Annotated in this window: 48 protein-coding genes (2 of these 48 running past the window's edge); 24 read left to right on the forward strand and 24 right to left on the reverse strand. The window is 71.1% G+C overall.

What is annotated here, in order from left to right:
- On the reverse strand, positions 1–852 hold the 5' portion of the coding sequence (locus ACFY3C_RS16700) for a Bro-N domain-containing protein (RefSeq protein ID WP_390771212.1). The gene continues 114 nt to the left of window position 1, outside the view; 852 of the gene's 966 nt are visible here — the first part of the coding sequence; its start codon is at positions 850–852; its stop codon lies off the left edge, out of view.
- 151 nt (positions 853–1,003) lie between these two features.
- Here ACFY3C_RS16700 and murJ point away from each other — a divergent pair, with 151 nt between their 5' ends.
- The 3 genes from murJ (at position 1,004) to ACFY3C_RS16715 (ending at position 4,582) form a co-directional block, all read left to right on the forward strand.
- The gene (gene murJ / locus ACFY3C_RS16705; RefSeq protein WP_390771213.1) at positions 1,004–2,662 is read left to right on the forward strand and encodes a murein biosynthesis integral membrane protein MurJ; all 1,659 of its coding nucleotides are present in this window, start codon (positions 1,004–1,006) and stop codon (positions 2,660–2,662) included.
- Between the two features lie 143 nt (positions 2,663–2,805).
- Positions 2,806–3,555, forward strand: coding sequence for a hypothetical protein (locus ACFY3C_RS16710; protein WP_390771214.1), 750 nt, complete (start codon positions 2,806–2,808; stop codon positions 3,553–3,555).
- Positions 3,556–3,682: 127 nt separating this feature from the next.
- Positions 3,683–4,582 (forward strand): alpha/beta fold hydrolase, encoded by a 900-nt coding sequence (locus ACFY3C_RS16715; RefSeq protein WP_390771215.1) that lies wholly within the window; start codon positions 3,683–3,685, stop codon positions 4,580–4,582.
- Here the strand turns inward: ACFY3C_RS16715 and ACFY3C_RS16720 are convergent.
- From ACFY3C_RS16720 to ACFY3C_RS16730, 3 genes are all read right to left on the reverse strand, one after another.
- A complete protein-coding gene (locus ACFY3C_RS16720) occupies positions 4,579–5,031 on the reverse strand; it encodes a hypothetical protein (protein ID WP_390771216.1) in 453 nt (150 codons plus the stop codon). The two genes, ACFY3C_RS16715 and ACFY3C_RS16720, sit on opposite strands and share 4 nt — an antisense overlap.
- Positions 5,028–5,570 (reverse strand): RNA polymerase sigma factor, encoded by a 543-nt coding sequence (locus tag ACFY3C_RS16725; RefSeq protein ID WP_390771217.1) that lies wholly within the window; start codon positions 5,568–5,570, stop codon positions 5,028–5,030. The genes ACFY3C_RS16720 and ACFY3C_RS16725 overlap by 4 nt, the downstream gene beginning before the upstream one ends.
- A gap of 85 nt (positions 5,571–5,655) precedes the next feature.
- Positions 5,656–6,558 (reverse strand): D-alanyl-D-alanine carboxypeptidase family protein, encoded by a 903-nt coding sequence (locus tag ACFY3C_RS16730; protein ID WP_386572772.1) that lies wholly within the window; start codon positions 6,556–6,558, stop codon positions 5,656–5,658.
- A 188-nt stretch (positions 6,559–6,746) separates the two neighbouring features.
- Between ACFY3C_RS16730 and ACFY3C_RS16735 the strand changes: the two genes are divergently transcribed.
- Both ACFY3C_RS16735 and ACFY3C_RS16740 read left to right on the forward strand, forming a co-directional pair.
- Positions 6,747–7,397 carry a GntR family transcriptional regulator gene (locus tag ACFY3C_RS16735; RefSeq protein WP_390771218.1) on the forward strand — a complete coding sequence of 217 codons (651 nt, stop codon included), beginning with the start codon at positions 6,747–6,749 and terminating at the stop codon, positions 7,395–7,397.
- A complete protein-coding gene (locus tag ACFY3C_RS16740) occupies positions 7,394–8,689 on the forward strand; it encodes a nitrate/nitrite transporter (RefSeq protein ID WP_390771219.1) in 1,296 nt (431 codons plus the stop codon). The genes ACFY3C_RS16735 and ACFY3C_RS16740 overlap by 4 nt, the downstream gene beginning before the upstream one ends.
- Positions 8,690–9,122: 433 nt before the next feature.
- Here ACFY3C_RS16740 and ACFY3C_RS16745 read toward each other — a convergent pair whose 3' ends face one another.
- Positions 9,123–9,947, reverse strand: coding sequence for a maleylpyruvate isomerase family mycothiol-dependent enzyme (locus ACFY3C_RS16745; RefSeq protein WP_390771220.1), 825 nt, complete (start codon positions 9,945–9,947; stop codon positions 9,123–9,125).
- A gap of 181 nt (positions 9,948–10,128) precedes the next feature.
- Here ACFY3C_RS16745 and ACFY3C_RS16750 point away from each other — a divergent pair, with 181 nt between their 5' ends.
- Positions 10,129–10,923, forward strand: a complete 795-nt coding sequence (locus ACFY3C_RS16750) for a carbon-nitrogen family hydrolase (protein ID WP_390771221.1) — start codon at positions 10,129–10,131, stop codon at positions 10,921–10,923.
- A gap of 19 nt (positions 10,924–10,942) precedes the next feature.
- On the opposite strand, the gene ACFY3C_RS16755 is transcribed toward ACFY3C_RS16750, so the two are convergent.
- Together ACFY3C_RS16755 and ACFY3C_RS16760 are read right to left on the reverse strand one after the other, a co-directional pair.
- A complete protein-coding gene (locus tag ACFY3C_RS16755) occupies positions 10,943–11,437 on the reverse strand; it encodes an LURP-one-related/scramblase family protein (protein ID WP_390771222.1) in 495 nt (164 codons plus the stop codon).
- Positions 11,434–12,474: a GlxA family transcriptional regulator gene (locus ACFY3C_RS16760; RefSeq protein ID WP_390771223.1), complete on the reverse strand. Its 1,041-nt coding sequence runs from the start codon at positions 12,472–12,474 to the stop codon at positions 11,434–11,436. The genes ACFY3C_RS16755 and ACFY3C_RS16760 overlap by 4 nt, the downstream gene beginning before the upstream one ends.
- A gap of 51 nt (positions 12,475–12,525) precedes the next feature.
- Here ACFY3C_RS16760 and ACFY3C_RS16765 point away from each other — a divergent pair, with 51 nt between their 5' ends.
- The 3 genes from ACFY3C_RS16765 to ACFY3C_RS16775 all read left to right on the forward strand — a co-directional run bounded on the left by ACFY3C_RS16765 (position 12,526) and on the right by ACFY3C_RS16775 (position 15,804).
- Positions 12,526–12,912, forward strand: coding sequence for a cupin domain-containing protein (locus tag ACFY3C_RS16765; RefSeq protein ID WP_386572779.1), 387 nt, complete (start codon positions 12,526–12,528; stop codon positions 12,910–12,912).
- A gap of 148 nt (positions 12,913–13,060) precedes the next feature.
- Complete coding sequence (locus tag ACFY3C_RS16770) at positions 13,061–13,912, forward strand: calcium-binding protein (protein ID WP_390771224.1); 852 nt, start codon at positions 13,061–13,063, stop codon at positions 13,910–13,912.
- A gap of 65 nt (positions 13,913–13,977) precedes the next feature.
- On the forward strand, positions 13,978–15,804 hold the full coding sequence (locus ACFY3C_RS16775; protein WP_390771225.1) for an NHL domain-containing thioredoxin family protein: 1,827 nt from the start codon (positions 13,978–13,980) through the stop codon (positions 15,802–15,804).
- 59 nt (positions 15,805–15,863) lie between these two features.
- On the opposite strand, the gene ACFY3C_RS16780 is transcribed toward ACFY3C_RS16775, so the two are convergent.
- Both ACFY3C_RS16780 and ACFY3C_RS16785 read right to left on the reverse strand, forming a co-directional pair.
- Positions 15,864–17,162 carry a M18 family aminopeptidase gene (locus ACFY3C_RS16780; protein WP_390771226.1) on the reverse strand — a complete coding sequence of 433 codons (1,299 nt, stop codon included), beginning with the start codon at positions 17,160–17,162 and terminating at the stop codon, positions 15,864–15,866.
- A 93-nt stretch (positions 17,163–17,255) separates the two neighbouring features.
- Entirely contained in the window at positions 17,256–19,082 is a 1,827-nt protein-coding gene (locus tag ACFY3C_RS16785; protein ID WP_390771227.1) for an acyl-CoA dehydrogenase, read from the reverse strand.
- A 141-nt stretch (positions 19,083–19,223) separates the two neighbouring features.
- On the opposite strand from ACFY3C_RS16785, the gene ACFY3C_RS16790 reads away from it, so the two are divergent.
- The 4 genes from ACFY3C_RS16790 to ACFY3C_RS16805 all read left to right on the forward strand — a co-directional run bounded on the left by ACFY3C_RS16790 (position 19,224) and on the right by ACFY3C_RS16805 (position 24,141).
- Complete coding sequence (locus ACFY3C_RS16790; RefSeq protein ID WP_386572788.1) at positions 19,224–19,697, forward strand: SseB family protein; 474 nt, start codon at positions 19,224–19,226, stop codon at positions 19,695–19,697.
- 204 nt (positions 19,698–19,901) lie between these two features.
- Positions 19,902–21,842: an Ig-like domain repeat protein gene (locus ACFY3C_RS16795; RefSeq protein WP_390771228.1), complete on the forward strand. Its 1,941-nt coding sequence runs from the start codon at positions 19,902–19,904 to the stop codon at positions 21,840–21,842.
- 132 nt (positions 21,843–21,974) lie between these two features.
- Positions 21,975–22,952 carry a pirin family protein gene (locus ACFY3C_RS16800; protein ID WP_386572790.1) on the forward strand — a complete coding sequence of 326 codons (978 nt, stop codon included), beginning with the start codon at positions 21,975–21,977 and terminating at the stop codon, positions 22,950–22,952.
- Between the two features lie 142 nt (positions 22,953–23,094).
- Positions 23,095–24,141 (forward strand): AI-2E family transporter, encoded by a 1,047-nt coding sequence (locus tag ACFY3C_RS16805; protein WP_390771229.1) that lies wholly within the window; start codon positions 23,095–23,097, stop codon positions 24,139–24,141.
- On the opposite strand, the gene ACFY3C_RS16810 is transcribed toward ACFY3C_RS16805, so the two are convergent.
- Positions 24,111–26,216, reverse strand: a complete 2,106-nt coding sequence (locus ACFY3C_RS16810; RefSeq protein ID WP_390771230.1) for a SpoIIE family protein phosphatase — start codon at positions 26,214–26,216, stop codon at positions 24,111–24,113. The genes ACFY3C_RS16805 and ACFY3C_RS16810 overlap by 31 nt on opposite strands.
- 261 nt (positions 26,217–26,477) lie before the next feature.
- On the opposite strand from ACFY3C_RS16810, the gene aspS reads away from it, so the two are divergent.
- Complete coding sequence (gene aspS, locus ACFY3C_RS16815; RefSeq protein WP_390771231.1) at positions 26,478–28,241, forward strand: aspartate--tRNA ligase; 1,764 nt, start codon at positions 26,478–26,480, stop codon at positions 28,239–28,241.
- A 122-nt stretch (positions 28,242–28,363) separates the two neighbouring features.
- Positions 28,364–29,263, forward strand: coding sequence for an intradiol ring-cleavage dioxygenase (locus tag ACFY3C_RS16820; protein WP_390771232.1), 900 nt, complete (start codon positions 28,364–28,366; stop codon positions 29,261–29,263).
- A gap of 8 nt (positions 29,264–29,271) precedes the next feature.
- Here the strand turns inward: ACFY3C_RS16820 and ACFY3C_RS16825 are convergent, their stop codons facing one another.
- Entirely contained in the window at positions 29,272–29,979 is a 708-nt protein-coding gene (locus ACFY3C_RS16825) for a nucleotidyl transferase AbiEii/AbiGii toxin family protein (protein WP_390771233.1), read from the reverse strand.
- A gap of 92 nt (positions 29,980–30,071) precedes the next feature.
- Between ACFY3C_RS16825 and ACFY3C_RS16830 the strand changes: the two genes are divergently transcribed.
- Together ACFY3C_RS16830 and ACFY3C_RS16835 are read left to right on the forward strand one after the other, a co-directional pair.
- Positions 30,072–30,419: a DoxX family protein gene (locus tag ACFY3C_RS16830; protein WP_386572796.1), complete on the forward strand. Its 348-nt coding sequence runs from the start codon at positions 30,072–30,074 to the stop codon at positions 30,417–30,419.
- Positions 30,420–30,513: 94 nt separating this feature from the next.
- Positions 30,514–31,863, forward strand: coding sequence for a polysaccharide lyase family 1 protein (locus tag ACFY3C_RS16835; protein WP_390771234.1), 1,350 nt, complete (start codon positions 30,514–30,516; stop codon positions 31,861–31,863).
- A 101-nt stretch (positions 31,864–31,964) separates the two neighbouring features.
- Here the strand turns inward: ACFY3C_RS16835 and ACFY3C_RS16840 are convergent, their stop codons facing one another.
- The 6 genes from ACFY3C_RS16840 to ACFY3C_RS16865 form a co-directional block, all read right to left on the reverse strand.
- On the reverse strand, positions 31,965–32,729 hold the full coding sequence (locus ACFY3C_RS16840; RefSeq protein ID WP_390771235.1) for a hypothetical protein: 765 nt from the start codon (positions 32,727–32,729) through the stop codon (positions 31,965–31,967).
- Between the two features lie 111 nt (positions 32,730–32,840).
- Positions 32,841–34,556, reverse strand: a complete 1,716-nt coding sequence (gene metG, locus ACFY3C_RS16845) for a methionine--tRNA ligase (RefSeq protein ID WP_390771236.1) — start codon at positions 34,554–34,556, stop codon at positions 32,841–32,843.
- A gap of 160 nt (positions 34,557–34,716) precedes the next feature.
- Positions 34,717–36,474, reverse strand: a complete 1,758-nt coding sequence (locus tag ACFY3C_RS16850; protein WP_390771237.1) for a VWA domain-containing protein — start codon at positions 36,472–36,474, stop codon at positions 34,717–34,719.
- Positions 36,475–36,596: 122 nt separating this feature from the next.
- Positions 36,597–38,543: an FUSC family protein gene (locus tag ACFY3C_RS16855; RefSeq protein WP_390771238.1), complete on the reverse strand. Its 1,947-nt coding sequence runs from the start codon at positions 38,541–38,543 to the stop codon at positions 36,597–36,599.
- 38 nt (positions 38,544–38,581) lie between these two features.
- The gene (locus tag ACFY3C_RS16860) at positions 38,582–39,541 is read right to left on the reverse strand and encodes an endonuclease/exonuclease/phosphatase family protein (RefSeq protein WP_386572805.1); all 960 of its coding nucleotides are present in this window, start codon (positions 39,539–39,541) and stop codon (positions 38,582–38,584) included.
- A 9-nt stretch (positions 39,542–39,550) separates the two neighbouring features.
- Positions 39,551–40,339: an alpha/beta fold hydrolase gene (locus tag ACFY3C_RS16865; RefSeq protein ID WP_390771239.1), complete on the reverse strand. Its 789-nt coding sequence runs from the start codon at positions 40,337–40,339 to the stop codon at positions 39,551–39,553.
- Between the two features lie 143 nt (positions 40,340–40,482).
- On the opposite strand from ACFY3C_RS16865, the gene ACFY3C_RS16870 reads away from it, so the two are divergent.
- Positions 40,483–41,808: a PLP-dependent aminotransferase family protein gene (locus ACFY3C_RS16870; RefSeq protein WP_386572807.1), complete on the forward strand. Its 1,326-nt coding sequence runs from the start codon at positions 40,483–40,485 to the stop codon at positions 41,806–41,808.
- A 156-nt stretch (positions 41,809–41,964) separates the two neighbouring features.
- Here the strand turns inward: ACFY3C_RS16870 and ACFY3C_RS16875 are convergent, their stop codons facing one another.
- A complete protein-coding gene (locus tag ACFY3C_RS16875; protein ID WP_390771240.1) occupies positions 41,965–42,909 on the reverse strand; it encodes a hypothetical protein in 945 nt (314 codons plus the stop codon).
- A gap of 241 nt (positions 42,910–43,150) precedes the next feature.
- Positions 43,151–43,597: a hypothetical protein gene (locus ACFY3C_RS16880; RefSeq protein WP_390771241.1), complete on the reverse strand. Its 447-nt coding sequence runs from the start codon at positions 43,595–43,597 to the stop codon at positions 43,151–43,153.
- Between the two features lie 164 nt (positions 43,598–43,761).
- Between ACFY3C_RS16880 and ACFY3C_RS16885 the strand changes: the two genes are divergently transcribed.
- Positions 43,762–44,904 (forward strand): PP2C family protein-serine/threonine phosphatase, encoded by a 1,143-nt coding sequence (locus ACFY3C_RS16885; RefSeq protein ID WP_390771456.1) that lies wholly within the window; start codon positions 43,762–43,764, stop codon positions 44,902–44,904.
- Between the two features lie 64 nt (positions 44,905–44,968).
- Positions 44,969–46,027 carry a hypothetical protein gene (locus ACFY3C_RS16890; RefSeq protein ID WP_390771242.1) on the forward strand — a complete coding sequence of 353 codons (1,059 nt, stop codon included), beginning with the start codon at positions 44,969–44,971 and terminating at the stop codon, positions 46,025–46,027.
- Positions 46,028–46,032: 5 nt separating this feature from the next.
- Here the strand turns inward: ACFY3C_RS16890 and ACFY3C_RS16895 are convergent, their stop codons facing one another.
- The 3 genes from ACFY3C_RS16895 to ACFY3C_RS16905 form a co-directional block, all read right to left on the reverse strand.
- The gene (locus tag ACFY3C_RS16895; RefSeq protein WP_390771243.1) at positions 46,033–48,006 is read right to left on the reverse strand and encodes a YncE family protein; all 1,974 of its coding nucleotides are present in this window, start codon (positions 48,004–48,006) and stop codon (positions 46,033–46,035) included.
- Between the two features lie 117 nt (positions 48,007–48,123).
- Positions 48,124–49,365 (reverse strand): amidohydrolase, encoded by a 1,242-nt coding sequence (locus ACFY3C_RS16900; protein ID WP_390771244.1) that lies wholly within the window; start codon positions 49,363–49,365, stop codon positions 48,124–48,126.
- Between the two features lie 46 nt (positions 49,366–49,411).
- A complete protein-coding gene (locus ACFY3C_RS16905; RefSeq protein ID WP_390771245.1) occupies positions 49,412–50,977 on the reverse strand; it encodes an LCP family protein in 1,566 nt (521 codons plus the stop codon).
- A 206-nt stretch (positions 50,978–51,183) separates the two neighbouring features.
- On the opposite strand from ACFY3C_RS16905, the gene ACFY3C_RS16910 reads away from it, so the two are divergent.
- From ACFY3C_RS16910 to ACFY3C_RS16925, 4 genes are all read left to right on the forward strand, one after another.
- Entirely contained in the window at positions 51,184–52,032 is an 849-nt protein-coding gene (locus ACFY3C_RS16910; RefSeq protein WP_390771246.1) for a Scr1 family TA system antitoxin-like transcriptional regulator, read from the forward strand.
- Entirely contained in the window at positions 51,992–52,252 is a 261-nt protein-coding gene (locus ACFY3C_RS16915) for a DUF397 domain-containing protein (RefSeq protein ID WP_390771247.1), read from the forward strand. The genes ACFY3C_RS16910 and ACFY3C_RS16915 overlap by 41 nt, the downstream gene beginning before the upstream one ends.
- A gap of 363 nt (positions 52,253–52,615) precedes the next feature.
- Positions 52,616–53,959, forward strand: a complete 1,344-nt coding sequence (locus tag ACFY3C_RS16920; RefSeq protein WP_390771248.1) for a tetratricopeptide repeat protein — start codon at positions 52,616–52,618, stop codon at positions 53,957–53,959.
- 168 nt (positions 53,960–54,127) lie between these two features.
- Positions 54,128–54,637: a hypothetical protein gene (locus tag ACFY3C_RS16925; RefSeq protein WP_390771249.1), complete on the forward strand. Its 510-nt coding sequence runs from the start codon at positions 54,128–54,130 to the stop codon at positions 54,635–54,637.
- Here the strand turns inward: ACFY3C_RS16925 and ACFY3C_RS16930 are convergent.
- Positions 54,615–56,225 carry a transglycosylase domain-containing protein gene (locus ACFY3C_RS16930; protein WP_390771250.1) on the reverse strand — a complete coding sequence of 537 codons (1,611 nt, stop codon included), beginning with the start codon at positions 56,223–56,225 and terminating at the stop codon, positions 54,615–54,617. The two genes, ACFY3C_RS16925 and ACFY3C_RS16930, sit on opposite strands and share 23 nt — an antisense overlap.
- Positions 56,222–56,579, reverse strand: partial view of a hypothetical protein gene (locus tag ACFY3C_RS16935; protein WP_390771251.1) — the 3' portion only. 314 nt of this gene lie beyond the right edge of the window; only the last 358 of its 672 coding nucleotides appear in the window; its start codon lies off the right edge, out of view — the gene reads right to left on this strand; it ends in the stop codon at positions 56,222–56,224. Before ACFY3C_RS16935 ends, ACFY3C_RS16930 begins: the two co-directional genes overlap by 4 nt.

Here is a 56,579-nt window from a genome sequence, read left to right on the forward strand (position 1 = left end):
GCCCGTACGGGCCGCGATCGATTCGAGCGGCTCGCGCAGCTCACCGTTCTCGACGAGAACGGGGGCGATCACCACAGCAACCGTCCACACGTCCTCCGTCACGGACAGCCGTTGCCGCCAGTTGGCCAGCACGGTCTCCGTGGTGGGGTGACCGGTGGGGGCGGCGCGGGGGAGGGTCAGGGCGTCGAACCGGTCCGCGATGCGCTCCATTGCCCGGACCATGGCCTGTTGTACGGCGAGTGTGGCCTTCTGCGTAGCCAGCGTCTCCCTCTGGATGGCCAGCATCTCCTTCTGCAGCTCGATCGATTCGCGCTGCCCGTTCGCAAGGTCCTCGTCCAGCTGAAGGTTGTGCGCCTCAAGCCGGACGATGGCCTCCGCGACCTGTTCCGGCATGGCGTACGCGATGGGCGCGCCCGGTTCGGCGGGCTGCACCTCGGCCTCTTCGAGAGTGTAAGAACCCTCTCGCTGCACGGTCTCGATGACCTCGGCGACCCACTGCTTGAAAGGGGCGCAGGCGGCCTTCGTACAGGCCTGGACGAGGAGGATCAGGCCCTGGAGATTGATGAGATTCATGTCTCGACGCCACTCCCGACCTGCGGGAATGGTGAGACCGTAACCTCCAGTTACGGTCTCGAGAATCTCTCGGTGCTCATCCGGGACATGGTCGGCGAGAGCCTTCCTCGAGTTGGTGTGTCCGAGTTCCTTACAGACATCCACCGCCGGAAACCAGTGCGTCCCGTCCGGCATGGTCAGCCGTCGTACCCGGGCTCCGGTGGCCGCGTACACGAAGTCGCTGATGTCGATCGCTTCGTGCCGGCCGGCGGGCTTCGCTTGCTTGCTGGGTTCGGTCATGTGAACCACCTCCGCTGCGGAAGGTAGGGCGGAGGAATTCGAATATGCCAACTGCAACCTGGATGTTCACCATTGAGAGCGAAGATCGCCGATTCTGCTGGCGCAGACCGCTGTTGAGCGGGAGTGATCCCAACTGCCGTAAATTGACCGCATGGTAACGGGGGCGGAGAGTAAAGCACGGCATGCGAAGAGGCGGACTGCCGGGGAGACGGGTGGGCTCGCGCGGTCCTCGGTGATGATGGCCGGGGCCACCGTCGTGTCGCGGGCGACCGGGCTGATCCGGCAGGTGCTGCAGGGCGCGGCGCTCGGCAACGGTCTGCTGGCGAGCACGTACAACACGGCGAACACCCTGCCGACCAGCCTGTACATCCTGCTGATAGGCGGCGCGCTGAACGCGGTCCTGGTGCCGCAGCTGGTGCGTGCCCGGGCTGCGCACTCCGACGGTGGGCGGGCCTACGAGCAGCGGCTGGTGACTCTCGTCCTCACCGTGCTGGCCGCCGGGACCGCGCTCGCCGTCTGGGCGGCCCCGCAGATCGTGGGCCTGTACATGAGGGACACGCCGGACGGCCATCAGGCCTTCCGGCTCACGGTGGTCTTCGCCCGGTTCCTGCTGCCCCAGATTTTCTTCTACGGCCTCTTCTCCATGCTCGGGCAGGTCCTCAACGCCCGTGAGAAGTTCGGCGCGATGACCTGGACCCCGGTGCTGAACAACTTCGTTCTCATCGGCATGTTCAGCGCCTACCTAAGCCTGATGACCGTGCCGCACTCCGTCGCCGACATCACCGCCGCCCAGGTCCGCTGGCTCGGCATCGGCACCACCGTCGGCATCGCCGCACAGGCCCTCGCGCTGATCCCTTTCGCCCGCGCCGCCGGATTCCGGTTCCGGCCCCGCTTCGACTGGCGCGGCACCGGGCTCGGCTCCGGCGTCCACGCGGCCAAGTGGACGCTGCTGTTCGTGCTGGCCAACCAGGTCGCGCTCGCCGTGGTCACCAACTTCGCCACCGCGGCCGACCGGGAACTGCCCAAGGCCGGTGTGGGCTACACGTCGTACAGCTACGCCCAGGCCATCTGGACGCTGCCGCAGTCCGTCGTCACCGTCTCCCTGGTCACGGCCCTGCTGCCGCGCATGAGCAAGGCCGCCGCCGAGGGCCGGATCGGTGACCTGCGTGCCGACCTGTCCCGGGCGCTCAGGATCAGCGGAGTCGTCATCGTGCCCGCCGCCTTCCTGTTCGCCGCGCTCGGCCCGCAGATCGCCGCGCTGCTGTTCGCCCACGGTGCCGCCGACGCGGCCTCCGTCGAGCCGCTCGGGCACATGCTGCAGGCCTTCGGGCTCGGGCTGATCCCGTTCTCCGCGCAGTACCTGCTGTTGCGCGGCTTCTACGCCTTCGAGGACACCCGTACGCCGTTCTTCATGGCCGTGTGGATCGGCGTCGTCAACATCGCGCTCGCCGCTGTCTGCCACGCGCTGCTGCCCGCTCGCTGGGCGGTCACCGGCATGGCGGGCGCCTACACCCTCTCCTACCTCGCCGGTCTCGCCCTCACCGCCCGCCTGCTGGCCCGCAGGACCGGCGGCCGCCTGGACGACGGCACACTGCGCGGCACGTACGCCAAGCTGCTGGGCGCGGGTGCCGCAGCCGCCGCGGTGGGCTGGGCGGTGGCGCGGGGCTGCGCGGCCGTGCTGGGCGGCAGCGGTACGGCGGTGACGGCCCTCACCACGATCGCCGGCGCCCTCGCCCTGGCCATGACGTACCTCGTCCTCGGCCGTCTGCTGCGCGTCACCGAACTCCGGAGGATTCCGGGACTCCGCTGAGTCGTCTTCTGCCCCGGGTCGAGAAGGGGACCGTCTCGGGGCAGGCCTTGGCCAGAACCCTGACGAGGCATCAGGGGTGGCTCCGGGTCGTGCCGGGGATGTCACGGATGGTGGTCGAGTGACGGCGGCGGCACGCTGGACACATGACGAAATCCGCTGCCGCTCGCCCGACTTGCGCCACCGCCCGCCGTGTCGCCGCCGTCGCGGGCGCCGCCGTCCTCGCCGGTACCGCAGCGGTGTGTGCGCCGGGTGTCGCCTACTCCGCGCCTCGTTCCAGCACCCCGTCCGCGACCGACTTCAGCGACTGTCCCCCGCTGCCGGACGGCGTCGACCCCGCCCGCTGGAGATGCGAAGTGCACACCGCTGCCCCGCGGTTGACCATCGGCAAGGTCACGGTGAACCTCGCCCCGATCACCATGACGCACGCCGAGGGTCCCCTGCCGGACGGCAGCAACGGGCAGGTGTGGGGAGCGATGCACAGCGCGCCGACCGCCGTGCCGGGCGGGCTGACCGGCACCCCCGCAGGCGATCACACGCCGGCCCTGGGGATGGCGATACAGCCGGAGTACGGTGGCCGGTCCGACTTCTACACGGGTCAGTTCAGCCTCCGCTTCCGGCTCATAGGCCCGCTGCTGCCGCACGGCTGCACCATCGGCGCGAGCGCACCCGTCGACTTCCAGCTGAAGCGCTCGGGCCCCTCCAAGTGGGTCTCCCAGGATCCGCCGGTGATCGAGTTCTCGGCGTACGACGACACCTTCACCGCTCCGGCCGCCGAGCACTGTGGATCGCTCACCTCGCCCCTCAACCGACGGCTCGGCCTGCCGGCGGCCGACCACAACCTGATGTCCTACGACGCCTCCTACACCTTCAAGACCTACGACCAGCTCCCGTGAGACAGCCCGCCTCGGAGACGAGAGAGAGAAAGGGGGACCCCTGAGGGAACCTTTCGTACCCGCCCCTCCTCCTGACCCGGCGACGCGGACCCGACGGGGGACCGCACCGGCCCGAGAGGGGGCATGGATGGCACCGCACACCGTGGTCGTGTCCGACCGGCCTATGCCGCAGGACATACGCGCCGAGCACCGCCGACTGGAGGTCCGGCGCGCCCGGCTGCACCTCGCCGAGTACGGCGGCACCGGCACTCCGCTGCTGATGCTGCACGGCTTCCCGCAGCACTGGTACGCCTGGCACAAGGTCGCCGCCCTGCTTCCGGACGGGTACCGGCTGATCTGCCCGGACCTGCGCGGCTTCGGCTGGTCCGAACCCACCCCGCGCGGCTATGACATGGACGCCCTGGCCGAGGACGCCCTCGCGCTGCTGGACGCGCTCGGGCTGGAGCGGGTCGGGCTGGTCGGTCACGACTGGGGCGCGCACCTGGGGTTCCGGCTGTGTCTGCGGGCGCCGGAGCGGTTCACCGGGTACCTGGCGCTGAACACGTTCCACCCCTGGCCCCGGCACCGGGCGGTCCTGCCCAACCTGTGGCGGATGTGGTACACCGCGTTCGTCGAGTACCCGGTGCTCGGGCGGGCCGTCCTGCGGCACTGGCCCGGCTTCACCCGCTTCCTGCTGCGTCACCAGGCGGCCGACCCGGCGGTGTGGACGGACACCGATCTCGCCGAGTACGCGGCCGCGACCTCCGTGAGCGCGCCCGCCGCACAGTCCCTGTTCTGGCAGTACGTGCTGCACGACATCCCCGCGCTGGTCCGCGGCACGTGGCGCCGGCACCGGCTGACCGTGCCCACGCTGCTGCTGGGCGGGGAGCGGGACGTCGTGGTCCCGCCGTCGCTGCTCGCGGGGTCGGAGCCGTACGCCGACGAGTTGACCGTGCGGCTGGTGCCGGGGGCCGGGCACTTTCTGCCGCAGGAGCGGCCGGAGGCGGTCGCCGAGGGGATCGGGGAACTGTTCGCCGAGTCGCGCTAGCGCAGTGCCGCCCGCTCGGTGAGCCGGTGGACGAACGCCCGCCCGCGCGGCTCGCCGAGCGTTTGGCCGTAGAGCCACTGGACCGGGCGCAGGGCGGTGGGGCGGGTGGATCCGAGGACCGCGAAGCGTGTTCCGGAGCCCTCCGGTACGGCCGCCATGCCGCCCACGATCAGGCGGGACTGCATCAGGCACCAGCCGGGGGCGAGGCGTACCTCGAAGGCCTCGCGCAGGCCCGAGCGGCCCACGGCCAGCGCCGGCTTGCGGTCCGCGTCGCCCGGTGCGACGCGGAACTCTCGTAGGAAGGGGACCAGATGGGGCAGTTCGGCCGAGAGGTCGGAGGCGACCGCCCAGACCTGCTCGTACGGCAGCGCGAGGTGCTCCTCGCGATACAGGCCGGCGTGCAGACCGGCGGCCAGGACGCGCAGGCGTCGTACGGGATCGGTGTTCATCGCGACCACGCCTTCCGGAACGCGGAACGGGCCCGGTGCAGCCGGGACTTGACGGTGCCCGTGGGGACCCCGAGCAGTTCGGCCACGGCGGCCTCGTCCAGGCCCTCCAGCTCGCGCAGGACCAGGACCGCGCGGTGCCGTACCGGCAGCCGGGCGAGCACGTCCCGGACGTCGGCGGGCAGCTCGCCGTCGGTGCCGGTGCGCAGTCCGCCGAGCCGGGACAGGTCGACGGGGTCGGCCGGTTCCTCGACCGCGGTGCGCCGGGCGACCCGGACCGCCTCGCGGACGGAGACCGTGCGCACCCAGCCGTAGAAGGCGAGCGGGTCGCGCAGGCCGCGCAGGCCCTTGAAGACTGCGACCAGCGACTCCTGTACGGCGTCGGGTACGTGGTGAGGCGCGATCGGGCGGCACAGCCGGGTCACGTACGGCGTCACCAGCGTCAGCAGCTCGTCCATGGCCAGGGCGTCCCCGCCCTGCGCGGCCCGGACGAGCGCGGCGGCCGTCTCCCACGGCTCGGCACTGCCCCCTTGCGTGTCCATGTCGGGGTCACCCTAGTGCCCCGGGCATGCGAAGGGCCCGCCGCATCCGTGGTTCCGTGCGACGGGCCCCGTACCCCGGGTGGCGTCAGCTGATCCTGGCGTAGCCGTAGTTGACGAGCTTCTTGACGTCCGACGTGCGATCGGTCGCCGAGGGCGCGGTCATGACGGCGCCCATGACCGACTCGCCGTTCAGCGTGGCGGCGAAGACGAGGCAGTAGTGGGCTTCGGTGCCCGATCCGGTCTTGATGCCGAGCACGCCGTTCCAGCCGAGCAGGGTGTTGGTGTTGGTCCACGTGCCCATCGTGCGCGTGGCGCCGGAGCTCGTGATCGTCTTCGCCGTGTACGACTTGGTCTTCACGACGGTCTTGAACGTGGTGCTCTTCATCGCGCTGCGGGCGAGCAGCGTCAGGTCCTTCGCCGAGGAGTAGTTGGAGCCGTTGCTGATGCCGTCGAACGAGTCGAAGTGCGTGTTCGTCATGCCGAGGTTCTGGGCCGTCGTGTTCATCTTCGAGATGAACGACTTCACGCGCGCGCTGACCGACGTACCGGAGCCGAACTTGTCGGCGAGGGCCATCGCGGCGTCGCAGCCGGACGGCAGCATCATCCCGTAGAGCAGCTGGCGGACGGTGACCTTGTCACCGACGATCAGGTGGGCCGACGAAGGGTAGCCCTTCGAGACCATGTAGTCACTGACCGCCTTCTTGATCGTGACCTTGGTGTCCAGGTTCAGGTTCGACTGCGAGAGCACGACCTTCGCGGTCATGATCTTCGTCGTGGAGGCGGTGAGCCGGTGGGTGTTCTCGTACTTCTTGAAGAGGGTCGTGCCAGTGGCGCTGTTCATCAGGAACCCGCTCTTGGCGGTGATGGTGGGCGTCGTCACGGCCTGCGCGGGAGCCGCGGTGAGAGCTCCGGTGGCGAGCACTGCGCCGGCCGTGACGGCGACGGCGGCGGCTCTGCGGACGCGGGTGCTCTTAATTCCGGTAATCAAAGTGATATACCCCGATTGTCTTGAATGCCCCTACTGTGCGGCCAAGTTGAGGTGGCAAGGGAGCAGGGCCGCACATGTGTGACACGTAAGTAGCACAGAAGGTTGTGCAGTCGCCGGGGGAGATCTGTGTCACGTCCGCATGATGGACGGGCCTGCCCATGCGTACGTGTTGTATCTATCCTGTGGGCATGGCCACGCCCACGAAGCAACCACCCGCCGCCGACCGTGTCTACAGCCATGTGAAGCAGGGCGTACTCGACCGCCGCTACGAGGGGGGGACGCTGCTCACCGAGGGGGAACTGGCCGAGGCCGTGGGAGTCTCGCGCACACCTGTTCGGGAGGCGCTGCTCAGGCTCGAGGTGGAGGGCCTGATCAGGCTGTACCCGAAGAAGGGCGCCCTGGTCCTGCCGGTCTCCGCGCAGGAGATCGCCGACGTGGTGGAGACCCGGCTGCTGGTGGAGGAGCACGCGGCCCGCAAGGCCGTACCCGCCCCGCCGGCGCTGCTGGAACGGCTGGCGGAGCTGCTGGAGCAGCAGAAGACGCAGGCTGCGGCCGGTGACCTGGCCGCAGCCGCGAAGACCGACCGCTGCTTCCACGCCGAGATCGTGCGCAGCGGCGGCAACGAGATCCTGTCCCGGCTCTACGACCAGCTGCGCGACCGGCAGCTCAGGATGGGTGTCGCGGTCATGCACTCGCACCCCGACCGGATCGCCAAGACGCTCGCCGAGCACCAGGAGATCCTCGAGGCGCTGCGCTCCGGGGACGCGGAGGCGGCCGTCGGGGTCGTGCACCGGCATGTGAGCTGGTTCTCGCACCTCGCCCGGGGTGAGGTCCGATGAGCGACGCCACCCTGCCGGGTGACCCCCGGGGTGGCCGTCGCGCCGTCGCGGTGTGGTCCATCGGTGTCTCGGTCTACTTCGTCGCCGTCATCTTCCGTACGTCGCTGGGCGTGGCCGGGCTGGACGCGGCCGACCGCTTCCACGTGGGCGCCTCCGCCCTCTCGACCTTCTCGATCCTCCAGCTGCTGGTCTACGCCGGCATGCAGATACCGGTGGGCCTGCTCGTCGACCGGCTCGGCACCAAGAAGGTGCTCGGCATCGGCACGGTGCTGTTCACGGCGGGCCAGCTCGGCTTCGCCTTCTCGCCCTCCTACGGCACGGCGCTCGCCTCGCGCGCGCTGCTCGGGTGCGGTGATGCGATGACCTTCATCAGCGTGCTGCGGCTCGGCACCCGCTGGTTCCCGGCCCGGCGCGGGCCGCTGGTCGCGCAGCTCGCGGGCCTGGTCGGCATGGCGGGCAACCTGGTCTCGACGCTGGTCCTGGCCCGGCTGCTGCACGGCCTCGGCTGGACCCCGGCGTTCGCGGGCAGCGCGCTGGCCGGTGTGGTCGTGCTCGTCCTGACGCTGCTGTTCCTGAAGGACCACCCCGAGGGGCACGAGCCGGAGCCGGTCCCGCACCAGGGTGTGGCCTACGTCCGTCGGCAGATCACGGCGGCCTGGCGGGAGCCCGGGACCCGGCTGGGTCTGTGGGTCCACTTCACGACCCAGTTCCCGGCGATGGTGTTCCTGCTGCTGTGGGGGCTGCCGTTCCTGGTCCAGGCTCAGGGGCTGTCCCGGGCCACGGCCGGTGAGCTGCTGACGCTCGTCGTCCTGTGCAACATGGCGATCGGGCTGGTCTACGGCCAGATCGTCGCCCGGCACCATGCGGCCCGGCTGCCGCTGGCGCTGGGCACGGTCGGGGCGACGGCGGTGCTGTGGGCGCTGACCATTCTCTGGCCGGGCGAGCGTGCGCCCATGTGGCTGCTGGTGGTGCTCTGTGCGGTGCTCGGTGCGTGTGGGCCGGCGTCGATGCTGGGGTTCGACTTCGCGCGGCCGGCCAACCCGCCCGAACGGCAGGGGACGGCGTCGGGGATCACCAACATGGGTGGGTTCGTCGCCTCCATGACGACGTTGTTCGCGGTCGGGGTGCTGTTGGACGCGACCGGGGACGACTACTCGGTGGCCTTCTCCGTGGTGTTCGTGCTGCAGGCGGTGGGGGTGAGTCAGATTCTGCGGCTGCGGGGGCGGGCTGCTCGGCGGGAGCGGGAGCGGTTGGTGGCGAGCCGGGTGGAGACGGTGCACGTGCCCGCGTGAGTTTTTTCTCCCACCCGCGCACCACCCGTTTCCAGTCGGCAGAGAGGCTGAGCAACCTGTGGGGGTGCTCGCCGTCGGCGGCCTTCCGTCGTGCCGTCGGTCGGGAAACCTTCGCCGCCGGCGGACTCCGTGCGGTCCGATGGGCCCCGCACGGTCCGAGAGGCGCCGCGCCGTCCGAGGGCGCCGCGCTGTCCGACGGCCCCGCGCTGTCTGAGGGGCCCCGCGTGGTCCGATGGGCCCCGTACGGTCCGAGGGCGCCGCACGGTCCGATGGGCCCCGCGCCGTCCGAGAAGCCCTGTGCTGTGGAGTTCCGTCGGCCCCTCGCCAAGTGCTCGCCCGTCGGCGGCGAGGCCGAGCCGACGGGTGTCCGGTACGGCTCGGAGCATGCGGGGTATCAGCCTGCACCAGCCGCGGCAGCCGGTCGCCGGTAGGCCTACGGCGTCACCGTGAAGTTGCGCAGGATCGCCGCCGTCAGGTCCGGGTCGCCCTCCGTCTTCAACCGGTCCGCTACCGCCTCCGGGGTCACGCGGCCGCAGGCCAGGCGGACGTACGTCTCCCAGTCGAGGCTGAGCGTCGCGGCGGGGCCCAGGGCGGGGGCGGTCTCCAGGGTGCCGCGGCCCTGGATGTCCACGCGGATGGTGCGCAGGAACTCGATCGGGCCGTGCACGTCGAAGACGATGGCCGAACTGCGCGGAGCGTCGGCGTCCTTGGCGACCACCTTGGGAAGCGCGGACAGCAGGACGTCGCGGGTGATGTGCGCGCCCGGCGAGTCGAGGTTGCCGGGGCGGCCGAGGGCCGTGCGCAGGTCCTGCTCGTGCACCCACACGTCGAAGGCGCGGGTGCGCATCGCCTGTTCGAGGGTGACCTCGGTGCCCAGCGGGCCGCGCACCTTGGTGCCGGGTTCGCGGTTCTCGTTGCGCAGCTGGCGGTTGCGGCGGATGACCGTGTACTCCAGCTCGGCCGTCATCTCCGGCGACGTGTGGTGGCGGCGGACGTCGACCTGCATCTCCATGTAGCGCTGGTGCTCGTTGGTGACGTGGTAGAGGTCACGGGGGAGGGTGTGGATGGGACGCGGGTCGCCGAGCATCTCGCAGTCCAGACCGATGACGTGCGAGACCACGTCACGGACCGACCAGCCCGGGCAGGGCGTCCGCCGGTTCCACTCGCCCTCCGGGAGCGTGCCGACCAACTCGGATATCGCGTCGATGGAGTGGGTCCAGGCGTCGGCGTAGGGCTGGAGGGTGGGATGCAGACTCACGGAACGGGACCCCTCGGCGGTTGGTACACGGGCGGTTGTGGCGGCGTTGCCAGTGGGAGGTGGCTGCACTCGGCGGGTGTCTTGAGACGCTAAGTTACGCTGCTACGAGGCACCCCGGCAGTGCTTTCGTGTGACGATCGTAGGCCCGTGTGGACGACTCGAATGCCAGGGCGGTGGTAGTGTGCGCGCCTCGCTGATCCAGATTGCCGTAGAAGAGGGCGAATCGGTTGCCGATCGGCGGCAGCGGGCGGCCTCGCTCGTCCGGGAACAGGCCGGGGCCGACCTGGTCGTTCTGCCCGAGTTGTGGACCACCGGGGCATTCGCCTACGCGGAGTTCGGCCTGGAGGCCGAGCCGCTCGAAGGATCGACGTACGAGGTGATGGCCAAGGCGGCGAGCGACGCGGGCGTGTGGCTGCACGCGGGCTCCATCCCCGAGCGAGACCCGGACGGCCCCCTCTACAACACCTCTCTCGTCTTCTCCCCCTCCGGTGAGCTGGCCGCGGCCTACCGAAAGATCCATCGCTTCGGCTTCGACAAGGGCGAGGCCGTGCTGATGAGCGCCGGGCGGGACCTGGTGACGGTCCGGCTGCCCGGGACCACCCTCGGCGTGGCCACCTGCTACGACCTCCGTTTCCCCGAACTCTTCCGCTCCCTCGTCGACGCCGGCGCCGAGACGCTGGTGATCCCGGCGGGCTGGCCCGAGCGGCGACGCGCGCACTGGACGCTGCTGGCCCAGGCGCGGGCGGTGGAGAACCAGGCGTTCGTGCTCGCGTGTGGAACGGCCGGGACGCATGCCGGAGTTCCCCAGGCCGGTCACTCGATCGTGGTGGATCCCTGGGGCGAGGTGCTCGCCGAGGCAGGCGCCGGCGAGGAGATCCTCACGGTCGACTTCGACCCGGCGAAGGTGACGGCGACCCGCGAACAGTTCCCGGCCCTGAAGGACCGGATGCTGGGCCTGGAACCGCCGCGCCGCTGAACACTGACGACAGGCCGCCCTAGTCGTCCTCCCGCTCCCGCTGCGCCAGATGGATCACGCACACCGCCACCGCGATCAGCAGCGCCGGGTCCGCGTCGTCGCGCACGATGTCGACGCCGTACGTGTCCCTGAGGTGCAGCCGGCGACGGGAGATCACCGCGAGGAGTTCGCCGTCGTACTCGATGGCGAACTCGTGGTCGAGGATCTTGCCGCTGACGTCCAGCTCGGTGCCGTCCACGAGCGCGACCCGGTAGTGGTTGCGCAGCAGGGACAGCCGTTTGCGCTTGATGGTGGCCAGGCCTTCGCCGTCCCGTTCGATCACCATCGTGTCGCGCAGGGCGAACATCTTCTGGTGGATGTCGATCAGGACGCGCCCGTGGGCGTCCTTCAGCTCGAAGGTGTCCCGCAGCCGCATGGCCTTGCCGTCGACGAGGAAGACCTTCCGGCCGTGCTCGTCCTCGATCCAGTAGTCGTCACCGATGCCGAGGAGCCGGTCGCGTACGAGGAGTCTCATGCGGGTACCGTTCCCCGGCCCGGCGGGATCATCACCGAGCCGGGCGCAGGGGCGGGCTCCGGTCCGAACCGCCTGCGGTAGTCCGACGGGCTCAGCCCCGTCTCGCGGCGCAGCCGCGCCCGCAGGTTGGCCGCCGAGCCCAGGCCGCTGCGGGCCGCCACGACGTCCAGGCGCTCCTCGCCCCGCTCGATCAGCCGGCAGGCTAGCGCCACCCGCTCCCCGGTGAGCCAGGCCAGCGGGGTCGTACCCAACTGGGCGCGGAAGCGGCGGTGCAGGGTGGCGGGGGAGACGGCCGCGCGGGCGGCCAGGTCCGCCACCGTCAGCGGCTCGCCCAGCCGTTCCTGCGCCCAGGCCAGCAGCGGGCCGAGCGACTCGTCGGGGACCGGGGGCAGCGGGCGTTCCACGAACTGCCGTTGGCCGCCGTCCCTGTGGGCGGCGAAGACCAGGCGGCGGGAGACCGTGTTGGCGATCTCCGCGCCGTGGTCCCGGCGCCAGATGTGCAGCCCCAGGTCGAGCGCGGCCGCGCTGCCGGCGGAGGTCAGGATGTCGCCCTCGTCCACGAACAGCACGTCCGGCTCCAGCCGAACCCTCGGGTGCAGCTTCCGGAAGGTGTCGGCCCACAGCCAGTGGGTGGTGGCCCGTCTGCCGTCGAGCAGCCCCGCCTCGGCGAGCGCGAAGCTGCCGGTGCAGAAGCTCACGACCCGGCCGCCACGCGCGTGCGTGCGCCGGATCGCGTCCAGGACGTCGGGCCCGCGCGGCACGACGTTGTCCGGGCGTCCGGGCACGACCAGGGTGTCCGCCTCGTCCACCGCCTCCAGGCCGGGCACCGCGGCCAGCGTGAAGAAGCCGTGGTTCATCCGCACCTCGGGCGTCGGCGTGCACAGTGTCACCGCGTACAGGGGTCGGGGCAGGCCCAGTTCGGGGCGCGGCAGCCCGAACAGTTCGGTCGCGACACCGACTTCGAACGGGTTCGTGCCCCCGTCGACGATCACGGCGACCCGATGGGGCCGCTTCGGCTGAGAGGATTCTTGCGGCATGTGCGATTTCTAGCACTCGTCCGCCGTCCCGGCGCCCCGGACGATGAACGCATGGAACCGATCTCCCTGGAGGCGGCCCTCGCCTCCTTCTCCGAGCAGTGGAGCCCGCGCATCGTCACCGCGGTCAACGACTACGACGTCCGCGTCGCCAAGGTCGAGGGTGAGCACGTCTGGCACGTGCACGACGACACCGACGAGTTCTTCCTGGTCCTCGACGGCGAGTTGCACATATCCCTCAGGGAGCCGGCCGGCGAACGTACGGCCGTCCTCCCCAAGGGCTCGGTGTTCACCGTCCCGCGCGGCACCTGGCACAAGCCGTACGCGCCCGTGCCCAGCGAGATACTGGTCTTCGAGCCCACCGGCACCTTCACGGTGGGCGACCGGCACGACGAGGTGCCGGACCACGTGGACGCGACCACCGGCCACGCGCTCACCTGACCCGGCACCGGAATCCGGCGGGACGAGAGGTGTCGCGCAGTTGAACTTCCAGTTTTCGTAAGGAAGTTGCCCAACCAAGGCGATGGGCGCCGAGTCGGACGTTGCACAAGTCGCACAGGCTCCGCACGTTCCTTCCGGAGGTCCGCCCATGCCTTCTCGTCCCGCCCGCCGCCGGGTCGTACGAGCCGTCACCCTGGCCCTCGGCACGGCCCTGGCCGTACCGCTCACCCTGGCCGGCACCGCCGAGGCCGCGACGGCTCCGGCCACCGCCGCGGTCAACCAGTACGGCTGGCAGCTCACCTACAAGGCCGCCGCCGGCCAGACCAACAAGGCCACCGTCACCGCGTCGCTCACCGGCGGCGGCGCGGGCATCACCTACGTGATCGACGACGTCGTCCCGATCACCGCGGGCCACGGCTGCGCCCACCCCGACAGCGCGGACCGCACGAAGGTCTCCTGCACGGTCACCACCGAGGAGAGCCAGGACCCGTACGCCGCCCTGACGATGGACCTCGGCGACCGCAACGACACGGTCGCCTACGACAACGCCACCGACCAGGTGTACTACTTCGCCCGGATCTCCCTGGGCGCCGGCAACGACAGGATCACCGACACCGGACGCCTCGACGGCAGCGACGTCTCGGGCGGCGCGGGCGACGACACGCTCACGGTGGGGGCGACGGCGCTGGCGTTCGGCGGGGACGGCGACGACACCGTCCAGGCGAACGGCGACCTCGTCATCGCGCAGGGCGGCAAGGGCGACGACGTGCTGCGCGGCGGCGCGGGCGGCCAGTACCTGTCCGGCGACGACGGCAACGACAGGATCTCCGGCGGATCGGGCGCCGACACGCTGTCCGGCGGCAGGGGCAGCGACGTCCTGTACGGCAACAGCGGCAACGACAAGCTGTACGGCAACAGCGGGAACGACAAGCTGTACGGCGGCCCCGGCCGCGACACGCTCTCCGGCGGCCCCGGCAGGGACGTGATCCGCCAGGACTGAGGGTCTGCGGGCCCGCGGGCAGGCGCCAAAGGCCGCTGTCGGTGCCGGGTGGCACCCTTGGGATCATGACCGACTCCGCACCCCGCCGCCGCGCCCGCGTCCGCGCCCCCGAGCTGATCGGCAAGGGTGGCTGGCTGAACACGGGAGACAACCAGTACACCCTGGCCGACCTGCGCGGACGCATCGTCGTCCTGGACTTCTGGACCTTCTGCTGCATCAACTGCCTGCACGTCCTGGACGAGCTGCGCGCGCTGGAGGAGAAGCACCGGGACACGGTGGTGGTCATCGGCGTGCACTCGCCGAAGTTCGTGCACGAGGCCGAGCACGGTGCGGTCGTGGACGCGGTGGAGCGGTACGGCGTGGAGCACCCGGTGCTGGACGACCCCGAACTGGCCACCTGGAAGCAGTACGCGGTGCGGGCCTGGCCGACCCTCGTCGTCATCGACCCCGAGGGCTACGTGGTCGCCCAGCACGCCGGTGAGGGCCATGTGCACGCCATCGAGCGGCTGGTCGGGGAGCTGGAGGCCGAGCACGAGGCGAAGGGCACCCTGCGCCGTGGCGATGGGCCGTACGTGCCGCCGGAGCCCGAGCCGACGGTGCTGCGCTTCCCCGGCAAGGCGCTGCTGCTGCCCGGCGGGACGTTCCTGGTCAGCGACACCACCCGGCACCAGCTGGTGGAGCTGGCCGAGGACGCCGAGACCGTCGTACGGCGGATCGGCAGCGGCACGCGCGGGTTCGCCGACGGCGGCCCCCGGGAGGCCTCCTTCAACGAGCCGCAGGGCCTCGCACTGCTCGACGACGGCACGTCCGTGATCGTCGCGGACACCGTCAACCACGCCCTGCGCCGCCTGGACCTCGCCACCGGCGAGGTGACCACCCTGGCCGGCACCGGCCGCCAGTGGTGGCAGGGGTCCCCGACCTCAGGACCGGCCCGCGAGATCGACCTCTCCTCCCCCTGGGACGTGGCGGTCTTCGGCGACAGGGTGTGGATCGCCATGGCCGGCGTCCACCAGCTGTGGACGTACGACCCGGCCACGCGGACGGTCGCCGTGGGGGCCGGCACCACCAACGAGGGCCTGGTCGACGGCCCCGGCGCCGAGGCCTGGTTCGCGCAGCCCTCCGGCCTCGCGGCCACCGCCGACCGGCTCTGGCTCGCCGACTCCGAGACCTCCGCGCTGCGCTGGGTGGACCCGGACGGACACGTCCACACCGCCGTCGGCGAGGGCCTGTTCGACTTCGGCCACCGCGACGGCGCCGCCGACCAGGCCCTGTTGCAGCACCCGTTGGGCGTCACCGCCCTCCCGGACGGCTCGGTCGCGGTCGCCGACACCTACAACCACGCCCTGCGCCGCTACGACCCCGCGACCGGCGAGGTCAGCACCCTCGCCACCGATCTGCGCGAGCCCAGCGACGCCGTCGTGGTCGGCGAGGACATCGTGGTCGTGGAGTCGGCCCGGCACCGCCTGACCCGGCTGCGGCTGCCGGAGGAGGCGGTCCGCGTGGAAGGGGTCGCCCATCGCACCCAGCGCGCGGCCACCGAAGTCGCCCCCGGCGAAGTCCGGTTGGACGTCGTCTTCCAGGCCCCCTCGGGCCAGAAGCTCGACACCCGGTACGGCCCCTCGACCCGACTCCTGGTCTCCTCGACCCCGCCCGAGCTGCTCCTGAAGGGCGAGGGCGCCGACACGGACCTGTCCCGCACCCTGGAGTTCGACGCCGCCCTCACGGAAGGCGTCCTGCACGTCTCCGCCATGGCCGCCTCCTGCGACGACGATCCGTCCGTCGAGTACCCGGCCTGCCACGTCCACCAGCAGGACTGGGGCGTCCCGGTCCGCCTCACCGAGGGCGGGGCGGACCGGCTGCCGCTCGTCCTGGCCGGGATGGACGAGCAGTAGGCCGGCAGCGACGGAGGCGCAGGCGAGCGCCAGGGATCTCTGTTGACGGGTGGTGGGACTCAGTCCTCCAGGAACGCCGTCAGCGCGTTCGCCAGCAGGAACGGGTCGTCGGCGCCGCACAGTTCGCGCGCGCTGTGCATCGACAGGATCGCCACGCCGATGTCGACGGTCCGGATGCCGTGCCGGGCCGCGGTGATCGGGCCGATCGTGGTGCCGCAGGGCATCGAGTTGTTGGAGACGAAGGTCTGCAGCGGCACGCCCGCCTTCTCGCAGGCCACGGCGAACACCACCCGGCCCGAACCGTCCGTGGCGTAGCGGTTGTTGACGTTGACCTTGAGGATCGGGCCGCCGTTGACCCGGGGGTGGTGCGTCGGGTCGTGCCGCTCCGCGTAGTTGGGGTGGACGGCGTGGCCCGTGTCGGAGGACAGGCAGACCGTGGCGGCGAAGGAGCGGGCCCGGTCCTCGTACGAGCCGCCGCGCGCGAACACCGAGCGCTCCAGGACGGTGCCGAGCAGTGGGCCGTCCGCGCCGGTGTCCGACTGCGAGCCGTTCTCCTCGTGGTCGAAGGCGGCCAGCACGGGGATGTGGGTGAGCGGGGCGCCGGAGGTCGCGGCGGAGACCAGGGCGGCCGCGCCCGCGTGCACCGACAGCAGGTTGTCCATCCGGGGACCGGCGACCAGCTCGCGGTCCCGGCCGAGGTAGGCGGGCGGCTCCACCGAGTGCGTCATCAGGTCCCAGCCGGCCACCGAGCCCGCCGTGAGACCCGCCTCCGCCTCCAGGAAGGCGATCAGCTCGCCGTCGCGTAGGTCGTCGCCGAGCCCCCACACCGGCTGCAGATGGCGCTGCTTGTCCAGCTTGAGGCCCTCCGAGGACACCGAACGGTCCAGGTGGATGGCGAGTTGGGGCACCCGCAGCAGCGGCCGGTCCACGTTGACCAGGACCGTGCTGCCGTCGCGCAGGGTCAGCCGCCCGGCCAGGCCCAGGTCCCGGTCGAGCCAGGAGTTCAGCAGCGGGCCGCCGTAGATCTCCACCGCGACCTGGCGCCAGCCGTGCGCCCCGGCGTCCGGCTGCGGCTTGACCCTGAGGTTGGGCGAGTCGGTGTGCGCGCCGATGATCCGGAACGGCGTGTGCGGCTGGGCGCCCTCGGGGACGTACCAGGCGACGATCGCCCCGCCGCGCAGCACGTACCTGCCGCCGCTCGACCCGTCCCAGACGTCCGTCTCGGCGACCTGCCTGAAGCCCGCCTTCTCCAGCCGCTCGGCGGTGTTCGCCACGGCGTGGTACGGCGATGGGCTCGCCGCCAGGAAGGACATCAGGTCGTCGGTGTGGCCGCGGTCGAAGCGGGCTGGTGCGCTCATGGGCTTACCTTAACGACGTGCGTGGGCCCGCCCCCGGTACGGGAGCGGGCCCACGCAGGCGATCAGTGGGTGCGGAGCGGGTGCTTCGCCAGGTTAGAACGCGGCCTCGTCCAGCTCCATCAGGTCCAGGTCGACCTTCTCCGAGATCTTGCGGGCCAGGGTGACGCCCGGCAGGACGTTGGCCGCGAAGAACTTCGCCGCCGCGATCTTGCCCGTGTAGAACGCCTTGTCCTTGGAAGCGGCCGTCTGCAGCTTCTCGGCGGCGATCGCGGCGCCCTTGAGCAGCAGGTAGCCGACGATCACGTCACCGGAGGCCAGCAGCAGGCGGGTGGTGTTCAGGCCCACCTTGTAGATGTTCTTGACGTCCTGCTCGGTGGCCGCGAGGTCGGTCAGCATCAGGCCGACGATCGCCTCCAGCTCCACGGCCGCCTTCGCGAGGTGCTCGCGGGCGCCCGCCAGCTCCTCGCCGCCGGTGCCGAGCGCCAGGAACTTCTTGATGTCCTCGGCGAGGGAGTTCAGGGCCGCGCCCTGGTTGCGGACGATCTTCCGGAAGAAGAAGTCCTGGCCCTGGATCGCCGTGGTGCCCTCGTACAGGGTGTCGATCTTGGCATCCCGGATGTACTGCTCGATCGGGTACTCCTGCAGGAAGCCGGAGCCGCCGAAGGTCTGCAGCGACTGGGCGAGCTGCTCGTAGCCCTTCTCGGAGCCGTAGCCCTTCACGATCGGCAGGAGCAGGTCGTTGAGCGCGTGCTCGGCCTTCGCGTCCTCGCCGTTCGCCTCCTTGAGCGCGATCGTGTCCTGGACCGAGGCGGTGTAGAGGACGAGGGCGCGCATGCCCTCCGCGTACGCCTTCTGCGTCATCAGCGAGCGGCGCACGTCGGGGTGGTGCGTGATGGTGACCTTGGGCGCGGCCTTGTCCATGAACTGCGCGAGGTCGGGACCCTGGACGCGCTCCTTGGCGTACTCCAGCGCGTTCAGGTAGCCCGTGGACAGCGTGGAGATCGCCTTCGTGCCGACCATCATGCGGGCGAACTCGATGATGCGGAACATCTGGCGGATGCCGTCGTGCTTGTCGCCGATCAGCCAGCCCTTGGCGGGGTGCTGGTCGCCGAAGGTCATCTCGCAGGTGTTGGAGGCCTTCAGGCCCATCTTGTGCTCGACGTTGGTGGCGTAGACGCCGTTGCGCTCGCCCAGCTCGCCGGTCTCGAAGTCGAAGAGGTACTTCGGGACGAGGAAGAGGGACAGGCCCTTGGTGCCGGGGCCGGCGCCCTCGGGACGCGCCAGCACGTAGTGGAGGATGTTCTCCTCCATGTCGTGCTCACCGGAGGTGATGAAGCGCTTCACGCCCTCGATGTGCCAGGAGCCGTCCTCCTGCTGGATCGCCTTGGTACGGCCGGCGCCGACGTCCGAGCCCGCGTCGGGCTCGGTGAGGACCATGGTGGAGCCCCAGGTCCGCTCGACGGCGATCTGGGCGATCTTCTTCTGGACCTCGTTGCCCTCGTCGAAGAGGATGCCGGCGAACGCCGGGCCGGAGGAGTACATCCACACGGCCGGGTTCGAGCCGAGGATCAGCTCCGCGTAGGCCCAGATCAGGGACGGGGGAGCCGTCGTGCCGCCGATCCCCTCGGGCAGGCCCAGACGCCAGTACTCGGAGTCCATGAAGGCCTTGTAGCTCTTCTTGAAGGACGCCGGGACCGGCGCGGTGTTCGTCTCGGGGTCGAAGACCGGCGGGTTGCGGTCGGCGTCCGCGAAGGACTCGGCCAGCTCGTTCTCGGCGAGGCGGGTCAGCTCCTCGAGCACGCTCTTGGCGGTCTCGGTGTCCATCTCCTCGAAGGGACCGGTGCCGTACAGCTTGTCGCGGCCGAGTACTTCGAAGAGGTTGAACTCGATGTCGCGGAGATTGGACTTGTAGTGCCCCATGGTGACGGCTCCGTATAGGACTCGGCGAGGCACTGACTCCTCGCATCGTTCACGTACCAACAAGTAGCTACGATGATGCTACCCGTCGGTAATAAGAAGCAACCCCGAACCGGTCATCTGTGACTCAGTACGCTTTGCTCCATGTACGGCTACGACCAGAACCTGGGTGCCCAGCAGGGGTACGCCCAGCCGCAGCAGCAGATGCCGGGCGGTGTCGGCGGCTACGGCCAGCAGCCGCCGCTGTACCCCGAGCCTTCCCCGCCCTCGCTCGCGGACGCGGTGCGCGCGTTCACCACCGGGCAGGTGTCAGCGGAGGACTTCCAGCAGGTCTTCGCCACGTCGAAGGTGTACTGCCCGCGCGGTGACACCCCCGGCTTCCTGGCCCTGCACAACACCCAGCAGCCGGTGATCCCGATGTTCACCTCGCTCAAGGAGCTGCGCCGGTACGCGGGCAAGGAGTCCAAGTACTTCGTGATCACCGGTGCCGAGGTGATCGACCTGCTGCCGACCGGGTACGGCTTCGTCCTGGACATGGAGGGCGAGCACCGGATGGTGTTCGACGCCAAGGCGGTGGAGCAGATGGTCGACTTCGCGATGCGGCGCATGTACGGCTAGAGGTCACTGCTTCGCAGGCGGCTGACCGCCGGTCCGGCGGTCCGGCGGAAATACGCTCCCTTGTTTGTCACGGGCATGCCATAGGGTGCCCTCAGGCAGCCGCGCCCCGTGCGCAACGCTCTTTTGCGGTCGCGCACGGGTGTCGCGCGGCGCTCTCATCTCCCGGCGAACCCGGGATCTCCTTGGGGGTTCATCACTGTGCGCATGCGCAGCACCTCGGCCGCGACGGCGCTCGCGGTCCTCTTCGGCTCAGTCGCGCTGAGCATTGCCGCGGCGGGCTCCGCCTCGGCCCAGTCGGCAGTCGTCACCCAGCCCGTCGGGCTCGTCACGGACGGCGCGCTCCAGCGTGTCTTCGTCGCTGACCAGGACAACGGACGGATCCTGGCCACCGACTACAGCGGAACCCTGGTCGGCGTGAACGTCGGCTTCGGCCGCCCCAGCGACCTCGCGCTCTCCGGCGACGGCCTCACCCTGTACGCGGCCCTGCCCACCAGCCACGAGATCGTGGCCGTCGACGCGGCCACCCTGCAGGTCAGGACCCGCTATGACATCGGCGCGGGCGCCGATGTGCGCGAGGTCGCCTTCGCGGGCGGACGGCTCTGGTTCTCGTACCGGACGACGGACGAGCACGGCTCCTTCCACGGCAACCTGGGTTCCATCGACCCCGCCGCCACCGACGCGGCCGCCGCGGTGGCCCTCGGACAGCTCCCGGACACGGTCGCCCCGTACTACAACGCGGGGATCCTCGACGCCGACCCGTCCGTGCCCGGTCTGCTGTCCTTCGCCGACAGCGGCGACAGCCCGGGCGCGCTGAACGTGCTCGACGTCTCCGGAGCCACCCCGCAGCTGGTCGCCAAGAGCGACGGCGGGAACTACTCCGCCGACGTCGACCTCGTACCCGGCGGCTCCCAGGTGCTGTTCAACGGCTCGCAGAAGCTTTCGTACGCCGACGGGACCTTCACGGAGGCCGGGGGCCTGACGGAGATGGGCTGGTCCGCCGACGTCTCGCCGAGCGGTCTGGTCGCCCAGGCCTTCGACCGTCATGTGAATGTCTACAAGCAGGGTGCCGACACGCCTGTGCGTCGCTTCGACACGGGGACGTCCACCATCGGCGAGGTGGCGTGGGCCCCCGACTCCTCGCGGCTGTTCGCCCTGTCCGGCACGAACGGCACCTACACCCTCAAGGCGTTCACCGGCCCGACGCTCAGCGTGCCGGCCCTCACGGTCGACGCGCCCAGCTCCGCGACCCGTGCCAAGCAGCTCACGGTCAAGGGCAGGATCACGGCGAACGTGCCGCTCCCGACGGGCGCGAAGCTCGCGGTCACCCGCACCGACCTGGACAGCCCGAGCGGCAAGGCGCTGCCCCCCGTCACGGTGAAGGCGGACGGCACCTACTCCTTCACGGACACCCCGCCGGCCGGCGGCACGGTCACCTACAAGGTCACGTACGCGGGCGACGCCGAGCACACGTCGGCCACCGCCTCCGACAAGGTCGCGGTCTCCCGCGCCGCGACGACGCTGACCCTGAACAACAACGGCAAGCTGTACAACTACGGCGCCGATGTGAAGTTCACCGCGCACCTCGGCACGACGTACAAGAACCGCAAGGTCGAGATCTACGCGGACCCCTTCGGCTCGGACAAGCCGAAGAAGCTGGTGAAGTCCGGCACCGTCAACACCAGCGGCAACCTGTCCGTGACCCTGGACATGACCCGCGACACGGCCGTCACCGCGGTCTTCGCGGGCGACTCCCGGTACAAGCCGAAGACGGCCAAGGTCACGGCGTACGCCAGGGTCAAGGTCTCCACGGCCGTCTCCAGGCACTACAAGACGGCCAAGATCGGCTCGACGTCGTACTACTGGTTCCACAAGAGCACCGACCCCCTGCTCACCACGACGATGAGCTACTACCCGGGCCGCAACCAGCGCTTCGATCTCCAGGTCTACTACCAGGGCGCGTGGCACCCGGGGGACTCGCAGTACTTCCCCATCGGTACGAACGGGAAGTCGGCCGTCCGGCTCGGGGCGCCCGGCCAGTCGGGCATCCGGGCCCGGATGCGCTCGGTGTACGTCAACGGCTCGTCCGGCGACTCCGTGAACTCCACGACGTACGGCTCGTGGAAGTACCTGTACTTCAGCAACTGACACGGCCGATCCACGCACCCGGCTGCCTGTGCGACATCGAAGGCCCGGAGGGAATGCCCTCCGGGTCTTCTCTGTTGTGGGTGGCAGAAAGTTCAACACTCAACTAAAGTGGGCGCACAAGGAGGTACCGACATGCCTGCAGTGACCGTCGAGAACCCGCTGACGCTGCCCCGCGTGAGCGCGCCGGCCGACGCCGTGGCACGCCCCGTGCTGGCCGTCACGACCGCGCCGAGCGGGTTCGAGGGCGAGGGTTTCCCGGTGCGCCGGGCGTTCGCCGGAATCAACTACCGCCACCTCGACCCGTTCATCATGATGGACCAGATGGGCGAGGTGGAGTACGCGCCGGGCGAGCCCAAGGGAACCCCGTGGCACCCCCACCGCGGCTTCGAAACCGTCACGTACATCATCGACGGGGTCTTCGACCACCAGGACTCCAACGGCGGTGGCGGCACGATCACCAACGGCGACACGCAGTGGATGACCGCGGGCTCGGGCCTCCTGCACATCGAGGCCCCGCCGGAGTCGCTGGTCATGTCCGGCGGTCTCTTCCACGGCCTGCAGCTGTGGGTGAACCTCCCGGCCAAGGACAAGATGATGGCCCCGCGCTACCAGGACATCCGCGGCGGCAACGTCCAGCTGCTGACGTCCCCCGACGGCGGCGCGTTGCTGCGCGTCATCGCGGGCGAGCTGGACGGCCACCAGGGCCCCGGAATCACCCACACCCCGATCACGATGATCCACGCGACCCTCGCCCCGGGCGCCGAGATCACCCTGCCCTGGCGCGAGGACTTCAACGGCCTCGCGTACGTCATGGCGGGCCGTGGCTCGGTCGGTGCCGACCGCCGCCCGGTCCACCTGGGCCAGACCGCGGTGTTCGGCACCGGCTCCTCGCTGACCGTCCGCGCGGACGAGAAGCAGGACTCGCACACCCCGGACCTCGAGGTCGTCCTCCTCGGCGGCCGGCCGATCCGTGAGCCCATGGCCCACTACGGCCCGTTCGTCATGAACACCAAGGACGAGCTGATGCAGGCCTTCGAGGACTTCCAGAAGGGCCGCCTGGGCACGATCCCGGCCGTCCACGGCATGTCGGAGACCGGCCCGCAGGGCTGACCTGCCAGGGGCTCTGCCCCGGGGGTCCAGGAGGCTCAGCCCCCTGGACCCCCGGCCCATGTCTGCCGGCTCTCCCGGCCGGCCTCACCCGCCCGGAGTCCCGCGGCAGGACAGCCATGGCCGCCCATGATCCGCTGGAAGCGTGTCGTTGCTGCCCGAGCCCGTTCGCCGGCTCGCCGCCTGGTGTGTCGTGCTGCTGCTCGTCGCCGGCGTCGGGTGGGTGGGGGTGCGGCTGTGCGGGGAGTTCAGGACCGCGGTCACCCCGGTGCTGCTCGCCCTGCTCGGGTCCGCCCTGCTCGGGCCCCTGCACCGCAGGCTCGTGGCCGCGGGGGTGCAGCGGTCGCTCGCGGCCGGGGTGACCTGTGTGGCCGTCGTGGCCGTCGTCGGTGGCGCCGTCTACATCGTGGTCGCCGCGCTCATCGACACCGGCGACCAGATCATCGCCTCCCTCCGCCAGGCCGCCAGGTCCCTGGCGCAGCACTTCGGAGCCGCGGGGACCGGGCTCGACGACCTCGCCGCCAACTCGCGCGAGCTGCTCAGCAAGTTCGGCGGGACGGCGGCCTCCAACGTCATCAGCGGGGTCAGCGTCGTCGGCGAGAGCCTCGCCATGGCCGTCCTCGCGCTGCTGCTCGTCTTCTTCTTCCTGCGCGACTCCCACCGTGTCGTCGACAACCTGCGGGCGGTCGCGCCCGGGAACACCGCCGACACCCTGGAGGCCATGGCGCGTCGGGCCTACGAGGCCGTCGAGGGGTTCATGCGCGGCACCACCGTCATCGCCCTGATCGACGCGACCCTCATCGGCATCGGCCTGCTGATCCTGCGCGTGCCCGGCGCGGTCGGCCTCGCCGCGCTCGTCTTCGTCACCGCCTACATCCCCTACCTGGGCGCCTTCCTCTCCGGTGCGATCTCCGTGCTGGTCGCCCTCGCCGACCGCGGCTTCGTCATCGCGCTGTGGGCGCTCGGAGTCGTGGTCGCGGTGCAGGTGCTGGAGGGGCATGTGCTCCAGCCGGTGATCCAGAGCCGGACCGTGCAGATGCATCCCGCGGTGGTGATGCTGGCGATCACCGCCGGCGCGTCCGTCGCGGGCATCCTCGGCATGCTCCTCGCGGTGCCCCTGACCGCCGCCGCCTTCGCCGTCGTCCACGAACTGCGCACGCGTTACGGCGTGCCCGCGCCGTCGGACTCGTAGAGCTCGAACCAGATGCTCTTGCCCTCCCCCCGAGGGTCCACCCCCCACGCGTGGGCGAGCAGTTCGATCAGGAGCAGGCCGCGGCCGGAGGAGGCCAGCTCGCCCGGGTGGCGCCGGTGCGGGAGATCGTCGCCGGCGTCCGTGACCTCCACCCGTAGCCGGCGCTCGCCCGGCTCCCCGGTGACGTCGGCGAGCAGCAGCGAGTCGGCGTCGGTGTGGACGAGGACGTTGGTGACCATCTCGGAGACCAGCAGCACCGCGGAGTCCACCTGCTCGCCCGAGGCCCAGTCGTGCAGCAGCTCGCGCAGGTGCCGGCGGGCCTCGGCGATCCGCTCGGGCTCGTCCTGCGCCACCGACAGCAGCGTGCGCCGCACCGCGGCCCGTACGGCCGTGTCGTCCCCGGGCCGGCACAGCAGCAGTACGGCGATGTCGTCCTCGCGGCGGTCGGCCAGCGGGCCGGTGGTGTGGTGCGAGGACGGCCCGTGCACACCCTGCACCAACGCGTCGGCCAGCGACTCCATGTCGCCGCGATGGTTCTCCAGGATCGCGCGGATGCGCCGCCAGCCGCTCTCCATGTCGTGCCCGCCGGTCTCGATCAGCCCGTCGGTGCAGATCATCATGGTCTCGCCGGGCTGCAGCGTGAACCGGGTCGTCGGGTAGTCGGCGTCCGGGTCGATGCCCAGCGGCAGCCCGCCCGGGGTCGGCCGCATCATCACCGTGCCGTCGGCCATCCGGATCGCCGGGTCCGGGTGCCCGGCGCGGGCGATCTCCAGCAACCCGGTCGCCGGGTCGGCCTCCACGTACAGGCAGGTCGCGAAGCGCACGTCGGTCATGTGCTCGTCGTGGGTGATGCCGTGCAGGAAGCGGGAGGCGCGGGCGAGCACGGCGTCCGGGCGGTGCCCCTCGGAGGCGTAGGCGCGCAGCGCGATCCGCAGCTGACCCATCAGGCCGGCGGCCCGCACGTCATGTCCCTGGACGTCCCCGATGACCACCGCGAAGCGGCCGGTCGGCAGCGGGATCATGTCGTACCAGTCCCCGCCGACCTGCAGTCCGCCGCCGGTCGGCACGTAGCGGGCGGCCATGCCCATCCCGGGGATCTCCGGGCCCAGCGAGGGCAGCATGGAGCGCTGCAGGCCCTCCGCGAGTTCCCGCTGGGAGTCGGCGGCACCGGCCCGGGACAGGGCCTGCGCGAGCATCCGGGCGACCGTGGTCAGGACGGCCCGCTCGTCGGGCGTGAAGGCCACCGGGTAGGCGAAGGCCGCCATCCAGGCGCCCATCGTGCGCCCGGCCGCCGTCAGCGGCAGGAACGCCCACGAGTGCCGGCCGAACTTCTCGGCGAGCGGCCAGGTGACCGGGTAGCGGTTCCTGTAGTGCCCGGGGGAGGAGAGATAGACGGCCCGGCCGGTGCGTACGACCTCGGCGGCCGGGTAGTCCGTGGCCAGCGACATGTGGGAGAAGGGGCCGTCGTCGCCGGGTTGGTGCCCGTGGTGGCCGATGATCGTCAGCCGGTCGCCCTCCACGCCGAACACCGCGAGCCCGTCCGGGGAGAACCCGGGCATCGACAGCCCGCCGGCGACCCGCAGCACCTCCTCGGTCGAGCGCGCCTCCGCCAGCGCCCGGCCCGCGTCCAGCAGGAACGCCTCCCGGGAGCGCCGCCAGTCCCCGGTGACCGCCCTGCGGCCCGCCGGCGTGCCCGGGGTCGGCTCGGTGACCTCCTGAAGGGTGCCGATCAGCTCGTACGCGTGCCGCTCGGGGTCGTAGGACGGTTTCGAGCGGCTGCGTACGACCCGTACGATCCGGCCCTGCTCGTCCATGATCCGGATGCGCACCTCGGCCAGCGTGCCCTCGGAGACCGCCAGCTGCACCACCCCGGTGATCTCGTTCCAGTCGACCGGATGGAGGCGGGCCCGGGTCTGGGCCTCCGTGAGGGTGGCCGGCTCCGCGGGCAGACCGAGCAGCCGCGCCGCCTCCGCGTCCACGGTGACCAGCCCGGCGGCCGTGTCCCAGTGCCACAGCCCGGTCGCGAGAGATGCGAGCACGTCATCCACGGGCGGCAGGGACTCGCCCGTGCGCATTGCCCCACTTTATGAAGATCTTATAGATAGGTGCCACCGTAGGAAGATCCGATGGATGAGCGTCGCTGTTGGAGGTGTCGCCGAGGGTCCGGGGCCGATGCCGGGCATGCGGGGGAAGCCGGGTGGGCGGGCGGGAGAAAAGCATGGGGAGCCGATCTTGGCCTGGCCGGTACCCTTGATGGGTCCGGGCCCCGTGTCCGGCTACCGCCGGAGCTGCAGCCCCGGCACTCATCACCCCACCACGAAGGACGATGAACGACGATGCATCGGTACAGGTCCCACACCTGCGGCCAGCTCCGCGCCTCTGACGTCGGCACCGACGTCCGGCTGAGTGGCTGGCTGCACAATCGGCGCGACCTGGGCGGCATCCTCTTCATCGATCTGCGCGACCACCACGGCATCACGCAGCTGGTGGCCCGTCCCGGCACGCCCGCCTACGAGGCGCTGGACAAGCTCTCCAAGGAGACGGTCGTCCGCGTCGACGGTGCCGTTGTTTCACGTGGAACCGAGAACGTGAACTCCGACCTGCCCACCGGCGAGATCGAGGTCGAGGTCACCGAGGTCGAGGTCCTGGGCGCGGCCGCCCCGCTGCCCTTCACGATCAACGCCGAGGACGGGGTCAACGAGGAGCGGCGCCTGGAGTACCGCTTCCTGGACCTCCGTCGCGAGCGCATGCACCGCAACATCATGCTGCGTACGGCGGTCATCTCCGCGATGCGGCACAAGATGGCCGCGATGGGCTTCAACGAGATGGCGACGCCGATCCTGTCCGCCACCTCCCCCGAGGGCGCCCGCGACTACGTGGTCCCCTCCCGTGTGCACCCGGGCAGGTTCTACGCGCTGCCGCAGGCCCCGCAGCAGTTCAAGCAACTGCTGATGATCTCCGGCTTCGACCGCTACTTCCAGATCGCGCCCTGCTTCCGCGACGAGGACGCCCGCGCCGACCGCTCGCCGGGCGAGTTCTACCAGCTCGACATCGAGATGTCCTTCGTCGAGCAGGAGGACATCTTCCAGCCGGTCGAGAAGCTGATGACGGAACTCTTCGAGGAGTTCGGAGGCGGCCGTCACGTCACCTCTCCCTTCCCGCGCATCCCGTTCCGCGAGGCGATGCTGAAGTACGGCTCCGACAAGCCGGACCTGCGCGCCAAGCTGGAGCTGGTGGACATTACCGACGTCTTCGAGGGCTCGGAGTTCAAGGCGTTCGCGGGTAAGCACGTGCGTGCACTGCCGGTGCCGGACGTCTCCGCCCAGCCCCGCAAGTTCTTCGACCAGCTCGGTGAGTACGCGGTCGAGCAGGGCGCCAAGGGCCTTGCCTGGGTGCGTGTGGCCGAGGACGGCTCGCTGTCCGGCCCGATCGCGAAGTTCCTGACCGAGGGCAACGTCGCGGAGCTGACCAAGCGTCTGTCGCTGGCCCCCGGCCACGCGGTCTTCTTCGGCGCGGGCGAGTTCGACGAGGTCTCCAAGATCATGGGCGCGGTCCGCGTCGAGGCGGCCCGTCGCGCCGGCCACTTCGAGGAGGGCGTCTTCCGCTTCTGCTGGATCGTCGACTTCCCGATGTACGAGAAGGACGAGGACACCGGCGGGATCGACTTCTCGCACAACCCGTTCTCGATGCCGCAGGGCGGCCTGGAGGCCCTGGAGACCCAGGACCCGCTGGACATCCTCGGCTGGCAGTACGACATCGTCTGCAACGGCGTCGAGCTGTCCTCCGGCGCGATCCGGAACCACGAGCCGGAGATCATGCTCAAGGCCTTCGAGATCGCGGGCTACGACCGGGACACCGTCGAGGAGAAGTTCGCGGGCATGCTCCGCGCCTTCCGCTTCGGCGCCCCGCCGCACGGTGGCATCGCGCCGGGCGTCGACCGCATTGTGATGTTGTTGGCGGACGAGCCCAACATCCGCGAGACGATCGCCTTCCCGCTCAACGGCAACGCCCAGGACCTGATGATGGGCGCCCCGACCGAGCTGGACGAGACCCGCCTGCGGGAGCTGCACCTGAACATCCGGAAGCCGCAGCCGAAGTAAGGCACAAGCAGGGCGGAAAGGGCTCGAGACCGGCATCGGTTTCGAGCCCTTTCCCATGCGCACCTCGATTCACAGCTCTTTCTGATGTTCCCGCGCGGCCCCCGGCTTCTACGGTCCTGGCCATGACGGAGATTCAAGAAGCCCAGGACAAAGGACAGTTGACGCGCCGTACGGTGCTGGCGGCCGGCGGCGTGGCCGTGACGGCGGTGGGGGTCGGCGGCGCCTTCGCCGCGGGCGCCTCCGCGCAGGAGGAGGCCGCGGAGGACACGTGCTACACGCTGACCTCCGAGCTGGTCGAGGGCCCGTACTACATCGACGCCGACAAGATCCGGCAGGACGTCACCGAGGACGAGGAGGGCATCCCCCTCGCGCTCACGCTCAAGGTGATCGACGCGGAGACCTGCAAGCCGCTGCGGGACGCGGCGGTCGACATCTGGCACTGCAACGCCCTGGGCATCTACTCCGGGTACGAGGCGATGGGCAGCGGTGGCGGCGGGGGCGGCGGGGGCGGCGGCCCGGCGCCCTCGGGCACTCCGACTCAGACCCCCACGGGCACCCCGACGGGCGCACCGCCCTCCGGCGGGCCCGGTGGCGGGGGAGGCGGACACCAGGAGCCCACCGACGACGAGCGCTACCTGCGCGGCACCTGGCGCACGGACAAGCACGGCCACGTCACCTTCCGGACGGTCTTCCCCGGCTGGTACCAGGGCCGCTGCGTGCACATCCACGTCAAGGTGCACGTCGACGGGACGTGGACCGGCGCCGGCTACGAGGGTGGCCACACCTGCCACACCGGCCAGCTGTTCTTCGCCGAGAAGGCGGTGCTGCTGACGGAGGACGTGGAGCCGTACTCCACCAACACCACGACCCGCACCACCCTCGACGACGACACGATCTACCCGGGCAACGGCCACGCGGGCGGCCTGCTGTATCTGAAGTACGACAAGAAGCACATCGCGCGGGGCGTGCGCGGCCATCTCACCCTGGGTGTGGCGCCGGACGGGACGAACAACGGCAGCTGACGTCCACGTCAGCCGTCACAGCCCTGCTCATCCTCCATGCCGTTCTCCGTGTCGGGTGAGGCGCCGTCCTCCAGCAGCCGCTCGGCGATGTCGTCGGACCAGTGCTGGGCCCAGGCGCGCAGGGCGGTGATGGCCCCTTCGTTCAAGCCGTACCTCATGAAGTCCGCGGTGGAGTAGAAGTCCGTGCCGGTGAGGCGGGACTGGAGGGTGGGCAGGTCGAAGGGGTCGAGGGCGTGCCGGCGGCCCAGTTCCTCCAGGTCGGGGAGGGAGAAGCGGGTCGCCGCCGCCTGCGCGTCGATCAGGTCGACGGCCGCGCCCCGGTCGTACAGGGCACGGATCTTCGTACCGACGGCGTCCTCCAGGGAGAGGGCCGGGCCATATTCGGTCAGCTCAGGGGGCTGCCAGCAGACCTCCTTGTGCAGCGCGAGCACGCACGGCTCACCGGTCGGCGGGTCCGTGACGGTCAGCTGCGCGGTGAGCGCGGTGACGGCCCCGGCCCGCACCTGCCGCCCCCGCACCTCCAGCGCCGCGCCGACGGCACCGGCGATCCGGTCCATGGCCTCGGCGCTCTCGGTGGCGAAGTCGAGGTTGGCATGCGGCCGCTCCAGCAGTCCGTGCGCCTGAAGGGCGTAACCGCCGGCGAGCACGAGAACGTGGGGGCTGCCGACGGAGACGACGTCCGCGAGGAGCCGGTGGTGGGGTTCGGGAATGTTCACGGGAAGATTTTTCTGGCTTCCTGTCACACACGCGCGACGACGCGGGTCAGAGGGGTGTCCATCACTCAGTGATCGCTCGTTGGGAGCCTCTCATGCGTACCGCCCACATCGTCGTCACCCTGCTCGCCGCGCTGATGGCCGGGTTCTCCGGGACCGTGCTGCTCCTGCGGGCGCAGTGGATCGTGCAGGCGCTCACCGACTACCGGGTGCCCCGGGGGTGGTGGACCCTGCTGGGGGTGGCCAAGGCCGCCGGCGCCGTGGGGCTGGTCGTGGGGCTGTTCGTGCCGTTCGTCGGGGTGCTGGCGGGGACCGGCCTGGTGGTGTACTTCCTCGGCGCCGCCGTGACCGTGGCCCGGGCCCGGTGGTACTCGCACGTTCCGTTTCCGCTCGTCTACGCCGCGCCCGTGGTCGGAGCGCTCGTGCTCGGGTACCTGGCCTAGCCGGAAGGAAATGTGCACGGCGCGGCAACTTTCCCGGGAGCGGCAGCCACTGAGGGGTCGTAAGGCATCTTCAGCAGACCCTAAGGACTCCTCCGTGGCAGCTCCCTCCCACCGCCGGTCCCTCCGCAAGCGGCGCACCCTCGCCGTGTCCGCCGCCGTCGTGGCCGCGGGTGTCGGCGCCGGTGTGTTCGTGATGAACGCGAACGCCACCGCCGCCGACCTCTACCACCAGACGCTGCCCGCCAAGGACGGCTGGGCCGCCTCCGGCACGGGGACCACCGGCGGCGCGAAGGCCGACTCCGCGCACACCTTCACCGTCTCCACCCGGGCCCAGCTCGTGAAGGCGCTGGGGTCGGCCTCCGACACCACGCCCCGGATCATCAAGATCAAGGGCACCATCGACGCCAACACCGACGACAGCGGGAAGAAGCTGTCCTGCGCCGACTACGCGGCGGGGACCGGCTACTCGCTCTCCGCCTACCTGAAGGCGTACGACCCCTCCACCTACGGCCGCTCCAAGCTGCCCTCCGGTACGCAGGAGAAGGCCCGCGCCGCCGCCCAGGCCAAGCAGGCGAAGAACATCGTCTTCAAGGTGCCCGCCAACACCAGCATCGTGGGCGTGCCCGGGACGAAGGCCGGCATCACCGGCGGCAGCCTCCAGGTGAAGGACGTCGACAACGTCATCATCCGCAACCTCGCCTTCTCCACCACCGAGGACTGCTTCCCGCAGTGGGACCCGACCGACGGGGACGACGGCAACTGGAACTCCGCCTACGACGCCGTGACCCTGCGCGGGGCCAGTCATGTGTGGGCGGACCACAACACGTTCACCGACGCGCCCCACCTCGACAGCGCCAACCCCAAGTACTACGGCCGCGAGTACCAGATCCACGACGGCGCCCTCGACATCACCAAGGGCTCCGACCTGGTCACCGTGGAGCGCAACCGGTTCGTCGACCACGACAAGACGATGCTGATCGGCAGCAGCGACACGGACAGCACCGGCAAGCTGCGCGTCTCCATCCACCACAACGTGTGGAAGGGCATCGTGCAGCGGGCGCCGCTCGCCCGCATCGGCCAGATCCACGTGTACAACAACGTGTACGACACGACGACCGTCGACGGGTACGCCCCGCTGTACAGCATCAACTCCCGTGCCAAGGCGCAGGTCGTCGCCGAGGACAACTACTGGAAGGTGCCGAGCGGCGGCAAGGTCTCCAAGCTGCTGAGCGGCGACGGCACCGGGTCCGTCGCGGGCAGCGGCAACCTCGTCAACGGCACCGCCACCGACCTCGTCGCCGCGTACAACGCCGCCTCGTCCAAGAAGATCAGGACGACGGTGAACTGGACGCCGACGCTCACCGCGGGCCTGGAGACGTCCGCGAAGAACCTGCCGACCGAGCTGGCGACGACGACCGGCGCCGGGGTGCTCACCGCGAGCTGAACCACCGAGGGCCTGGGGGCGGTGACTCGACACGGCACTCTTCCCCGGGCCCTTTGCTCCGTGCTTTCAGAAGCTCAGGTTGGCTACGTGCCCGCGGCCCCTCAGGAGCGGCGGTGCCACCAGCGGCGCCGCTCCCGGGGGGCGACGGCGGTGCCGAGGGCCGCGCGGATGCGGTCGAACGTGGCTACGGGGTGATGGCCGAACCCGTGGTCGTCCGCGGCCAGGGCCACTCCCGCGCAGACCAGCTTGAAGCTGTCGCCCTCCAGGCGGAGACCGAAGAACACCGGGGCTCCCACGCAGCCCTGCGGGAGTTCGGTGCTCCAGCGGATTGTTCCGTCGGCGGCGCGGGCGAGGGCGCCGACCACCACCGCCTGGTCCCGTTCCCCCTCCGCACCCACGTCGTGGGCGAGGACGTACGCCGTGATCGGCTCGGCCGTGATACGGGCGATGTCCTCGGCGCGCGCCGCGATGCCGTCGGTTATCTCGTCGGTCCGCCAGCGCCAGCCCTTTCTGTCGGCGTACGTGTGCAGGCCCCCGGTGGGCATCACGGCCACGCCGAGACCGTCGAGGTGCGTCCAGCCTTGGGCGAAGGAGGTCATCACCAGCTTCTCCGCGCTGGGTGCCGGGTCGCACAGCTCCGGCCGTATGGTCACCTCGGCCAGTTCCATGTGGGTCTGCTCGGCGGCGGTCACCAGGTACTGGCGGACCGTCTCGTCGTCCCCGTCGCTCGCCACCAGTTCGTTGAACCAGAAGGCCGTCGCGTACGGCCCCGGGCGGTTGGCCCGCTGGAAGGGCAGCGTCACACGGCTTGCGTGGCCGAGAACCGCATCGATGGTGGCCTGTTCGAGGCTCGGGAGTTGCGACATGGCGGTGGAGCCTAGCGGCCCGGAACCGTATGGCGGTTCCGGGCCTCATCGCCACGGGCGGGGCGGTGAGGAACCAGACGCGCTCGCCGTGCCTGCGGGGCCGTTACGGCGTCATCCTTCCTGGCCGCCGAAGCGCTCCTTGTACGTCTCCAGGTCCTCGTCCGTCAGCTTGGCGAACAGGACCGGCGGGACCGTGAAGGGGGTGCCGGCCGGGACGGAGGTGAGGGACTTCGCCGACTCCGGGGTGACCCAGGCCGTGGTGTCGTCCGCCAGGGAGAACGCCTCCCGCATGGTCTTCGCCGTCGCCGGGATGAAGGGCTCGGAGACCACCGAGTAGAGGTGGATGAGGTTCATCGCCGTGCGCAGGGTGAGGGCCGCGCCGTCCTTGTCGGTCTTGATCTCCAGCCAGGGGGCCTTCTCCTCCAGGTAGGAGTTGCCGGCCGACCACAGGGCGCGCAGCGCGGCGGCCGCCTTGCGGAACTGGAGGGCCTCCATGTGCTCCTCGTACTCCGCGAGCAGGCGCGCGATCTCCTCGCCGAGCCGCGTCTCCGCCTCACCCGGCTCGCCGCCCGCGGGGACGTCGTCGCCGAAGCGCTTGCGGGAGAAGGACAGGACGCGGTTGACGAAGTTGCCGAGGGTGTCGGCCAGGTCCTTGTTCACCGTGGCCGTGAAGTGCTCCCAGGTGAAGGACGAGTCGTCGGACTCGGGCGCGTTGGCGATCAGGAAGTAGCGCCAGTAGTCGGCGGGCAGGATCTCCAGGGCCTGGTCGGTGAAGACGCCCCGCTTCTGCGAGGTGGAGAACTTGCCGCCGTAGTACGTCAGCCAGTTGAAGGCCTTGACGAAGTCGACCTTCTTCCAGGGCTCGCGCACGCCCAGCTCGGTGGCCGGGAACATCACCGTGTGGAACGGGACGTTGTCCTTGGCCATGAACTGCGTGTAGCGGACGTCGGTGTCGACGTCGTACCACCAGGACTTCCAGTCGCGGTTCTCCGGGTCCTGGTCGGCCCACTCCTTGGTCGCGCCCAGGTACTCGATCGGGGCGTCGAACCAGACGTAGAAGACCTTGCCCTCGGCCGCCAGCTCCGGCCAGGTGTCCGCCGGGACCGGGACGCCCCAGTCCAGGTCACGGGTGATCGCGCGGTCGTGCAGGCCCTCGGTCAGCCACTTGTGGGCGATGGAGGAGGCCAGCTGCGGCCAGTCCTTGTCGTGCCGGGCGACCCACTCGCGGACCTCGTTCTCCAGCTTGGACTGGAGGAGGAAGAGGTGCTTGGTCTCGCGGACCTCCAGGTCCGTGGAGCCCGAGATCGCCGAGCGGGGGTTGATCAGGTCCGTCGGGTCCAGGACGCGGGTGCAGTTCTCGCACTGGTCGCCGCGGGCCTTGTCGTAGCCGCAGTGGGGGCAGGTGCCCTCGACGTAGCGGTCCGGGAGGAAGCGGCCGTCGGTGGGCGAGTACACCTGGCGGATCGCGCGCTCTTCGATGAAGCCGTTCTCGTTCAGCTTGCGGGCGAAGTGCTGCGTGATGTCGCGGTTCTCGGCGCTGGAGCTGCGGCCGAAGTAGTCGAAGGCCAGCGCGAAGCCGTCGTAGACCGCCTTCTGCGCGTCGTGCGCCTGGGCGCAGAACTCGTCGACCGGGAGGCCCTGCTCCTTGGCGGCCAGCTCGGCGGGGGTGCCGTGCTCGTCGGTCGCGCAGATGTACAGGACGTCGTGGCCGCGCTGGCGGAGGTACCGGGAGTACACGTCCGCCGGGAGCATGGACCCCACCATGTTGCCCAGGTGCTTGATCCCGTTGATGTACGGAAGGGCGCTGGTGATGAGGTGTCGAGCCATCGTGGCTGCTCCCAGGTCGCTGTCGCTGCTGTTTCTGCGGGTTCGAACCTTGAAATCGTAGCCGACGTGTGTATGCCGCCCGCTTCCCGTTTTACGGGGTGAGAAGCGGGCGGCATGGGGGTGCGGAGAGTTATGGGTTGTTACGGCCTGTTGTGGGTGGTTACGGGCGCCAGTTTGCCAGTACGCCCTCGTACAGCTCCGTGTCCGTCAGCTCGCGCGGGGTCGGGCCCGCGTGGAAGAAGGACGTGTTGTCGGTCTTCAGTTTGCGGAGGTAGTCGAAGGCCTTGTTGTCGTGCTCGCCGAAGGCGACGAAGGAGAAGAACGCGGAGGGGTGGTTCTTCGCGGCCTCGGTGAGGGACTGGGTGGCCGGGGTCTTCGCGTCGGGGGCGCCGTCCGTCTGGAAGATCACCAGGGCGGGGGTGGTGTCCGCGGACTTCTCGTGGTGGGTGAGTACGGCTTCCACGGCGGCGTGGTAGCTGGTACGGCCCATGCGGCCGAGGGTGGCGTGGACGTCGTCGATCTTGGTCTCGTGGTCCGGGGTGAGGGTGAGGTCGGTGGTGCCGTCGACCTCCGTGGAGAAGAAGACGACGTGGACCGTGGCCTCGGGGTCGAGGTGGGCCGCGAGGGCGAGGGTCTGGTCGGCGAGGGCCTGGGCGGAACCGTCCTTGTAGTACGGGCGCATGCTCGCGGAGCGGTCGAGCACGAGGTAGAGCTTCGCTCGGGTGCCGGTGAGGCCGGTCTTCTCGAGGGTGGTGGTGGCTGCCTTGTAGGCGGTGGTGAGGGAGGGGGTGCTGGACTTGACTCGGGTGAGGGTTGCCTCCGGCTCGGGCTGCGGTTCCGCCTCGGCGGTTGCCTCCGGCTGAGGCTGCGGTTCCGCCTCGGCTTCGCCTTCGGCGGTCTCGTTCCCACCCGCACCACCCGTGCGGGTCTCGTTGTCGACTGCGGGTGGCCCCTGCGGGGTGTCCTCGCCGTCGGCGGCCTGCGGGTTGTCGTTCGCGGCCTTCGCCTCGGCTTCGCCCTCGGCTGCCAGCGGCTCCGGCTCGATGACGGGATCGGGCTCAGCCTCGGGCTCCGGGGTGACCTCGGCGGCCGGCTCCGGCACCGCGATCGGCTCGGGCTCAGCTGTCGGGGTGGCCTCTGTGGCGGGCTCGGGCTCGGCCTCGGCTACCGTTTCAGCCGCCGACTCGGCCTCGACTACCGACTCGGCCTCAACCACCGTCTCGGTCTCGGCGACGGGCTCTGCTACCGGCTCGGGCTCGACCGCCGTCTCCGTAACCGGCTCGGCCTCCGCGATCGGCTCGGCCTCGGCGACGGGTTCCGTCACCGGCTCGGCCTCGGGCTCCGGAGAGACCTCTGCCACCGGCTCGGGCTCCGTAACCGGCGCGGGCTCGGTCTCGGCGACGGGCTCCGCTACCAGCTCGGGCTCGACCGCTGTCTCCGCAACCGGCTCTGCCGCCGGCTCGGGCTCCGTCACCGGCTCGGCCTCGGCCACCGGCTCAGCCGCCGGCTCGGTCTCGATCTCTGCCACCGGCTCTGCCTCGGCGGCCGGCTCCGCAACCGCCTCGACCTCAGCCACCGTCTCGGTCTCGGCGACCGGCTCCGCAACCGGCTCGACGTCGGCCACCGGCTCAGCCGCAGGCTCGGCCTCAGCGACCGGCTCAGCCACCGGCTCCGACGGCTGGGGGACCGATACGTTGTCGAAGGCTGCCGATACCAGGTCGTGCTCGTCCGGTGAGGCGGAGCGGGGCTCGGGGATTTCGGGGGTCGGGGTGGGGGTCGGCTCGGTTGCCGGGGACGGGATTGGTGCCGGCTCCTGGTGCTGCTCCTGCGAAGGAACCTGTTCCGCACCCTCTGCTTCGGCGGCACGCGCTTTGCGTGACCGGCCGAATGCGTTCCGCAGGAGAGTGAGAATGCCCATGTGCGCAACCCTTCGCGTGAGTTGATGCCCGTCAATCCCTGGCCAGGACGGACACGTAAGGTTAGCGGCCTGGGATTGCAATCTTGGGGAGGGGCGAGTCTCAGCCGAGTCTCGACCACATGTCAGTGTGGCGACGCGATCGCCCTCGCCGCAGCCACTTCCTGACGGAGGGGTTCCAGGACGCTCCCCGGCGGGCCCGTGAGGTCTGTGCGGACGGCCACCAGGGTTTCCGCTTCTCGTACTCCGTCGGACAATTCCTTCAGCTGTAGGACAACTTGGGAGATCTCCCCCATGGATGGCGGTCGCGCTCCGTGTTTTACCCGGACTCGGGCCGCTGTCGTCGCGTCGACGATGCGTTCGACCGCGACCACCAAGGGCCACCAGGCGGCCGCGCGGCGGCCGGTCGGCGGGGGTTCCGTCAGGGCCCGCTGGAACTCCGTGCGGATGGTCGAGAGGTCGCGGTAGAGGCGGCGGCGCATGCGGGCGCGGGCGGCGGGGTCGGTGTCCGCGCCGAACGCCGCGTCGACGTAGACCGCCGTGTTCGCGACGGCGTCCGCCAGGCGGTCGCCGACCCGGGTGTGCCAGCTCTCCGGCCACAGGAGGTACCCGGCGATCAGGGCGATCGCGCAGCCCATGAGGGAGTCCAGGAGGCGGGGGAGCAGGAGGGCCGTGCCCTTGTGGTTCAGGATGTTCGAGAGGAGGAGGATGACCGGGGTGATGGCTGCTGTTTGGTAGCCGTAGCCGCGGGGGGTCAGGGCGGGGATCAGGGGGGCGAGGACGAGCATGACGGGGACGTACCACCAGCCGGGGGGTACCTCCGCCAGTACCGCCGCCGCGATCACCAGGCCCGCCACCGTGCCCAGCGCCCGCAGCAGGGCCCGTGAGAACACCGAGCCGAAGTCGGGCTTGAGGACGAAGGTGATGGTCAGGGCCACCCAGTAGGAGCGCGGGACGGGGATGAGGGAGACCAGGGCCTGCGCGATGCCGATGCACAGCGCGAGGCGCAGGCCGTAGCGCCAGGAGTTCGCGGAGAGGACCACGTTGCGGGCCGCGCGGGCCGTGCGGATGCTCAGGGTGGCGGGGCGGCCCAGGCGGTCGTCTATTCCCCGGGGGTCCACGTCGGGGGTCGTGACGACCTCGGCCGTGTGGCGCAGGGCGTGGTCGACGGCCCGGGCCGTCTCCGTGGTGGGGGTGGGGAGGTGCGGCAGGGCTATCGGGCCGGTGTAGCCGGTCTCGATGGCCTCGGCCAGGTGACGGACCGCCTCCGGGACCTCCGGCGGGAGCGGGCGACCGGCGAGGTGGACGGCGGGGGCCGCCTCGACCACGGGTGTGATCGCGTTCAACTGGGCCAGGAGGCGGGTGAGTTCGCGGCCGCGGCCGTGGTGGCGGGCGCGGTGGGCGAGGATGAGGTCGTAGGCCTGGTTGAGGGACTGGGTGACCTCGACGCGGATGGTGGTGTAGCGGTCCGGGTCCGGGTCGGCGCAGGCTGCCAGCAGGTCGGCCACCTTGCGGTACGCGGCCCCCACCGACGCCCGCTCCGGCACACCGGCCCGCAGTGGCCAGGCGAGCAGCGCCAGGGCGAGGACGAGCAGGCCGCCGCCGGCCATCAGGGCCGCGGGCAGCCACCAGGGGCCCGGGAGCGGAAGTCCGGCGCCGATCACGGTGTTCAGGAGCAGCAGCAGTCCCGACACGGAGGACACCGCGCCGATCGTCGAGATCATTCCGGACAGCAGGGCGATGCCGGTGACGGCGGCCACCGCGTACCACCCATGCCCGTACACCAGGGAGCTCACGGTGACGCCCACCGCTCCGAAGAGCTGGGGGATCGCGATGTTGAGGATGCGCATGCGGTAGGCGTCGGCGGTGTCGCTGATGACGCCGGACAGGGCGCCCATGGAGGCGAGCGCGCCGTACGTCGGCTGTCCGGCCGCGAGTCCGATCGCCAGGGGGAGTGACATCGCGAGTGCGGCCCGGGCCATCGCGGCCCAGTTGAGGGGCGCCGGGTGGGGTTGGAGGTTCCGGACCAGCCAGTCGGGAGGGGTGAGGCCGATGGGGAACTCGCGGGACATGCGCCCATTATGACCGCTTCAATCCGGCCCGTCCGGGGTCATCTGCGCTGGTGGAGCGTGATGTCGACGACGAGTGCGCGGTGGTCGGTGCCGGTCAGGCGCAGGAAGCGGGCGTCGGTCGCGGAGAAGTCCGGGGTGGACAGCAGGACGTGGTCGATCTGGGCGCCGATGACGGAGGACGTGCGGGCGGGCCAGCTGGGGGTGCGGTCGTGGTCGGCGAGGCGGGCGGCGTCGGTCAGGCCGGCGTCCAGGACGCGGCGGAAGGCCGCGTGGTCCTGGGAGGCGTTGAAGTCGCCCGCGAGGATCGTGGGCGTGTGCGGGTCGGCGGCCGCGAAGGCGCGCAGCCGGCCCAGTTCCCGCTGCCAGAGGCTCACCTGGCGGGCGAGCGGGGGCATGGGGTGGGCGAGCTGCACGCGGACGGCGTGGCCGCGTACGTCGGCCACGGCGCCGGGCATGCCCATCGTGCCGCGGACGCCGGCCGTGCCCTTCAGCGGGAAGCGGCTGAGGATGAGCGAGCCGTGGGAGCCGCCCGCGGCCACGGCCTGCCGGTGCGGGTAGGCGCGGGCGAAGTCCCGTTCCAGCGTGGCCTGGCAGGTGTACTCGCACTCCTCGACGAAGACCAGGTCGGGGCGCAGGCGGCGGATCTGCGGGACCAGGGCGGGGGTGGCGCGCCCGAACTCGACGTTCGAGGTCAGCACGCGCAGGGCGGCGAGGGGCGGGCCGGCGGGTTGCGTGGTCTTCCCGTACGGCTCCAGGTACCAGGCCAGCAGCCCCAGTACGACGACTCCCCACACCAGCCCCGGCCACCAGCGGGCGAGCAGCGCGCACAGCAGGGCGACGCCGGTCGGCACGAGCAGCCAGGGCAGGAAGGCGAGCAGTTGCGGCACGGGCGTGATGCCGTCGGTGCCGGCCACGCGACAGCCGACGACCACGCTGACCCCGGCGAGGAGCAGCCCGGCCGACCATGAACCGAGTCCGCGCCCAGGGCCTTGTGTCACTCCCCGAGACTACGAGCGCGAGTCGACCTCGGTCAGGAATTTCTCCAACACCTCGTTGAACTCCTCGGCCCGTTCCAGGTTCGGCATGTGGGCCGCGCCCGCGACGACGTGCAGTACGGAGTCGGGCAGCGCCGTGTGCATCGCCTCCGCGTCCGCCACCGGGGTGTACGTGTCGTCGGCGCCCACGACGACCAGCGCGGGCACCGCCACCCTGGTCAACAGGGGCCGGTAGTCGGGGCGTTCGGCGCGGCCGCGCAGGGAGGCCGCGGCGCCCTCGGGGGCGGTGGCCGTCATCATGCGGTGGACGTGGGCCTTGACCTCGGGGGCGGCGTACGGGGCGACCATCTTCTCCAGGACCTCGTCGGCGTAGCCGCGCATGCCCTCGGCGAGCAGCCGGTCGGCCATGGCTCTGCGGGCCCGCCTGCCCTCGGGCGTCTCGGGGTCGGGGAAGGTGTCGGCGAGGACCAGGCCCCGGACGCGGTCGCCGAAGCGGTCGTAGCACTCCATGGTGATCTGGCCGCCCATGGACAGCCCGGCCAGCACGACGGAGTCCACTCCCAGGAAGTCCAGCAGTTCCTCGATGTCCTGGGCGTGGCGGGCGAGCGGGACGGTGCCGGGAGTCACGGGGGAGGAGCCGTAGCCGCGCAGGTCGGGGGCGATCACCCGGCGGCCGGCGGAGAACGCGGCCAGCTGCGGGGTCCACATGGTGCGGTCGAAGGGGTGGCCGTGGACGAGGACGAGGGGGACCCGGGAGGAGACTCCGGGGTTTTTGTCCTCGTATGAGAGGAAGGGTGGCATGTGATCGACCCTAGGTCCCCCCAACTCCTCGGTGCAATAAAATCTTTGCCCTCGGTGCAATGTGATGTGCCGGTACGGCAGGGCGACTTGTGACGGCAAGAGGACTTGTGACGGCGGGGGGACCTGTGACGGCAGGGCGACTTGTGGACGACTACCGGCGTATCGCCGACCGGATCGCGGCTGACATCAGCGGCGGCCGGCTCCGGCCGGGGCAGCGGCTGCCGCCGCAGCGGGCGTTCGCCCGGCGGCACGGGATCGCCGCGTCGACGGCCGGGCGGGTGTACGCCGAGCTGGTCCGCCGTGGGCTGGTGGTGGGCGAGGTCGGGCGCGGTACGTTCGTCCGGGCCACGGCGCCGGACGCGCAGCCCGGGCGCGCGCTGACCGAGGCGGCGGGGGGCGCGCCCGTGAACCTGGAGCTCAACTACCCCTCCGCGCCCGGCCAGGCGGAGTTGCTGGCACCCGCGCTCGCGTCCCTGTTGCGGCCGGACGCGCTGGCCGAGGCGATGCGGCCCGCCCCGGCCGCCGGTACCGCGGCGGCGCGGGAGGCGGTGGCGGGGTTGCTGGCCGGTGGTGGTCTGCGGCCCGACCCCGACGGGATCCTCTTCACCGGCAACGCCCGGCAGGCCATCGCCGCGACGCTCGCCTCGCTGGTGCGGCCGGGTGGGAGGGTCGGTGTCGAACCGTTGACGTATCCGCTGGTCAAGGAGATCGCGGGGCGACTCGGTGTCACTCTGGTCCCGCTTGCGGCGGATGCGGAGGGGCTGCTGGCGGAGTCTGTCGCGGCGGTTCATCGCGCCGCTCCGCTGTCCGCGCTCTACCTTCAGCCGACGCTGCACAATCCGACGTCGCTGACCCTGAGTGCGGAGCGGCGGGTGCGGCTGGCCGAGGTCGTCCACAGCCTGGGGATACCGGTCGTGGAGGATCGGATCTGGTCCTTTCTGCATCCTGGCGGCGAACCCGCTCTCGCGGATCTTGCGCCGGGGCTCGTGCACGTCGTCGACGGGCTGTCCAAGCGGGTGGCGCCGGGGCTCACGGTCGGGTTCGTCGTCGTACCGGGCGGGCGGGTGGAGGCGGTGGCGCGGGCCGTTCGGTCCGGGGGGTGGAGTGCGGGGTGCTTCGCGCTGGAGGCGGCTGTGCGGTGGATCGGGGACGGGAGTGTGGCGCGGTTGGTCGAGGCGAAGCGGGGGGATGCGGGGCGGCGGCAGCGGGTCGTTGCGGAGGAGTTGTCGGGGTTTGCTGTGCGGGCTGATCCGGCGGGGTACTTCGCGTGGTGGGAGTTGCCTGGGGGGTGGCGGGCGGACACGTTCACGGCGGCTGCGCGGGCGCGGGGGATCGCGGTGACTCCGGGTACGGCGTTCTCCGTGGATCCGAGTCGTACGCCGGATGCTGTGCGGGTCGGGCTGGCGTCGGTGCCGGAGGGGGAGCTGGTGTGGGCGTTGCGGGTGCTTGCGGGGGTTGCGCGGGGGTAGCCGCCTCGGCGGTTGCCTCCGGCTGGAGCTGCGGTTCCGCCTCGGCTTCGCCTTCGGCGGGATTGGGTTCCCACCCGCACCACCCGTGCGGCTTTCGTTGTCGGGTGCGGGTGGCCCCCGTGGGGTGTTCTCGCCGTCGGCGGCTTGCGGGTGGGCTCAGGCTCTGGCTCGGGTTGGGGTCGGGGGCTGGGTCGGGGTGGGGGCTGGGGGGTCCTCGTGGGGGTGGTGGGAGGGGCGGGGGAGGTGTAGGCGGCGGGTCAGCCAGGCGGTGAGGGCCACTGTGAGGCCCAGGGTCAGTAGGAGCCAGGACGTGGTGCGCAGGGTGGCGGTCAGGGCGTCGTAGATCGCGGCCGCTGCGGGGTGGGGGACGTCGGCGGGGAGGCCGGCGAGGGTGAGGGTGCGGCCGATGGTGAGGGCGAGGATGAGGAGGGCGCCGCCCAGGGCTGTGCCCAGCGCGGTCGCCGCGACGGCGCGGCGGCGGTGGACGGCCAGGGCGATCCCGGCGACGGCGAAGACGACGGCCGCGACCGGGAGCCAGAAACCGGCGACTTCGAGCACGTGGAATCCCTTCCTGAGTCTGCCGACCTCGCCCGCCTGGAGCACGGGGACCGCGGTGTGCTCCACCGGGATGCGGGCGGCGAGCGGAATGTGGTCGTCGGTGAGCTGCTGCTTGACCTGGGCGGTGACGGGGGCGAGGTCCACGGTGACCGGGCGCTCGCCCGCCTCCTCGGCCGGGTCCTCCGCGCGCAGGGCGCGCAGGATCGCGTCGTGCGTGACCCGGTTGCCGGTGTCCCAGGCCAGCCGGAAGGCGCGGGTCTGGGTGAAGGATCGCACCGCGTCGTGTACGAACGGGGCGACCGAGCCGCGCACCCCGCGCACGTCCATCCGCTGGTCCACCTCGCGCAGGATGCCGTCCCCGACCGTCTTGGCCACGGCTTCCCGCACGTCCGGGTCGGCGGCGAGCGGGGCCATGGTGGAGACGTACCGGCCCGTGTCGGCGAGCCCGTACGACGCCCAGGCCGCCAGCGCGCCGAACGGCACGAGGAGGCAGGACAGGGCGATCAGTACGGCCGACAGGACACTCCTGAGGCGTGGCGGCACGCTTCCAGGCAAGGCCCGCGGGGCCCGGTGGGCGAGCGGTACGACTGCATTCGGGGGAAATGTCAAGCCGAACGGCCGCGCCACCTGGCGGAGGATGGCATTCCGCTCCCCATTCCGCTCTCCGGTGGAGGGTTCCTCCGAACGGGTGTTTCCTGGTGCTGGTGAGGAGGGAGTTACAGGGGAGTGCGTGGGCCCCGGCCGGTCTCCGGCCGGGGCCCACGCGCGTCGCGCACTCGGCTGCTCAGCGGATGCGGTGTCCCGCCGCGTCCTCGTGTGTGTAGTAGCGGTAGAACAGCACGCCGCCCACGACCACGGCGAACGCCACGCCCAGGCCCGCCGACGACAGGACGGAGTGGCCGCGGCCGCTCAGGCTGTACAGGAAGCCGACCGCGATGCCGGTGAAGGCGGCCCACAGCGTCGCGTGCAGCTCGCGCGGCAGCCGCGGGGTCAGGGCCGCAAGGCCCATCCAGACGGCCGCGAACACGATCGCCGTCACGAAGCCGAACAGCAGGTTCCAGCCGGTGATGGGCCCGCCGTAGCGGGTGTTGGCCGCGGCCCAGTACCCGTAGATGAGCCCGAGCACGACGGGAACGGCGACCTTCGCCACCGCGTGCGTGCGCTCGCTGAAGATGTCGGGAGTACGACCGCCCCGGATCATGCCGCCGGGTGCCGGTGCCGCTTGAGCCATGAGAGCACTCCTCTCTCTCCTCGCCCCCGCCTACCAGAGCACACCTGGGGGGACGCCCTGGCAAGTCGGCCGACAGGGTGAACAGTGCCCGGATGCGGCGCCCATGTTCCCGTGTTTCGCTGAGTTCCTCCGAGGACATGAAGGGCTGCCCGGCCGTGACGGACATGGAGTACCGGCTCCGGCGGCAGTTGCTGCGGATCCGTGGCCGGAGCATCGCCTGGGTACCGCCCCTGCTGCTGCTCGTCGGCATCGTGCTGCTGGACATCAACACCAGCGAGCGGTTCCGGATCGTCTCCTGGATCGTCCTGGTCCCCGGCATCGCCGCCGCGATCTGCGGGGTGTGGGGGACGGCCGCCTTCGCCGTGCTGTCGCTGATGACGTACTTCGTCGTGGACAACTCCTGGCCGGACGCGTACCGCGCCGGACCCGGCGACTTCGTCCTGGTCGCCCTCGGCGGTGCCCTCGGTGTGCTGGCCTCTGCCGTGCGGGTGCGCAGGGAACAGCAGATGCTGCACATCAGGGACATCGCCGAGACCACCCGGCGTACCGTGCTGCGCCCGCTGCCGCCCGTCTGGGCGGGCCTGGAGCAGGCGGGCGTGTACCTGGCCGCCGACGTCGAGGCCCAGGTCGGCGGGGACTTCTACGACATCCAGCCGGGCCCGCACGGCACCCGCGTCCTCGTCGGGGACGTGCAGGGCAAGGGTCTGGGCGCGGTGGAGACTGCGGCCGCGCTGCTCGGCACCTTCCGGGAGGCCGGCTATCACGAGGCGGACCTGGCGACCGTCGCCGAGCGGCTGGAGGTGCGCATGGGCCGGCACCGCGGGCACACCACCGCCCTCGGCCGGGACGACGGCGACCGCTTCGCCACCGCCGTCCTGCTCTGCTTCCCCGCGGGCACCCCGGACACGATCGAGCTGATCAACTTCGGGCACGAGCCCCCGCTCGCCGTCGGACCGCACGGGGTGCGCATCCTGCCCGGCGGCGACGGCCTGCCGCTCGGGTTCGGCGACCTCGGGCTCGGGCGCCCGCCGCTGCACCGGATGCCGTTCGGGCCCGAGGAAACCCTGCTCATCGTGACCGACGGGGTCACCGAGGCGCGGGACGATGCCGGGGAGTTCTACCCGCTGGCCCGGGAAGTGGCCCGCGCGGTCGAGGCCGACCCGGGGCGGGCCGAGCCGCGGCGCCTGGTCCGCCGGGTCCGTGACGGCGTGCTGCTGCACAGCGGCGGCCGCCTGGAGGACGACACCACGGTCTTCGCCGTGCGACGGGCGGGCGAAGACCCCGTACGGGGACGTTTGCAGTCCTGAGAAGCGCCTTTGCAGCAGCAGCAGTTACGGTGCTGGCAGTAGGACGATCTACAGGGGAGGGACGATGCCCGGAACCGTGCTGCTGCTCGCGGCCTCGCCGCTGGGCCGGGGGCGCCTGGTGGACGCGGCCGGAGTGCTGCCCGTGCTGGCCGCGGTCGCCCCTGCCGTACTGTCCGGCACCGACACCGCCAACGTGGTCGAACTCGCCGACCCGCTGGAGCCGCAGGCCGTCCTCACCCGGCTGCGCGCCGCCGCGGCCGCGCCCGGACCGCTCACCGTGTACATCGCCGGGCAACTCCACCTGGACCGCCGCCAGCACCAGCCCCACCTGGCGCTGGCCCGCACCACCCCGGCCACCGTCCGCTACACGGCACTGCCGTGGCACTGGATCAGGGAGGAACTGCGGCTGCGCTCCGCCGGGTCCACGGCACTCTTCGTCGACCTGCACGCGGACGCCGAGACCTGGCAGCACCTCGCCCAGCGGCCGCTCGACTCGGGCCGCACCAGCGCGGTGTACGGCCGCATCGCACCCCCCTCCGGGCGGCGGGGCATGGCCGAGCCGTCGTACATGAAGGCGGTGGCGACGCTGTTGCGCAGTGGACACCGGCCGCCGTTGGACCAGTTGCACCAACAGGCCTTGGCGCGGATCGCCGACGAGGCACCGACGAACATCCTGCTCACCGCTCGGCCCCGGCCGGCCGGTGATCCCCACGCCGCCATCAGCGCCGCCGTCCAGGCCGGGCGGCACGCCGACGCCGACGCGCTCGCCGCTCAGCACGAGCAGGGCGCCGTGCGTGCCTATGGGCCCGCCTCGGACGAGGCGCTGCACTGGGCCGAAGTCCGGGCCGATCTGGCGATGTTCGCGGGCGACTCGGTGCGCAGTTGCCGGGCCTGGCTGAGCGTGGCCGGGGTGCGGCTCGCCGCCGGGCAGGCGGTGGACGCGCCCGCCGTGGAGGCGGCCGCGGACCGGGCCCACCATCAGTGGGGGAGCATCAAGGACGCGGCGCGGGCCCGTGAACTCGGACCCGCGCTCGCGGAGTTGAGGCTCCGGGTGCCGGGCCGCCGGCAGGGCGCGCTGGAGAACGTCCAGCGGCACCTGCGGCAACTCCAGTCAGCCGGGTAGCGGCCTCAGTTGGTGAAGGTGAGGTACTTCCAGGCGCCGTGCGTCGTGGAGTTCACCGTGTCACCGGAGGAGGCGTTGATGTATGACGAGCGGACCCGGAAGCGCCAGCCGACGTCCTCGCTGTGGTCACCGGTGATCTGTACCCGGGACACGCCGTCGGTGCCCAGCGCGAAGTACGCGGGGTCGCCGGGGTACCACCGGCCCTGGTAGTACACCTCGAACTCGAACTTCTGCTTACGGCCCGGGAAGTACGGCATCTTCGTCGTGATCAGCGGGTTCTTGCTCTTGTGGAAGAAGTAGTACGTGTGGTTCCACGCACTCTTCGTCTTGTAGTGGTTGCTGACCGACGTGGACACGCTCACCTTGGCGCCGACCGTGCTGGAGACCGACCGGGGCTGGTAGCGGGCGTCGCCCGAGAACTTCGCGGTGACCTTGGTGTCCCGCTTCAGGTCCAGCGTGACCGACAGGTTGCCGTCGGAGTTGACCCTGCCGGACTTCACCAGCTTGTTCGGCTTGTCGGAGCCGAACGGGTCGGCCCAGATCTCCACCGTGCGGTTCTTGTAGGTGGTCCCCAGGTGGGCCGTGAACTTCACGTCCTTGCCGTAGGAGTACACCTTGCCGTTGTTGTTGATCGACAGCGACGGCTTGGCGCGGGAGACGTCCACGGTGTCGGTGCCGGAGCCCGCCGCGTGGTCGGCGTCGCCCGCGTAGACCACCTTGTACTTCACCTTGCCGCCGGCCGGCGGGGTGTCGGTGAAGGAGTAGCTGCCGTCGGCCTTGACCGTCACCGAGGGCAGGGTCTTGCCGTTCGGGGAGTCCAGGTCGGTGCGGGTGACCGTGAGCTTGGCGCCGGCGGGGAGGGCCACCTTGGAGGTGACCTTGCCCTTGACGGTGAGCTGCTTGGCGCGGGCCGCGGTGGCCGGGGCGTCCACGGTGACGGTGGTCGTCGCCTTGGTGGGGGCGTCGAACGCGCGCAGGGAGTAGACGCCGTCGCTGTTGTACGACACCGCGAACAGGCGGGAGGCGTCGGGCGCCCAGCCGAGCGCGGAGTCGGCGAGTTCGTCGGAACCGCTGGTGTGGCCCGTGTTCGGGAAGTCGTACTCGCGCACCGACGTGGTGGCGCCCGGCTTGTAGACGAAGATGTCCGGGCTGTACGAGCCGTCGACGCCCGCCGCGACCGACCCGTCCGGGGCGACGGCCACGGCGTTCGGGTAGTTGGTGCTGGCGTAAGTGCCGTCCGCCGTGAGGTCGGCGGTCTTGAACACCGGGTGGTGGTACGGGTATCCGCTGGCCACGACGACGTCCTGGCCGTTCGGTGTGACGGCGATGTCGCGCGTGTTCTCGCCGGCGCTGGTGGAGGCGAGCCGGTTCGGGGTGCCGGTCGTGACGTCGTAGGAGACGACCTTGCCGGAGCTGTCCCCGGTCTGCGCCCCGACCAGGATGTTCGAGCCGGGCGCCGCGTCGAGGATCGGCGCGCTGTACCAGCCGTTGTCCAGGCCCAGGGTGACCTCGTGCTGCTCGCTCGCGAGGTCGACGGAACCGATGTTGCCCGCGGCGGCGCCGCCGTAGCCGAACCACAGCTTGCCGCCCGCGAGGGCGACGCTGCGCGGCTGGTCGGCGGTGACCTCGTAGCGCGTGGTCTCGGTGTCGGTGGCGGTGGAGAAGACCGCGATGGCGTCGAGCCCCGGCACGGCCGCGTAGAGCGTGCCGGAGTCGGCGGACAGTTCGAGGCCGCTCACGCCGGTCAGGTTCGTGGTGAGCTGCTTGACCACGTTGCCGGCGTAGTCGGTGACGACGATCTTGCCGTTGCTCGGGTCACTGACGAAGACCTGCTGGTGGGCGCCGTCGACCACGAGGTCGGCGGTCTGCTTGACCGGCAGGATCTTGGTGGAGTCGGCGGCTGCCGGAGTGGCGGCGAGGGCCGCCGAGCTGAAGAGGACGGCCAGGGTGGTGGCAGTCGTGAGGGTGCGCATACGCACGCTGATTCGAACCCCCCGGAACGAATGAGTGAGGTGAGCGCCACGCGGCACGGCTGATGTGAGCCCCCTGTGTGCCATGCGTGGCGGATGAGTGAAGACTAGGTCGCGAAGACTAGGTCATGCCACTGACAAAAATGCGAGCGCCCCCGAGACCAGGGTCCGCACACCCGGGGCGATCGTGGACAGGTCGGGCGCGAAGCGGGGGCTGTGGTTGCTCGGCACGGCCGAGAACTTCTCCGGGAACGTCGCGCCCGGGGCCTTCTCCCACACCTCGGCCGGAGTGGTCGTCACGAACCAGTACGAGTACGGGATCGAGCCCAGCGCCAGCTCCGGGAAGTCCTCGCTGCCCATCGCCGGGCCCGGGTCGAACACCGTGCCCGCGCCGAAGACGTCGCGGTGCACGGCGGCCACCGCGGTGTCCGTGCCGACGTCGTTGACCGTCTCCGGGAAGCTGTTGCCGAGGGTGACCTCGGGCTCGCGCGGGCAGCCGGCGGCCAGGCACTCGCCCTGCGCGATCCGGCGGATCGCGGCCAGCATCCGCTCCCGCACCTCCTCCGACTGGGTGCGCAGGTTCAGCTCGATGCGCGCCTCGGACGGGATGATGTTGTGCCGGGTGCCCGCCTCGATCCGGCCCACGGTCAGCACCGCGGCCTCACGCGCGGCCAGTTCCCGGGAGACGACCGTCTGCAGCCGGGTGACCAGGTAGGCGGCGGTCACCACCGGGTCCACGGTCGACTCGGGCCGCGAACCGTGGCCGCCCCGGCCGTGCACCACGACGTCCACGTCCGTCGACGCCGACATGATCAGGCCCGGCGCGTGCGGGTACAGGCCCGCCGGGCCCGGAACCGCGTGCTGCCCGAGCAGCACGTCCGGGCGCCCGAAGCGCTCGTACAGCCCGTCCGCGACCATCCGGGCCGCGCCCTGCCCGGTCTCCTCGGCGGGCTGGCCCACGACCAGCAGGGTGCCGTTCCAGGTCTCCCGCCCGGCCGCCAGCGCCTCGGCCGCGCCCGCCAGCCAGGTGACGTGCAGGTCGTGCCCGCAGGCGTGCATCACCCCGTCCGTCCGTGAGGCGTACGGCAGCCCGGTCTCCTCCTGCACCGGCAGCGCGTCCAGGTCGGCGCGCAGCAGCACCGTCGGCCCGTCGCCGCCCCGCAGCACCCCCACGACCCCGGTGCCGCCGATCCCCTCCGCCGTCTCGAACCCGGCCTCCTTGAGCCGCCCGGCGAGCTTCCCGGCGGTGCGGTGCTCGCTCAACGACAGCTCGGGGTGACGGTGCAGGTCGCGGTAGAAGTCCTCCAGGTCCGGGACCGGGAGTCCGGCGGTGAGATCCAGAGCGGTGCGCGCTGCGGGAGAGGTCACGGGGAGAAGGGTAGGCCCCCGGCGGGACACGCGGGGAGAGCCCGGTTCACCAGGTGAAGCCCTTCTGCACCTCCATGCACGCGTCCTCCTTGTCGCCGGGCAGCACGGCCGCCGTCGAGGGCGCCTTGTCCGCGCTCTTGCTCTTCGGGTAGGCGTCGCCGGTGCGCCAGTCCGCGCCCACGACCAGGGTGACGCCCGAGACGTCGGTCGACCGGTGCACCTGGCCCAGCGGGACGCCGAGCGCCTTGGCCACGGCCTGGGCGTCGCCCTCCAGGTCGGCACTGGGGTACAGGAGAAGGGTCTTGGCCCCGGTGGCCGCGGTGATGTCCGCCTCGGCCCGGGTGAACCCCTTGCCCCGCAGGACCTGGGTGACCGTGCTCGCCCGCTGGGGCGTCGGGGCCTCGGTGGTCGTCCCGGTGCCGTTGCGGACCTGGACCGCGAGGGTGCCGGCCGGGGTCGAGGGGGCCTTCACCTTCTGCTCCGTCCTGTGCTTGGCGCCGCGGCCGTCCAGCGGGCGGTCGTCGCGGACCATGGAGAGGAGTTGGTCGGCGTCCTCGGGGTCCGGCACCAGACGGTTGTGGTCCTGCGACCACTGCACGGTGGGCAGCGTCGTCATCGTGATCCGCTTGGTGGGGACCTTCTGCAGTTCCCCGCTCAGGTCGTACAACTTCTTGACCGTGCCGAGGCCCTCGTCGACCGTGAGCGCCTTCGTCGCGGCCTCCGCGAGCCTGCGCATCTCGGTGGGGTTGCCCAGCGTCGCGTTCGCGCGCAACTGGCGGACCATCGAGTTCATGTACATGTGCTGGGCGTGGGTGCGGCCGATGTCGGTGCCGTCCTCGAAGCCGTAGCGGGTGCGCAGCCACTGCAGGGCCTGTTCGCCCTTGACCGGGTGGGTGCCCGCCTCCAGTTTCAGGCCCGAGCCGTGGCCGTCGGAGGTGTGCGAGTAGACGTTCTGCTTGACGCACACCGGGACACCGCCGATGGCGTCCGCCATGTCCACCACGCCGGAGAAGTCGACCATCATGAAGTGGTCGATGTGGATGCGGGCGAGCTTCTGCCAGGTGGCGACGGTGCAGCCCGGGCCGCCGCGGCCCAGCGACTCGTTCGCCATGGCCAGCGAGAGCGCCTCGTACTTCTTGTCGGCGGTGGTGCACCTGGGGATCGGGATCATCGTGTCGCGCGGGAGGCTCACCACGGACATGTTGCTGCGGTCGGCCGAGACGTGCAGCAGCATCTGCACGTCGGCGAGCGGCGGGCGGCCCACGTCGGCCTTGGACCCGCCGAGCTTCAGGTCCTTCGCGGTGTTCCGGCTGTCCGAGCCGATCATCAGGATGTTCAGCGGCGTCTGGCCGGCGGCGTTCGGCGTGGCCTCGGGCACGTCGGAGTCACCCAGGTTCCGCTCGGCCTTCTTGATGTTGGCGTTGAGGTGCTCGTAGTAGAGGTAACCCGCGCCCGCGGTCCCGAGTATGACGAAGGCCAGGGTGGTCGCCGACCAGCGCAGTATCCGGCGCTTGGGGCGCGGGGCGTCGGGTTCGGTGTCGCCGCCCCCGGGGCCGCTGCCACCGCCGTGCCGTCCCCGGTCCTTCGGCCGCGCCTGCGTGTCCAGCGTCATTCCCTGCCCTTCCCGCCCTGACGAAGCGCACGTCGACCTCGTCGCGGCTGCACCGGATCGCACACACTAACGGCGCGGTCATCCATGCAGGGGCGGGTGGTGAGATATGCCACTCGCGTACAACCATCTCCGGGGTTGACGAACCGCCTTGTGCGCATTCATCGATTCGCATCACCCGAGCGGAGTCGATTGATTACGCTAAGTGCATGGCGTACATTCGCGAACTCGACCCCGCCGCTTCCCCGTTGGACTACTTCGGCTCCGAGCTGCGGAGAAAGCGGGAGGCAGCGGGGCTGACCCAGAAGGAACTGGGCGCGATCGTCTTCTGCACGGGCTCACTGATCGGCCAGGTCGAGACCACGCTGAAGGTGCCGACGCGGGAGTTCGCCGAGCGGGTGGATGCGGCGCTGATGACGGACGGCTTCTTCTCGCGGTTGGTTGGGCTGGTGTTGCGGAGCCAGTTGCCGAGTTGGTTTCAGCCGTATGCGGAGATGGAGGCGAAGGCGGCGTACATCTCGACGTATCAGGCGCAGGTCGTGTACGGGCTGCTGCAGACGGAGAAGTACGCGCGCGCGGTTCTCGGTGCGCCGGAGCCCCGGAACCTCGACGAGCTGGTCGCGGCTCGGCTGGAGCGGCAGCGTCTCCTTCAGAAGGAGCGACCGCCGTTGGTGTGGGTGGTGCTGGACGAGGCGGTGCTGTACCGGCCGATGGGGAGTCGGGAGGTGATGCGGGATCAACTCGCGCACCTGTTGAGGTTTCGTGATCAACGCCTGGTCAAGATCCAAGTCTTGCCGTACTCGGCGGGTGAACACCCGGGGCTGCCGGGCGCCTTCAATCTTCTGCGCTTCAACGACCATCCGGACATCGTCTACACGGAGGACTTCATCCAGGGCCATATGACGGCCAATCCGGACGGGGTCAGCAACGGCTGGCTCTATTACGATCAGCTACAGGCTGCCGCACTCTCGGTGCGAGATTCGGCAGAGCTGATCGCCCACGTGATGGAGGAGCGCTATGGAGACCAGCCGACAGCTGAAGAGCGCGACGTGGCGTAAGTCCTCATACAGCGGGAGCAGCGGCGGCGAATGCGTCGAGTGCGCCGCGTTCGGCGCTGCCGAGTGGCGTAAGTCCTCCTACAGCAGCAGCAGCGGCGGCGACTGCGTTGAGGTCGCAGACCTCCCCGCCCTCATCGCCGTCCGTGACTCCAAGAACCCCGAAGCGGCGCACCTCGCTGTAGCCCCCCACACGTGGGCTGCCTTCGTCCACGCCCTCTAGCGATGTTTTGAGCGCCCGCTTCCCCCAAGCGGCGCGTGATGCCCTAACCCCGATGCGCGTGATGGCTCGCGTGAGACGCCGGTCTCTCCTCGGCCGCTCGGGCCGGGACCGCGTTCGCCGCCGTGATCAGTGCCGCGATCGCCAGTACGGCCGCTGCCACGCCCCGGGCGGCCGGGGTGCGCCTGCTCGGGCGGGGCCGGGAGAGGGGCAGTGTGGTGGGGAGTCCGTAGGGTGCGGATGTACGTCCGTGCACGGCGACCTCGCAACAACAGCGGCCTGTTAAACATGCTTAATTCGCCGTTTAACCTAGGGGTGCGGAACCCGAACGGCAAGAGGTGCCAGGAGAGTTGGGGGGAGCAGGAAATGCGGGAGCGGGACGATCCTGAGGTCGTCGGCCGGCGCGTACAGCAACTGCGCACCGAACAGGGACTGACCCAGCGCCAGTTGGCGGAACCGGCGTACACCCCCGCCTACATCTCCACCCTGGAGGCGGGCCGGGTCCGCGCCTCCGACGAGGCGCTCAGGCACATCGCGGACCGCCTCGGCGTCGCCTTCGAGGAGCTGGCCGTCGGCCGGCCCGCCCACCTCGCCACCGCTCTGCGGCTGCGGCTCACCGAGGCCCAGCGCACCCTCGCCGACGGCAAGGCGGAGGAGGCGGCCGGCCAGTACACCGCGCTGCTCGCCGAAGCGGACACGCACGGCCTGGTCGCCGAGCAGGCCACCGCACTCCTGGGACTGGGTGAATGCGCCCTGGAGACGGGCGAACTGTCCCGGGCCCGCGACCACTTCGAGCGAGCCGAGCACCGCCTCGCGCAGGAGACCCTCCCCAGCCGCGTCCCGGCCGTCCGCGGCCGCGCGATCGCCCACTACCTCGCCGGCGAACTCCGCTACGCCGTCTACCTCCTGGAATCCACCCTCGACGAACTCAACCGCGGCGGCCTGCACGACCCCGACGCCCTGCTGCTCCTCTACGCCAGCGCCATCGGCCCCTACATGGACATGGGCGCCCACGCCCGCGCCGCCCAGGCCGCCGAGTTCGCCCTGGCCCTGGCCCCCCAGGCCGCCGACCCGGCACTCATCGCCCGTATGCACCGCTCGGTCGCCCGCACCCTGCTCGCCGAGGGCCGGGTCGCCGAGGCCGACGCCTCCCTCGCCAAGGCGGCCGAGCTGTACCGCCAGCTCCAGCTGCGCACCGAACTCGCCAACTGCCACTGGATGCGCGGCTACGTCTGCGCCCAGAACGGCGACCTGGACCGGGCCGAGGCCGAGCTGCGCCAGGCCCTCACCATGCTCGCCCAGACCCGGGCCGCCCTCTACCGCAGCCAGGCCGCCGTGGAACTCGCCGACGTCCTGCACCGGCGCGGCAAGTCGGCCGAGGCCGCCGACCTGCTCAACGGCGTCCTCGGCGACCTCTCCTCCGAACGCGGCGCCGTGCACGCCGCAGCCGCGCACCGCCTCCTCGGCATCATCGCCGAGGACTCCCGCGACACCGAGGCCGCCGAGGAGCACTACGTCCGCGCCCTCAGCCTCCTGGAACGGGCCGGCGCGGCCGGCGACCTGGCCGACCTGTGCCGCCTCCTCGGCGACCTGCTGCGCCGTACCGGCCGCGTCGAGGCGGCCCTGGACGCCTACCGCACGGGCCTCGGCCACCGCACGGCGCCGGGCACCACGACGCTGGGGCCGGCACCGGCGCAGCCGCCGCTGTAGATCGCGATCTTCGTAGTGCCCGGTCGGCCGGGCCGTCTCTCGTCCCGGGTTGGTCCGACTGGTCGGATTTGATGGTGGGTCGCGCCGGGACGTTCCGGGTGGCGGCGGAGCCGAGGTTATGAATGCGGCACCTGACCATCCATGAACATCGACCTCAGGAGCCACACGATGCGTCCCATCAGGGCAGCCTGTCTCGGCACGGCCACTGCGCTGGTCACCCTTCTCGCCTGCGCCCCTGTCGCGGCCGCCGCGACGGACGACGAGTTCGCCGACGCCAAGGGCACAGACCGGGTCATCACACTCATCGGCCATCTCGCGCAGCAGACGCGCTTCCCCGTCAACCCCGGCGGCAGCCCCGCCGCCCAGGGCGACCGGACGGTCTTCCGCTCGGTCCTCTTCGACCAGTACGGCAACGAGGTCGGCGACACCGGCGGCACCTGCACCACCACCCGGGTCGACAACGGCGGAGCGGAGGAGTGCGTCGTGAACTACAACCTCCCGGGCGGCCAACTCACCGTGCAGGGGATGGTCTTCGGCAATCTCAACCCGGGCCCTCCCCCTTCGTTCGACAACGCGATCACCGGCGGCACCGGGGCATTCGACCGGGCTCGCGGCTCGGTCCACGCCGACACGATCGGTACGGGCACGAGGCGCTTCACGATCGACCTCGACCGCTGACCGACCCTGCCCCCGCAGGCGTCACCGCCTTGGACGTGAACACGTCCGACTGGATCCCGGTGGCCAGCTCCTCGGCCGAGGACGGGAGGTGGGCCGGTCGCGCCGGGTGCCCCTTCGTGGCCGGATGCTCGGCGAACAGGGCGGTCGTCAGGGCCAGCCGGCCGGTGTACGCCGACTGCCACAGGGTCCGGGTGCCGGGGCCCGTGCCCGCGCCGCCGGTGTACGTCGGCAGCTCGCCCGTGTCCGCGTACTTCGCCGCCGCCGCGGCCATGACGGAGCCCATGACCTGGTGCCGGTCCGGGTGGGCCTTGTACACGGTGTCGTCGCCCCGGGTGATCTGCTCCACCATGTACGGCGTCGCGTAGGTGCCGTCCGCCGCCGCGGTCGCGTACGCCGAGGCCACGGTCAGCGGTGTCGGTGCCGAGGTGCTCGCGAGCTTGGTCAGCGGCGCGCCGAGCGGTAGGCCGCTGAAGGGGCGCAGTGCCGTACCGGCCTCCACCGCGCCCGACAGGGCGTCGTTGAAGGGCTGGTGGGCGTAGTCCGTACCGCCGTACAGGACACGGACCGCGCCGTCGCCGGGGACCATGGCGATCACGGCCGCGTGCAGCTTGGTGCCCTTGGGCAGGCCCGCGGACTGCTGCCGCACGCGCTCGGAGACCGCGTACTGCGTGCTCAGGTCGAAGGTCGTACGGACCGTGTAGCCGCCGCGCGCCAGCTGGTCCTGTGTGATGCCGAGACGGCGGGCGGCTTCGGCGGCGGCCGCGTCGATCAGGTACTGGCGCTGGCCGTCCGTGTCGCCGGGCGGATAGAAACGGAAGGCCGGGAAGGCGGCCGAGGAGCGCTGCCCGGCCGTGATGCTGCCCGAGGAGCGCATCGCGTCCAGCACCCAGCGCCAGCGCTTCTGCAGCGTCGCGGTGACCTTCGCGTCCGAGCCCGCCCGCTCGTAGAACGTCGGCCGGTTGATGATGGCCGCGAGCGCCGCCCCCTGCGACACCGTGAGGTCCTTCGCGTCCACGCCGAAGTAGTTCCGCGCAGCCGACTCGATGCCCGCCGCGCCCCGGCCGAAGTACACGGTGTTGAGGTAGCCCTCCAGGATCGAGTCCTTGGAGCGGGTGCGGTCCAGCTTGACGGCGATCAGCGCCTCACGGGCCTTGCGGGTCAGGGACTGCTCGGGGCTCAGCAGGGCGTTCTTCACATACTGCTGGGTGATCGTCGAACCCCCCTGGCGCTCCCCGCCGGACAGCGTGGCCACGGCCGCGCGCACGATCGCGCTCGGCGAGACGCCCGAGTCCGTGCGGAAGGAACGGTTCTCGGCGGCGATCACCGCGTCCTGGACGTGCCGCGGCACCTGCGCCAGGGACACGTCCTGCCGGTCCACCGGCCCGCGCCGGCCCAGGTACTCCCCCTCCACGTCCAGGAAGACCGTGCTCTGGCTGACCGTCTCCGGATGCGGTTCCGGGACGGCCGTGAGCAGGTACGCCACCCACACCGTCCCGACCAGCGCGAGGCACAGCGCGAGCAGCGCCCCGAGGACGCGCCGGACCCAGCGGGCCCGGCGGCGGCGCAGATGCTTGAGGAGACGCTTCACCGGCCCACCCCGCCCCGCGCCAGGACCTTGCCGCCGGCGTCGTAGACCGTGACCCGGGCATGCATCAACTCCTGCTTGTCCGCCGGGAGTCGGGTGGTCGCGTACCAGACGTCCCAGCCCGGGTTCCCCGCCAGTGTGAGCACGGTCCCGGCGGTCCTGTCCGAGGGCAGCTGCACCTCGACGCGGGCGGCCGGTCCGCCGCCGCGGTGCACGCCGGACAGCAGCAGCCCGCTCCGGCCGGTCACCTCCAGCCGGAGCGTGACGGTCGGGGGCTCCGCGGAGAGCCCCGAGACCGGCAGGGACTCGCCCCCGCCCCGGGGCGACGACCAGTGCGCGCCGTCCTTCGTCAGCCAC

Source organism: Streptomyces sp. NPDC001410 (assembly GCF_042895235.1).
Classification (GTDB): Bacteria; Actinomycetota; Actinomycetes; order Streptomycetales; family Streptomycetaceae; genus Streptomyces.

Excerpts from the sequence above, each read along its gene's own strand:
- murJ (WP_390771213.1), top strand. The coding sequence starts at position 1,004 with ATGGTAACGGGGGCGGAGAGTAAAGCACGGCATGCGAAGAGGCGGACT.
- ACFY3C_RS16710 (WP_390771214.1), top strand. The coding sequence starts at position 2,806 with ATGACGAAATCCGCTGCCGCTCGCCCGACTTGCGCCACCGCCCGCCGT.
- ACFY3C_RS16715 (WP_390771215.1), top strand. The coding sequence starts at position 3,683 with ATGGCACCGCACACCGTGGTCGTGTCCGACCGGCCTATGCCGCAGGAC.
- ACFY3C_RS16720 (WP_390771216.1), bottom strand. The coding sequence starts at position 5,031 with ATGAACACCGATCCCGTACGACGCCTGCGCGTCCTGGCCGCCGGTCTG.
- ACFY3C_RS16725 (WP_390771217.1), bottom strand. The coding sequence starts at position 5,570 with ATGGACACGCAAGGGGGCAGTGCCGAGCCGTGGGAGACGGCCGCCGCG.
- ACFY3C_RS16735 (WP_390771218.1), top strand. The coding sequence starts at position 6,747 with ATGGCCACGCCCACGAAGCAACCACCCGCCGCCGACCGTGTCTACAGC.
- ACFY3C_RS16740 (WP_390771219.1), top strand. The coding sequence starts at position 7,394 with ATGAGCGACGCCACCCTGCCGGGTGACCCCCGGGGTGGCCGTCGCGCC.
- ACFY3C_RS16755 (WP_390771222.1), bottom strand. The coding sequence starts at position 11,437 with ATGAGACTCCTCGTACGCGACCGGCTCCTCGGCATCGGTGACGACTAC.
- ACFY3C_RS16760 (WP_390771223.1), bottom strand. The coding sequence starts at position 12,474 with ATGCCGCAAGAATCCTCTCAGCCGAAGCGGCCCCATCGGGTCGCCGTG.
- ACFY3C_RS16765 (WP_386572779.1), top strand. The coding sequence starts at position 12,526 with ATGGAACCGATCTCCCTGGAGGCGGCCCTCGCCTCCTTCTCCGAGCAG.
- ACFY3C_RS16770 (WP_390771224.1), top strand. The coding sequence starts at position 13,061 with ATGCCTTCTCGTCCCGCCCGCCGCCGGGTCGTACGAGCCGTCACCCTG.
- ACFY3C_RS16775 (WP_390771225.1), top strand. The coding sequence starts at position 13,978 with ATGACCGACTCCGCACCCCGCCGCCGCGCCCGCGTCCGCGCCCCCGAG.
- ACFY3C_RS16780 (WP_390771226.1), bottom strand. The coding sequence starts at position 17,162 with ATGAGCGCACCAGCCCGCTTCGACCGCGGCCACACCGACGACCTGATG.
- ACFY3C_RS16785 (WP_390771227.1), bottom strand. The coding sequence starts at position 19,082 with ATGGGGCACTACAAGTCCAATCTCCGCGACATCGAGTTCAACCTCTTC.
- ACFY3C_RS16790 (WP_386572788.1), top strand. The coding sequence starts at position 19,224 with ATGTACGGCTACGACCAGAACCTGGGTGCCCAGCAGGGGTACGCCCAG.
- ACFY3C_RS16795 (WP_390771228.1), top strand. The coding sequence starts at position 19,902 with ATGCGCAGCACCTCGGCCGCGACGGCGCTCGCGGTCCTCTTCGGCTCA.
- ACFY3C_RS16800 (WP_386572790.1), top strand. The coding sequence starts at position 21,975 with ATGCCTGCAGTGACCGTCGAGAACCCGCTGACGCTGCCCCGCGTGAGC.
- ACFY3C_RS16810 (WP_390771230.1), bottom strand. The coding sequence starts at position 26,216 with ATGCGCACGGGCGAGTCCCTGCCGCCCGTGGATGACGTGCTCGCATCT.
- aspS (WP_390771231.1), top strand. The coding sequence starts at position 26,478 with ATGCATCGGTACAGGTCCCACACCTGCGGCCAGCTCCGCGCCTCTGAC.
- ACFY3C_RS16820 (WP_390771232.1), top strand. The coding sequence starts at position 28,364 with ATGACGGAGATTCAAGAAGCCCAGGACAAAGGACAGTTGACGCGCCGT.
- ACFY3C_RS16830 (WP_386572796.1), top strand. The coding sequence starts at position 30,072 with ATGCGTACCGCCCACATCGTCGTCACCCTGCTCGCCGCGCTGATGGCC.
- ACFY3C_RS16840 (WP_390771235.1), bottom strand. The coding sequence starts at position 32,729 with ATGTCGCAACTCCCGAGCCTCGAACAGGCCACCATCGATGCGGTTCTC.
- metG (WP_390771236.1), bottom strand. The coding sequence starts at position 34,556 with ATGGCTCGACACCTCATCACCAGCGCCCTTCCGTACATCAACGGGATC.
- ACFY3C_RS16850 (WP_390771237.1), bottom strand. The coding sequence starts at position 36,474 with ATGGGCATTCTCACTCTCCTGCGGAACGCATTCGGCCGGTCACGCAAA.
- ACFY3C_RS16855 (WP_390771238.1), bottom strand. The coding sequence starts at position 38,543 with ATGTCCCGCGAGTTCCCCATCGGCCTCACCCCTCCCGACTGGCTGGTC.
- ACFY3C_RS16865 (WP_390771239.1), bottom strand. The coding sequence starts at position 40,339 with ATGCCACCCTTCCTCTCATACGAGGACAAAAACCCCGGAGTCTCCTCC.
- ACFY3C_RS16880 (WP_390771241.1), bottom strand. The coding sequence starts at position 43,597 with ATGGCTCAAGCGGCACCGGCACCCGGCGGCATGATCCGGGGCGGTCGT.
- ACFY3C_RS16885 (WP_390771456.1), top strand. The coding sequence starts at position 43,762 with ATGGAGTACCGGCTCCGGCGGCAGTTGCTGCGGATCCGTGGCCGGAGC.
- ACFY3C_RS16890 (WP_390771242.1), top strand. The coding sequence starts at position 44,969 with ATGCCCGGAACCGTGCTGCTGCTCGCGGCCTCGCCGCTGGGCCGGGGG.
- ACFY3C_RS16905 (WP_390771245.1), bottom strand. The coding sequence starts at position 50,977 with ATGACGCTGGACACGCAGGCGCGGCCGAAGGACCGGGGACGGCACGGC.
- ACFY3C_RS16910 (WP_390771246.1), top strand. The coding sequence starts at position 51,184 with ATGGCGTACATTCGCGAACTCGACCCCGCCGCTTCCCCGTTGGACTAC.
- ACFY3C_RS16915 (WP_390771247.1), top strand. The coding sequence starts at position 51,992 with ATGGAGACCAGCCGACAGCTGAAGAGCGCGACGTGGCGTAAGTCCTCA.
- ACFY3C_RS16920 (WP_390771248.1), top strand. The coding sequence starts at position 52,616 with ATGCGGGAGCGGGACGATCCTGAGGTCGTCGGCCGGCGCGTACAGCAA.
- ACFY3C_RS16925 (WP_390771249.1), top strand. The coding sequence starts at position 54,128 with ATGCGTCCCATCAGGGCAGCCTGTCTCGGCACGGCCACTGCGCTGGTC.